This window comes from Streptomyces sp. AcH 505 (genome assembly GCF_000818175.1).
In the GTDB taxonomy this organism is placed as follows: Bacteria; Actinomycetota; Actinomycetes; order Streptomycetales; family Streptomycetaceae; genus Streptomyces.
Genome location: NZ_JTIY01000001.1, coordinates 6573305 through 6621233, shown reverse-complemented (window position 1 = coordinate 6621233; position 47929 = coordinate 6573305). Strand labels below are relative to the sequence as shown.

At 69.7% G+C, this 47929-nt stretch carries 43 protein-coding genes and 1 pseudogene; 19 read left to right on the top strand and 25 right to left on the bottom strand.

What is annotated here, in order from left to right; translation table 11 throughout:
• The first annotated feature begins 289 nt into the window (after positions 1 to 289).
• The 4 genes from HY68_RS29020 (at position 290) to HY68_RS29005 (ending at position 6585) form a co-directional block, all read left to right on the top strand.
• The gene (locus HY68_RS29020) at positions 290 to 1759 is read left to right on the top strand and encodes an aldehyde dehydrogenase family protein (protein WP_041994397.1); all 1470 of its coding nucleotides are present in this window, start codon (positions 290 to 292) and stop codon (positions 1757 to 1759) included.
• The gene (locus HY68_RS29015) at positions 1756 to 3348 is read left to right on the top strand and encodes an amino acid permease (protein ID WP_041994394.1); all 1593 of its coding nucleotides are present in this window, start codon (positions 1756 to 1758) and stop codon (positions 3346 to 3348) included. The genes HY68_RS29020 and HY68_RS29015 overlap by 4 nt, the downstream gene beginning before the upstream one ends.
• A gap of 51 nt (positions 3349 to 3399) precedes the next feature.
• On the top strand, positions 3400 to 4959 hold the full coding sequence (locus tag HY68_RS29010) for a GMC oxidoreductase (protein ID WP_041994391.1): 1560 nt from the start codon (positions 3400 to 3402) through the stop codon (positions 4957 to 4959).
• A 102-nt stretch (positions 4960 to 5061) separates the two neighbouring features.
• Positions 5062 to 6585 carry an aldehyde dehydrogenase family protein gene (locus tag HY68_RS29005; protein ID WP_041994388.1) on the top strand — a complete coding sequence of 508 codons (1524 nt, stop codon included), beginning with the start codon at positions 5062 to 5064 and terminating at the stop codon, positions 6583 to 6585.
• Positions 6586 to 6638: 53 nt separating this feature from the next.
• Here HY68_RS29005 and HY68_RS29000 read toward each other — a convergent pair whose 3' ends face one another.
• Positions 6639 to 7427, bottom strand: coding sequence for an SAM-dependent methyltransferase (locus tag HY68_RS29000; protein WP_041994385.1), 789 nt, complete (start codon positions 7425 to 7427; stop codon positions 6639 to 6641).
• Positions 7428 to 7843: 416 nt separating this feature from the next.
• Positions 7844 to 8887, bottom strand: coding sequence for a LacI family DNA-binding transcriptional regulator (locus tag HY68_RS28995; RefSeq protein WP_041994382.1), 1044 nt, complete (start codon positions 8885 to 8887; stop codon positions 7844 to 7846).
• 237 nt (positions 8888 to 9124) lie between these two features.
• Here HY68_RS28995 and HY68_RS28990 point away from each other — a divergent pair, with 237 nt between their 5' ends.
• The 8 genes from HY68_RS28990 (at position 9125) to HY68_RS28955 (ending at position 17644) form a co-directional block, all read left to right on the top strand.
• Positions 9125 to 10273: a Gfo/Idh/MocA family oxidoreductase gene (locus HY68_RS28990; protein ID WP_041994378.1), complete on the top strand. Its 1149-nt coding sequence runs from the start codon at positions 9125 to 9127 to the stop codon at positions 10271 to 10273.
• A complete protein-coding gene (locus tag HY68_RS28985) occupies positions 10270 to 11193 on the top strand; it encodes a PmoA family protein (protein WP_041994377.1) in 924 nt (307 codons plus the stop codon). The genes HY68_RS28990 and HY68_RS28985 overlap by 4 nt, the downstream gene beginning before the upstream one ends.
• Complete coding sequence (locus HY68_RS28980; RefSeq protein WP_041994374.1) at positions 11187 to 11915, top strand: cupin domain-containing protein; 729 nt, start codon at positions 11187 to 11189, stop codon at positions 11913 to 11915. Before HY68_RS28985 ends, HY68_RS28980 begins: the two co-directional genes overlap by 7 nt.
• A gap of 81 nt (positions 11916 to 11996) precedes the next feature.
• Positions 11997 to 13334 (top strand): ABC transporter substrate-binding protein, encoded by a 1338-nt coding sequence (locus tag HY68_RS28975; RefSeq protein WP_041994371.1) that lies wholly within the window; start codon positions 11997 to 11999, stop codon positions 13332 to 13334.
• Positions 13331 to 14299 (top strand): sugar ABC transporter permease, encoded by a 969-nt coding sequence (locus tag HY68_RS28970; protein ID WP_041994369.1) that lies wholly within the window; start codon positions 13331 to 13333, stop codon positions 14297 to 14299. The genes HY68_RS28975 and HY68_RS28970 overlap by 4 nt, the downstream gene beginning before the upstream one ends.
• Positions 14296 to 15132: a carbohydrate ABC transporter permease gene (locus HY68_RS28965; RefSeq protein WP_041994366.1), complete on the top strand. Its 837-nt coding sequence runs from the start codon at positions 14296 to 14298 to the stop codon at positions 15130 to 15132. The genes HY68_RS28970 and HY68_RS28965 overlap by 4 nt, the downstream gene beginning before the upstream one ends.
• A 6-nt stretch (positions 15133 to 15138) precedes the next feature.
• The gene (locus tag HY68_RS28960; RefSeq protein WP_041994363.1) at positions 15139 to 15750 is read left to right on the top strand and encodes a hypothetical protein; all 612 of its coding nucleotides are present in this window, start codon (positions 15139 to 15141) and stop codon (positions 15748 to 15750) included.
• Between the two features lie 79 nt (positions 15751 to 15829).
• On the top strand, positions 15830 to 17644 hold the full coding sequence (locus HY68_RS28955) for a glycoside hydrolase family 2 (RefSeq protein ID WP_041994360.1): 1815 nt from the start codon (positions 15830 to 15832) through the stop codon (positions 17642 to 17644).
• Between the two features lie 15 nt (positions 17645 to 17659).
• Here HY68_RS28955 and HY68_RS28950 read toward each other — a convergent pair whose 3' ends face one another.
• The 3 genes from HY68_RS28950 to HY68_RS28940 all read right to left on the bottom strand — a co-directional run bounded on the left by HY68_RS28950 (position 17660) and on the right by HY68_RS28940 (position 20015).
• A complete protein-coding gene (locus tag HY68_RS28950) occupies positions 17660 to 18901 on the bottom strand; it encodes a serine hydrolase domain-containing protein (protein ID WP_052457218.1) in 1242 nt (413 codons plus the stop codon).
• A 266-nt stretch (positions 18902 to 19167) separates the two neighbouring features.
• On the bottom strand, positions 19168 to 19809 hold the full coding sequence (locus tag HY68_RS28945) for a hypothetical protein (RefSeq protein ID WP_241778710.1): 642 nt from the start codon (positions 19807 to 19809) through the stop codon (positions 19168 to 19170).
• An 8-nt stretch (positions 19810 to 19817) separates the two neighbouring features.
• A complete protein-coding gene (locus tag HY68_RS28940) occupies positions 19818 to 20015 on the bottom strand; it encodes a hypothetical protein (protein ID WP_198533364.1) in 198 nt (65 codons plus the stop codon).
• A 94-nt stretch (positions 20016 to 20109) separates the two neighbouring features.
• Between HY68_RS28940 and HY68_RS28935 the strand changes: the two genes are divergently transcribed.
• Entirely contained in the window at positions 20110 to 20604 is a 495-nt protein-coding gene (locus tag HY68_RS28935) for a GNAT family N-acetyltransferase (protein WP_041994348.1), read from the top strand.
• A gap of 128 nt (positions 20605 to 20732) precedes the next feature.
• Here the strand turns inward: HY68_RS28935 and HY68_RS45655 are convergent, their stop codons facing one another.
• On the bottom strand, positions 20733 to 20954 hold the full coding sequence (locus tag HY68_RS45655) for an SDR family oxidoreductase (protein ID WP_078863844.1): 222 nt from the start codon (positions 20952 to 20954) through the stop codon (positions 20733 to 20735).
• Here HY68_RS45655 and HY68_RS28930 point away from each other — a divergent pair.
• Positions 20933 to 21157: a KEOPS complex subunit Pcc1 gene (locus HY68_RS28930; RefSeq protein ID WP_241778709.1), complete on the top strand. Its 225-nt coding sequence runs from the start codon at positions 20933 to 20935 to the stop codon at positions 21155 to 21157. The genes HY68_RS45655 and HY68_RS28930 overlap by 22 nt on opposite strands.
• Positions 21158 to 21219: 62 nt before the next feature.
• Here HY68_RS28930 and HY68_RS28925 read toward each other — a convergent pair whose 3' ends face one another.
• Positions 21220 to 22149 carry an NADP-dependent oxidoreductase gene (locus HY68_RS28925; protein WP_041994341.1) on the bottom strand — a complete coding sequence of 310 codons (930 nt, stop codon included), beginning with the start codon at positions 22147 to 22149 and terminating at the stop codon, positions 21220 to 21222.
• A 75-nt stretch (positions 22150 to 22224) separates the two neighbouring features.
• Here HY68_RS28925 and HY68_RS28920 point away from each other — a divergent pair, with 75 nt between their 5' ends.
• Positions 22225 to 22605: a helix-turn-helix domain-containing protein gene (locus tag HY68_RS28920; RefSeq protein ID WP_041994339.1), complete on the top strand. Its 381-nt coding sequence runs from the start codon at positions 22225 to 22227 to the stop codon at positions 22603 to 22605.
• A 104-nt stretch (positions 22606 to 22709) separates the two neighbouring features.
• Here HY68_RS28920 and HY68_RS28915 read toward each other — a convergent pair whose 3' ends face one another.
• The gene (locus HY68_RS28915) at positions 22710 to 23399 is read right to left on the bottom strand and encodes a DNA-3-methyladenine glycosylase (protein ID WP_078863843.1); all 690 of its coding nucleotides are present in this window, start codon (positions 23397 to 23399) and stop codon (positions 22710 to 22712) included.
• Positions 23400 to 23622: 223 nt separating this feature from the next.
• Here HY68_RS28915 and HY68_RS28910 point away from each other — a divergent pair, with 223 nt between their 5' ends.
• The gene (locus HY68_RS28910) at positions 23623 to 24045 is read left to right on the top strand and encodes a hypothetical protein (RefSeq protein ID WP_041997498.1); all 423 of its coding nucleotides are present in this window, start codon (positions 23623 to 23625) and stop codon (positions 24043 to 24045) included.
• Positions 24046 to 24114: 69 nt separating this feature from the next.
• Complete coding sequence (locus HY68_RS28905; RefSeq protein WP_041994333.1) at positions 24115 to 24636, top strand: hypothetical protein; 522 nt, start codon at positions 24115 to 24117, stop codon at positions 24634 to 24636.
• A gap of 88 nt (positions 24637 to 24724) precedes the next feature.
• Here the strand turns inward: HY68_RS28905 and HY68_RS28900 are convergent, their stop codons facing one another.
• Both HY68_RS28900 and HY68_RS28895 read right to left on the bottom strand, forming a co-directional pair.
• On the bottom strand, positions 24725 to 25384 hold the full coding sequence (locus HY68_RS28900; protein ID WP_041994330.1) for an MSMEG_1061 family FMN-dependent PPOX-type flavoprotein: 660 nt from the start codon (positions 25382 to 25384) through the stop codon (positions 24725 to 24727).
• Between the two features lie 104 nt (positions 25385 to 25488).
• The gene (locus tag HY68_RS28895; protein WP_241778708.1) at positions 25489 to 25899 is read right to left on the bottom strand and encodes a hypothetical protein; all 411 of its coding nucleotides are present in this window, start codon (positions 25897 to 25899) and stop codon (positions 25489 to 25491) included.
• 203 nt (positions 25900 to 26102) lie between these two features.
• Here HY68_RS28895 and HY68_RS28890 point away from each other — a divergent pair, with 203 nt between their 5' ends.
• Entirely contained in the window at positions 26103 to 27224 is a 1122-nt protein-coding gene (locus HY68_RS28890) for a peptidoglycan bridge formation glycyltransferase FemA/FemB family protein (RefSeq protein ID WP_041994328.1), read from the top strand.
• A gap of 37 nt (positions 27225 to 27261) precedes the next feature.
• Here HY68_RS28890 and HY68_RS28885 read toward each other — a convergent pair whose 3' ends face one another.
• The 13 genes and pseudogenes from HY68_RS28885 to HY68_RS28830 all read right to left on the bottom strand — a co-directional run bounded on the left by HY68_RS28885 (position 27262) and on the right by HY68_RS28830 (position 42523).
• Entirely contained in the window at positions 27262 to 27759 is a 498-nt protein-coding gene (locus HY68_RS28885; protein ID WP_041994323.1) for a hypothetical protein, read from the bottom strand.
• Positions 27760 to 28023: 264 nt separating this feature from the next.
• Positions 28024 to 28137 (bottom strand): annotated as a pseudogene (locus HY68_RS45650) (alpha/beta hydrolase); the annotation flags it as partial.
• Between the two features lie 61 nt (positions 28138 to 28198).
• Complete coding sequence (locus tag HY68_RS28880) at positions 28199 to 29812, bottom strand: nickel transporter (protein WP_198533363.1); 1614 nt, start codon at positions 29810 to 29812, stop codon at positions 28199 to 28201.
• Positions 29809 to 31176 (bottom strand): tetratricopeptide repeat protein, encoded by a 1368-nt coding sequence (locus HY68_RS28875; RefSeq protein WP_041994319.1) that lies wholly within the window; start codon positions 31174 to 31176, stop codon positions 29809 to 29811. The genes HY68_RS28880 and HY68_RS28875 overlap by 4 nt, the downstream gene beginning before the upstream one ends.
• A 192-nt stretch (positions 31177 to 31368) precedes the next feature.
• Entirely contained in the window at positions 31369 to 32934 is a 1566-nt protein-coding gene (locus HY68_RS28870; protein WP_041994317.1) for a DUF4331 domain-containing protein, read from the bottom strand.
• 650 nt (positions 32935 to 33584) lie between these two features.
• Complete coding sequence (locus tag HY68_RS28865; protein WP_078863842.1) at positions 33585 to 34397, bottom strand: SDR family oxidoreductase; 813 nt, start codon at positions 34395 to 34397, stop codon at positions 33585 to 33587.
• A gap of 60 nt (positions 34398 to 34457) precedes the next feature.
• Positions 34458 to 35282, bottom strand: a complete 825-nt coding sequence (locus tag HY68_RS28860) for a MerR family transcriptional regulator (protein ID WP_157874417.1) — start codon at positions 35280 to 35282, stop codon at positions 34458 to 34460.
• Positions 35283 to 35462: 180 nt separating this feature from the next.
• Entirely contained in the window at positions 35463 to 36326 is an 864-nt protein-coding gene (locus HY68_RS28855) for an aminotransferase class IV family protein (protein ID WP_041994309.1), read from the bottom strand.
• Between the two features lie 84 nt (positions 36327 to 36410).
• Positions 36411 to 37568, bottom strand: coding sequence for an ROK family transcriptional regulator (locus HY68_RS28850; protein ID WP_041994306.1), 1158 nt, complete (start codon positions 37566 to 37568; stop codon positions 36411 to 36413).
• A gap of 92 nt (positions 37569 to 37660) precedes the next feature.
• Positions 37661 to 39160 carry a glycoside hydrolase family 36 protein gene (locus HY68_RS28845; RefSeq protein ID WP_041994303.1) on the bottom strand — a complete coding sequence of 500 codons (1500 nt, stop codon included), beginning with the start codon at positions 39158 to 39160 and terminating at the stop codon, positions 37661 to 37663.
• Between the two features lie 67 nt (positions 39161 to 39227).
• Positions 39228 to 40577: a sugar ABC transporter substrate-binding protein gene (locus HY68_RS28840; RefSeq protein ID WP_041994299.1), complete on the bottom strand. Its 1350-nt coding sequence runs from the start codon at positions 40575 to 40577 to the stop codon at positions 39228 to 39230.
• Positions 40578 to 40663: 86 nt separating this feature from the next.
• Positions 40664 to 41560, bottom strand: coding sequence for a carbohydrate ABC transporter permease (locus HY68_RS28835; RefSeq protein ID WP_041994296.1), 897 nt, complete (start codon positions 41558 to 41560; stop codon positions 40664 to 40666).
• A gap of 9 nt (positions 41561 to 41569) precedes the next feature.
• Positions 41570 to 42523: a sugar ABC transporter permease gene (locus HY68_RS28830; RefSeq protein ID WP_041994293.1), complete on the bottom strand. Its 954-nt coding sequence runs from the start codon at positions 42521 to 42523 to the stop codon at positions 41570 to 41572.
• Positions 42524 to 42737: 214 nt separating this feature from the next.
• On the opposite strand from HY68_RS28830, the gene HY68_RS28825 reads away from it, so the two are divergent.
• Positions 42738 to 44741: a carbohydrate-binding protein gene (locus HY68_RS28825; protein ID WP_041994291.1), complete on the top strand. Its 2004-nt coding sequence runs from the start codon at positions 42738 to 42740 to the stop codon at positions 44739 to 44741.
• A 492-nt stretch (positions 44742 to 45233) separates the two neighbouring features.
• On the opposite strand, the gene HY68_RS28820 is transcribed toward HY68_RS28825, so the two are convergent.
• Together HY68_RS28820 and HY68_RS28815 are read right to left on the bottom strand one after the other, a co-directional pair.
• Complete coding sequence (locus tag HY68_RS28820; RefSeq protein WP_241778801.1) at positions 45234 to 45809, bottom strand: LuxR C-terminal-related transcriptional regulator; 576 nt, start codon at positions 45807 to 45809, stop codon at positions 45234 to 45236.
• A gap of 496 nt (positions 45810 to 46305) precedes the next feature.
• Positions 46306 to 47929 (bottom strand): helix-turn-helix transcriptional regulator (locus HY68_RS28815; RefSeq protein ID WP_041994285.1); only part of this gene is annotated, 1624 nt, incomplete at its 5' end.

Below are 47929 nucleotides of genomic sequence, written 5' to 3'. Positions count from 1 at the left end.
CTGCCGGTGTGGCAGGCGCTCGCCGCCGCCCTCCCCGTACGGCAGCGGCCTTCGGCGCTGGCGCGCGTACGCGAGCTGGACGGACTGCAGGGCGCCTGACGGACCGGCACGGAGCCCGCCCGCACGGCCCGGCGTAACTCGACGGACCGTCACATACCCGGCGCGTCACACACGGCGGTGGCGGCCCCCGCTGTTTAGTGTCGGCTGACGGGGCGTGTGGTCCGCGCCCCGGCAGGTGTGCCGGACTCCCCTTTCGGGTAGTCGACCCGTCCCGACCGGAGGAGCCCCCATGCCCGAGCTGTTCATCGGCGGCAAGTGGACATCGGCCGTCGACGGGCACGTACGCGACATCCGCTGCCCGGCCGACGGCACGTTGGTGGCGACGGTGGACGAGGCGGGTCCGAAGGACGCGGCGGCCGCGATCGGCGCCGCCCGCAGCGCCTTCGACCGCGGTCCATGGCCGTCGACGCCGGCCGCCGAGCGCGGCAGACTGCTGCTGCGCGTCGCCGATCTGCTGGAGCGCGACAAGAACATCCTCGCTCGGGCCGAGTCCCTGGACACAGGGAAGCGGCTGGTCGAGAGCGAGTACGACATGGACGACATCGCCAACTGCTTCCGCTACTTCGGCAATCTGGTGGCGGCCGGCGGCACCGACCGGATCGTCGACACCGGCAACCCCGCCATCGACAGCAGAGTCGTGCACGAGCCGGTCGGGGTGTGCGCGCTGATCACCCCGTGGAACTACCCGCTGCTGCAGACCTCGTGGAAGGTCGCCCCCGCGATCGGCGCCGGCAACACCTTCGTACTGAAGCCGAGCGAGCTGACACCGCACACCGCGATCCTGCTGATGCGGCTGCTGACCGAGGCGGGACTCCCGGACGGCGTCGCCAATCTCGTACTCGGCGCGGGGGCCACGGCGGGCGCGCCGCTCAGCGAAGACCCGCGCGTCGACATGGTGTCGTTCACCGGCGGTCTGGTCACCGGACGGCGGATCATGGCCGCCGCGGCACCGACGGTGAAGAAGCTGGCCCTGGAGCTGGGCGGCAAGAACCCCAACATCGTCTTCGCCGACGCGGATTACGAGACGGCCGTCGACTACGCCCTGACAGCGGTGTATCTGCACTCGGGTCAGGTCTGTTCGGCGGGTGCCCGGCTGCTCGTCCAGGACGAGTTGCACGACTCGTTCGTCGAGGACGTGGTGACCCGCGCCCGCGCGATCCCGATGGGCGGCCCCTTCGACGAGCACGCCCGCACGGGCCCGCTGATCTCGGCGGCGCACCGCGACAAGATCGAGGCGTATGTGGCGGCCGGTGTCGCCGAGGGCGCCGTGCTGCGCTGCGGCGGCGCCCGGCCCGACGACCCGGCGCTGGCGGACGGCTTCTACTACCTGCCGACCGTGCTGGACGAGTGCACGCCCGGGATGTCCGTCGTACGTGACGAGTCGTTCGGGCCGGTCCTGACGGTGGAGCGGTTCACGACCGAGGACGAGGCCGTCGCGCTCGCCAACGACACGGTGTACGGCCTTTCGGGGGCCGTCTGGTCGCAGGACGTCGGCCGGGCGCACCGGGTGGCGGCGCGGATGCGGGCCGGCACGGTGTGGATCAACGACTTCCAGCCCTACGTGCCGCAGGCCGAGTGGGGCGGCATGAAGCAGTCCGGGTTCGGCCGGGAACTGGGCCCGGCGGGGCTGGCCGAGTACCAGGAGGCCAAACACGTGTGGCGCAATCTTGAGCCGAGGCCGCTGGGGTGGTTCGAATGAGCAGGAAGAACACCTCGCAGGACCCCTTCCCCGGCGAGTCCGGCGCCACCGGCCCGGCGCAGGCCACCGGCCCTTCCGACGACGATTCGGTGGCGGACTTCGGCTACAAGCCCCAACTGAAGCGGACGCTCGGCAACTTCCACACGTTCGCAGCCGGGATCAGCTACATCTCGATCCTCACCGGGACGTTCCAGCTGTTCTACTTCGGTGTGAGTTTCGGCGGACCCGCCTACTGGTGGTCCTGGCCGATGGTCTTCGTCGGGCAGCTGATGGTGGCGCTCTGCTTCTGCGAACTGGCGGCGCGCTTCCCCGTCGCCGGGTCGATCTACAACTGGTCGAAGAAGCTCGGCGGGCCGCACATCGGCTGGCTGGGCGGCTGGATGATGGTCACGGCGACGATAGTGTCACTGGCGGCCGTCGCGCTCGCGTACCAGGTCACACTGCCGCAGATCTCCTCCGCCTTCCAGTTCGTCGGAGACGGCACGGGGAAGTCCGACGCGGCGAAGAACGCGGTGCTCCTGGGCACCGTCCTGATCATCTTCACCACGCTGGTGAACGCGTTCGGCGTCAAGCTGATGGCCCGGATCAACTCGGCGGGCGTGATGATCGAGCTGATCGCGGCGGTCGTGCTGATCGGGCTGCTGGCCGCGCACATCACCCGCGGCCCCAGCGCCATCACCGAGACCCACGGCTTCGGCAGCGGCCAACCACTGGGCTACTTCGGTGCGTTCCTGACCGCCTCCCTCGCCTCGGCGTATGTGATGTACGGATTCGACACCGCGTCCTCGCTCGGCGAGGAGTCGGTGAACCCGAGCCGCAACGCACCACGGGCGATCCTGCGCGCGCTGTGCGCCTCGTTCCTGATCGGCGGGCTGATCCTGCTGTTCGCGCTGCTCGCCGTGCCGGACCTGACGTCGAAGAAACTGTCCGTCGACGGGCTGCAGTTCGTGGTCCTCTCCACCCTGGGTCACACCATCGGTCAGATCGTGCTGTGGTGTGTCGTCATCGCCATCACCGTCTGCGAGCTGGCCGTGCACACCGCGGGGATCCGGCTCGCCTTCGCGATGGCCCGCGACAACTGCCTGCCGTTCTCGTCGCTGGTGGCGCGGGTGAGCCCGCGCTTCCAGACTCCGGTGTTCCCCGCCGTGGTCATCGGGCTCGTCGCGATCGGCATTCTCGTACTCAACATCGACCAGCCGCAGATCTTCTCGGTGGTCACCAGCATCGCGATCATCATGATCTACCTGGCCTATCTGCTGGTCACCGCGCCGATGCTGTGGAAGCGGCTGCGCGGTCAGTGGCAGCCGGCCGAAGGCCATTTCTCCCTCGGCAAGTTCGGCCTGCCGGTCAACATCCTGGCGGTGCTCTGGGGCACCGCCATGTCGGTCAACCTCGCCTGGCCGCGCCGTGACGTGTATAACGCGGCGCCGCCCTTCCACTGGTATCTGCAGTGGGGCGCGTTCCTGTACATCGGGATCATCGCGGGTGCCGGCTTCGCCTACTACTGGTTCGTGAAGCGGGGCCGTATCGCCGTCATCGACTCGGCGAGGGCGGTACCCGTCGAGCCGACACCGCCGCCGGCCCCCTGAGCCGGTCACCTCTCCGCTGAGCCGTCGCCTGACCAACGAACTGGAGCAGTCATGCCCGCCGGAACTCCTGTGCACGAATTCGACTACGTCGTCGTCGGCGGCGGTACGGCCGGAGCCGTCGTCGCCGCCCGGCTGACGGAGGACCCGGCCGTCACCGTCTGTGTGGTGGAGGCGGGCCCCTCGGACGTCGGCGACGACAGCGTCCTGCAACTGGACCGGTGGATGGCCCTGTTGGAGTCGGGCTACGACTGGGACTACCCGGTGGAGCCGCAGGAGAACGGCAACAGCTTCATGCGCCACGCGCGCGCCAAGGTTCTGGGCGGCTGCTCGTCCCACAACTCCTGCATCGCCTTCTGGGCGCCGGCCGAGGATCTCGACGAGTGGGGCGCGCTGGGCTGTACGGGGTGGAGCGCCGCCGACTGTTTCCCGCTGTACAAGCGGCTGGAGACCAATGACGCGCCCGGTGACCACCACGGCCGCTCCGGTCCCGTCGTGATCCGTACGGTGCCGCCCCACGACCCGTGCGGAGTCGCCCTGTTGGAGGCCTGCGCGGCGGCCGGCATCCCGACCACACCGTTCAACACGGGTACGACCGTGGTGCGCGGCGCGCACCAGTTCCAGATCAACGCCCGCGAGGACGGCACCCGGTCGTCCGCCTCCGTGTCGTATCTGCACCCGCTCATCGGCAGCCGGCCCAATCTGGAGATCCGGACCGACCTCCAGGCGAAGCGGCTGCTGTTCGACGGCAACCGCTGTACGGGCGTCGAGTATCTGGAGCCCGACACCATCCACAGCGGCTCGGTCTCGGCGCGGCGCGAGGTGATCGTCGCCTGCGGCGCCATCGACTCGCCGAAGCTGCTGATGCTGTCCGGCATCGGCCCGGCCGCTCATCTGCGGGAGACCGGTGTGGACGTACGGGTCGACTCCCCCGGCGTCGGCTCGCACCTGCAGGACCACCCGGAGGGCGTGATCATGTGGGAGGCGAAGCAGCCGATGGTCAGCTCGTCCACCCAGTGGTGGGAGATCGGGATCTTCGCCAACACCGAACCCGGCCTGGACCGACCCGACTTGATGTTCCACTACGGCTCGGTGCCGTTCGACATGAACACCTACCGGCGCGGCTATCCGACGACGGACAACGCGTTCTGTCTCACTCCGAACGTGACCAGGGCCCGCTCCATGGGCACCGTGCGGCTGCGCACCCGTGACTTCCGCGACAAGCCGAAGGTCGACCCGCGCTACTTCACCGACGAGCACGACCGCCGCGTGATGACGTACGGGCTGCGCCTGGCCCGTGAGATCGCGGCGCAGGCACCGATGGCGGAGTGGACGGGCACCGAACTGGCCCCGGGTCCCGCGGCCCAGTCCGACGAGGAGCTGTTCGCGTACATCCGGGAGACGCACAACACCGTCTACCACCCGGCGGGCACGGTACGGATGGGCGCGGCCGACGACGCGCAGTCGCCGCTCGACCCGCAGCTGCGGGTCAAGGGCGTCACCGGGCTGCGGGTGGCGGACGCGTCCGTGATGCCGTTCCTGCCCGCCGTCAACCCGTGCATCACGACGATGATGATCGGCGAGAAGTGCGCCGACATGATCAAGGCGGGCTGAGCACCGCCGCCGGGCACGCAACCTCGTTGCAACGTACGGGTTCCTAGCCTCGGTTCCGGCGCCGTCCAACGGCGGGCGGCGCGGAATCGGGAGGCCACAGAGATGACCCGTTACGCTGCGCCCGGCACCGAGGGCGCGATCGTCTCGTACGAGTCCCGCTACGACCACTGGATCGGCGGCGAGTTCGTCCCGCCGGCCCGCGGCCAGTACTTCGAGAACCCGAGCCCGGTCAACGGCCGCCCCTTCACCGAGATAGCGCGCGGCACCGCCGATGACGTCGAGCGCGCCCTGGACGCCGCGCACGGCGCCGCCCCCGCCTGGGCGAAGACGTCGGCCGAGGCGCGCGCCAACATCCTCAACAAGATCGCGGACCGGATGGAGGCGCATCTGGAGGAGCTGGCGGTCGCCGAGAGCTGGGAGAACGGCAAGCCGGTACGGGAGACCCTGGCCGCCGACATCCCGCTGGCCATCGACCACTTCCGCTACTTCGCCGGCGCGCTGCGGGCCCAGGAGGGCTCGCTGAGCGAGCTGGACGACGACACCGTCGCGTACCACTTCCACGAGCCGCTGGGCGTCGTGGCGCAGATCATCCCGTGGAACTTCCCCATCCTGATGGCGACATGGAAGCTGGCCCCGGCGCTGGCCGCGGGGAACGCCGTGGTGATCAAGCCGGCCGAACAGACGCCGGCCTCGATCCACTTCTGGATGAGCCTGATCGCCGACCTGTTGCCGCCCGGTGTGGTCAACATCGTCAACGGCTTCGGTGTGGAGGCGGGCAAACCACTGGCGTCCAGCCCGCGCGTCGCGAAGGTCGCCTTCACCGGCGAGACCACCACAGGGCGGCTGATCATGCAGTACGCCTCCGAGAACATCAAGCCGGTCACCCTGGAACTGGGCGGCAAGAGCCCGAACTTGTTCTTCGACGACGTCTGGGCGGCGGACGACGACTTCCGCGACAAGGCGCTGGAGGGCTTCACCATGTTCGCCCTCAACCAGGGCGAAGTGTGTACGTGCCCGTCGAGGGCGCTCATCCAACGCGGCCACTACAGCGAGTTCCTGGAGGCGGGCGTCGCCCGCACCGAGGCGATCGTGCCGGGCCACCCGCTGGACACGGACACGATGATCGGCGCCCAGGCGTCCAACGACCAGCTGGAGAAGATCCTTTCGTATCTGGACATCGGCCAGCAGGAAGGCGCCAAGGTCCTGACGGGCGGGCACCGTATCGACTACGACGGCGAACTCGCGGGCGGCTACTACGTCCAGCCCACGATCTTCGAGGGCGACAACCGCATGCGGATCTTCCAGGAGGAGATCTTCGGCCCGGTGCTCGCCGTCGCGTCCTTCAGCGACTTCGACGACGCGATCAAGACGGCGAACGACACCCTGTACGGCCTGGGCGCGGGTGTCTGGACCCGGGACATGAACACCGCCTACCGCGCGGGCCGCGCGATCCAGGCGGGCCGGGTCTGGACGAACTGCTACCACGCGTACCCGGCACACGCGGCGTTCGGAGGCTACAAGCAGTCGGGGATCGGCCGCGAGAACCACAAAATGATGCTGGAGCACTACCAGCAGACCAAAAACCTGCTCGTGTCGTACTCACCGAAGAAGCTGGGCTTCTTCTAGACGCGGGAAGGGGGCGCCTGACCGGGGCAGTTGCCCGGCAGGCGCCCTTCTCTTCAGCCGACGACTCGGGCAACCGCCGCGTAGATGCCGCTGCCTTCGGGCTCGGGGGCGGCCGCGCCCTGGAACCACTCGGGGGCGGTGACCAGGCCGGGGTCCAGGATCTCAAGACCGTCGAAGAAGCGGCCGACCTCCTCCCGGGTGCGGAATCCCAGTTTGATCCCGCCCTTGGCGTACTGGGCGGTGACCAGGTCTGCGAGGTCCGTGTACCGGTCCGACGCGGCGTGCGAGAGGACCAGAGCGCTGCCCGGCGGCAGGGCCTCGACCAGCGTGGAAACGATGCCGTACGGGTCCTGCTCGTCGGGGACGAAGTGCATGAGCGCGATGAGGGAGAGCGCGATCGGCCGGTCGAAGTCGAGGAACTGCCGGGCGTGTTGGAGGATCGTCTCCGGCTCGCGCACATCCGCCTGGATGTAGTCCGTGACGCCTTCGGGCGTGCTGACGAGCAGGGCCTCCGCGTGCCGCAGCACGATGGGATCGTTGTCGGTGTAGACGATGCGGGCCGCCGGGTTGATCTCCTGGACTATCTGGTGAAGGTTCGGCTCGGTGGGGATGCCCGTGCCGATGTCGAGGAACTGATCGACCCCGGTGCCGGCCAGCCACGCCGCGGCCCGATTCATGAACGCGCGATTCTGCCGCGCGGCGTCCTTCGCCTCCGGAGGGAGCTTCTCGCCCACCTCCTGATCGACGCGATAGTTGTCCTTCCCGCCGAGAAGCCAGTCGTAGACCCGCGCCGGGTGAGGCTTGCTGGTGTCGATCTGAACCTTGGGCGTACCTGCCGTCATGAACGGCTCCTTACACGGGGCGGGCGGTGGCGGTCCGGCGCAGCGCTGCGACCGACCTGTCGGTCGGTCACGGCCCTCTGGGCTGCGAACAAAATAGCAACTGCCGTGCGGGGGAAGGCCCTCGGTACGGGATCCGGCTACTGGTAGCAGGGCGATCCGCACCGCACCGTGAACGTACCGCTGTCGTTGAGCCTCACCGAGGCGTTGGGGTGAGCGTCGGCCGGGGGCGCCGTGCTGGTCCCCCGGCCAGGGGAACTGCCATGGCCTGCGGCGCGAGGGCGGTGAGGGTCGCGGCAGCCGCGAAGGCGGCGGCAATCACGTGCTTGGACAGACGCATCCGAAGAGTCCCGCGCTTCTCCATACGATCGCCGCGAATGGCAGAGCGCGTTCCGAGCGGGCACCGATACCGGCGCCGCTCACGGCGACAGAGGTCGCCGCACGCCGTCCGTGGACTCTCTTACCTCCAGCCAGTGCGGGGCCATGTGCACCTCGAACGGGGGCGGGGTCTCCGCGCGGATGCGGGTCGCCAGGCACTTCACGGCCAGGGAGGCGACCGCGGCCTTGTCGGGCACCACGGAGGTGAGGGAGGGCGTGCTGTAGAGCGCCTCCTCCGAGCCGTCGATGCTCGCCACCGCGACGTGCTCGGGGATGCTCATATCCGCCTCGTACAGGGCCCGTTGTGCGCCGCTGGCCAGCATGTCGCTAAAGCAGAAGACCGCGTCGGGCTGTTGGGCCGCCGGCAGCGACAGCAAGGCGCGCGTCGCCAGCAGTCCGTCCCGGCGGCCGAACTCCTTGACCGGCGGCGCGAGTCGGGGATCGAACGTCAGGCCGGCGTCGTGCAGCGCCTGCTGGAAACCCTCAAGGCGCTGACGGCTCGTCGCCGACCCCTGCCGGTCCACTCCGACGGCGGCGATCCGCGAACGGCCCAGGCCCGCAAGATGCGCGGTGACTTCACGCGCCGCCGCGACGTTGTCGATCAGCACGTGGTCGGCGACGACCTGATCCCGCTCGTAACTGCGCTCACCGAGCAGGACCAGCGGAAACTCGTTCGCGACGGGGGCGAGTTCGTGGAGCGAGACATGCAGGGGCGAGAGGATCACGCCGTCCAGCAGGGAAGCGCCGACGCCGGTCGCCAGGCGCAGTTCCTCCGTCGCGTCCCCCAGCGTCTCCTCGATGAGGACGGTGAAGCCCAGCGCCGCGGCCTCCGCGCGTACGTGGTGGGCGAGTTCCGCGAAGTAGGGCGTGGCCAGATCCGGGACGGCGAGGCCGATGAGACCGCTGCGCCCCGTGCGCAGACGGCGCGCGGAGGCGTTCGGCCGGTAGCCCAGCTCCCGCACGGCCTGCATCACCCGTGTCCGCGTCGCTTCGGACACCTTGGGTGCGCCACGTACAACGTTGGACACGGTCTTGATCGAAACCCCGGCCCGCTCCGCCACATCCTTGACTGTCACCGCTGCCACTGACCAGCCCCATCTTCTTGTTTTCCCTGATTATGCACTGGTCCGGGCCAGGTAGCAGGGCTCCGAGCCGGCCCGATCCCATTTCCGACGAAGGGTTGACCTCGACGATACACGGCGGTTACAACGTTAGAACCGATCGGAAACGACCACCTCGGAAACGGTCGAAAGCGGCTCGGCGACCGTCGTACGCGCGCTGCCCCGCAGCGCTCCCTTTGTCTGCCTCACGAGAGGGTCCGCATGTCCTCGCATCGCTCGAACCCACCACTGCGCACAGCCGTGGTCGGGACGGGAGGAATCGCTCGCTCCAGCCATCTGCCGGCGCTGCGCACCCTGGCGGCCGAGGGAGAGACGGAGCTCGTCGCCGCCGTCGATGTCGCCGAGGACGCGGTGCGCGCGTTCGCCGACGAGGCCGGCATCGGGTACGCCGCCACGGACCTCGACGCGATGCTGGCCGACGTACGTCCCGATCTCGTGGTGCTGTGCACCCCGCCCGCCGTCCACCGGGAGCAGTCCGTGGCCGCGCTCAAGGCCGGTGCCTGGGTGTGGTGCGAGAAGCCGCCGTGCCCCTCGCTGGCGGACTACGACGCGGTCGAGGCGGCGGAGAAGGGCGGCGAAGCCGGCCCGTACGCCTCCATCGTCTTCCAGCACCGCTTCGGCTCCGGTGCGCGGCACGTGCGGCGGCTGCTCCACGACGGCGCATTCGGCCGTACGCTGGTGGCCCACTGCCAGACCACCTGGTACCGGGACGACGCCTACTACTCGGCGCCGTGGCGCGGCCGTTGGGCGACCGAGGGCGGTGGCCCCGCCATGGGGCACGGCATCCACCAGACCGATCTGCTGCTGGACCTGATGGGCCCGTGGACCGAGGTACGGGGCATGGCGGCGCGGCTCGTCCACGACGTGGAGACCGAGGACGTGTCAACGGCCCAGGTCCGGTTCGCCGGCGGCGCGCTCGGCACCGTCGTCAACAGCGTGCTCAGCCCGGACGAGGTCAGCCGGATCCGTATCGACTGTGAGCGTGCCACGATCGAGCTGACCCATCTGTATGGCTACCGCAACGCGGACTGGCGCATCACCCCGGCCCTGGGCGTTCCTGAGGAGACCGTGGCGGCCTGGCGCGACTTCGGCGCCGACGAACCCAGTTCGCACCTGGCCCAACTGCGGTCCCTGGTGGCCGACATCAAGGCGGGACGGCGTCACGCCACCAGCGGCGCCGGTGGCCGGCGGACGCTCGAATTCATCACCGCCATGTACAAGTCCGCGTTCACCGACACCCCCGTACACGCCGGGGAGATCGGGCCGGGCGACCCCTACTACACCGCACTGCACGGCGGCGCTCCGGGCTGGGCGCCGGCCGATTCCCGCACGGAACAGGATCACGCATGACGCTCGCACTGACCCATGCCCACGGCGACCGCATCACCGTCGCCCACGAAGCCACCGGCACCGAGCTGTTCACCTATGTGTACCGCCCGGAGGCCGCGTGGGAGGCACCCAAGCCGTACCTCCATCCGATCCGGACCCTGTCCGGCGGGCTGGTCACCGACTACCGCCCCAACGACCACCGTTGGCACAAGGGGCTGCAGCTGACCGCTTCCCATCTGTCGGGCCAGAATCTGTGGGGCGGCAACACCTATGTGCACGGCGAGGGGTATCTCGAACTGCCCGAGCGGGTCGGCTCGATGGCTCATGTCGCCTTCGACGAAGTCTCGGCCGCGGGCGGCGGCGCCGTCATCGCCGAGCGCCTGACCTGGCACCCGTACGACGGGGAGCTGTGGGCCGAGGAGCAGCGCCGCATCGAGGTGCGCGACGTCGATCAGCGGGCCGGCAGCTGGTCGTTCACCTGGACGTCGGCCGTGACCAACCGGCGTACGGAACCGCTGCGGTTCGGCAGCCCCACCACCCACGGCCGGCCGGCCGCCGGATACACCGGTCTGTTCTGGCGCGGTCCGCGCGCCTTCCGCGACGGCCAGGTCTTCACCGCCGAGGCGGGGACCGGGGACCTGATGGGCAGTCAGGCGGCCTGGCTGGCCTACGTCGGTGAGCACGACGGCCGCGACGGCCATGCCACGGTCGTCTTCGAGCACGCCCCCGCCAACGACCACGCGGGCGGCAACGGAACGCACCCGGCGCACTGGTTCGTGCGCAGTGACCCGTTCGCCGCTGTCGCACCGTCCTGGGCGTTCCACGAGGAGCTGGTACTCGCCCCCGGCGACACACTCACCCGGAGCTATCGCGTCCTCGTCGCCGACGGCGCCTGGGACCGCGGTCAGGTCGCCGCGCATCTGGAGGCACACGCATGGTGAGCGCGACGTACGACGGCTTTCCCGGGGCGGTCGGCGTGTCCCGGCTGAGCGTGTACGACTGGCCCACCGCCGACGGCCGTCCCGGCGGAGGCACCCCGCATCTGCACCTCACCTGCAGCGAGGGGTACGTCGTGACGGCGGGCCGGGGAGCCGTGCAGACCCTCACCGTCTCCGGCTTCCGCGAGACGCCCCTGGAGCCGGGCACGGTGGCTTGGTTCACCCCGGGCACGATCCACCGGCTCATCAACGAGGGCGGTCTTGAGATCACCGTCGTGATGCAGAACAACGGACTGCCGGAGGCGGGGGACGCGGTGCTGACGCTGCCGCAGGATCTGCTCGCCGATCGCGAGGTGTACACGGACGCGGTGCGTATCCCCGCCGATGTCCCCGAGGCCGAGCAGGTGGCGGTCGCACGCGCCCGCCGCGACCTGGCGGTCCGGCGCTTCCTCGAACTGCGCGAGGCCACCGAAGCCGGCGACCCGAAGCCGCTGACGGAGTTCCAGCGGGCGGCGGGCGAGCTGGTGCGGCCCCTGCTCGACGCGTGGGAGCAGCGCTGGAAGGACGGCGCACACGCGGCCGCGTCGGCGACGCGGGCCCAACTCGGCGCGCTGCGTGCTCAGGACGTACGGCATCTGGCCGAGGCCACGGTCACCGCGACCGGACCCACCGCACGGGGGCGGTTCGGCATGTGCGGCCGGCTCGACGTCTACGCCGGCATCTGACGGCGCGAGCCGTCGCTCCGCCCCCGGAGCGAACCACCCTCCTCCTCCCCCATTCACCTCCCTCTCCCCTGGAAGGCCCCTATGCCCGAGCCCCGAAGCGGGCGGCGCCGACTCCCACGCCGCCGGGCCGTACTGGCCGCGGCCGTCGTCGGTCTCAGCACGGCCCTGACGGCCACGCTCTCCGCGTGTTCCGCCGAGAGCGGTACGGCGTCCCAAGGAGTGACCCTCACCTTCACCTGGTGGGGCAACGACGACCGTGCCGCGCGCACCGACGAGGCCGTGCGGCTCTTCGAGAAGGAGCACCCCGGCGTCACCGTCCGCACCTCGAACGCGGACTTCGGCTCGTACCTCCAGAAGCTGGCCACCCAGGCGGCCGGCGGCGATATACCCGACGTGGCGCAGCTCGACTACCGGCAGATCTCGCAGTACGCGGGCGGCGGCGCGCTCATGTCGCTCGGCAAGGACATCGCGAACAAGACGATCCGCACGGACGAGATGGACGACGAACTCGTCCGCACGGGGACGTACGAAGGCAAGCAGTACGCCCTGCCGATGGGCCGGGGCATCACCGGGTACGCGTACGACTCCGCCCTCTACAAGAAGGCCGGCGTCCCGGCACCGAAGCCGAGCTGGACGTGGGAGGACTGGGCCGACGCCAACAAGAAGATCGCCGACCTCGGCCTGAAGGCGCCGGACGGAGTCCCCGTTACGGGCTCCAACAACGGCGGTGACAACGAGGACGTGTTCGAGGACTGGCTGCGCGGCCGGGGCAAGCAGCTCTACGACGGCCAGCAGAAGCTCGGCTTCACCGAGAACGACCTCACCGAGTTCTGGACCTTCCTCAACAAGCTGCGCAAGGAAGGCGCCATCGCGACGGCCAGTGACACCGCGCAGGCCGACAGCACCGAGACCAGCCCGCTGGGCCGTGGGCACGGCGCCGCCGACTACACCTGGGACGCGACCTTCCCCGGCTACACCACGCTGCTCGGCGACCGTATCCGCTTCGGTCCCGTGCCGACGACCGCGGGCCGCCCGGGACAGTACTTCAAACCCACCATGCTCATCGGCGTCGGCGCGCACACCGAACACCCCAAAGAGGCAGCGGAGTTGGTCGACTTCCTGCTCAACGACCGGCGGGCGGGCGACATCATGGGCTTCACCCGGTCCACCCCGCCCAACCGGGTGATCGCCGACCGCGTCGCCAAGACCCTCAAGGGCCCTGAGCACGAGATCTACCAGTACTCGCAAATGATGGAGTCCTACGGCCTCGACGCGCCGCCCAGCGCACCACCACGGGGCGACATCGCGATCCAGACCGCCTTCAAACGCGAGTACCAGCGGGTGATCTTCGAGCTGTCCACCCCACGGGAAGCGGCGCGCGAACTGATCAACGAGGCCAAGCGGGAGCTGACGTCATGAGCACTGTGTCGACCAAGGCCGCCGTACGGCCGGGCCCGACGGCGGAGCGGCAGGCCCCGGCCGGGCGACGCCGCACGAGGCGCGAACGGCAGTGGCCCGCCTACGTGTTCCTCTCGCCGTGGATGATCGGCGCCGTCGTACTGACCCTGGTGCCGATGGCCGTCTCCCTCTACCTGTCGTTCACGGACTACAACCTCCTCGACCCACCACGGTGGGTTGGGTTGCGCAACTACACCGACATGCTCACCAACGACCCGCGCTACTGGCGGTCGGTGGGGACGACGCTGCTGTACGTCGTGATCGCCGTCCCGCTGAAGCTGGCCTTCGCGCTCGGTGTGGCGGTGCTGCTGAAGAACCTCAACCGCGGCCGGGCCTTCTACCGTTCGGCGTTCTACGCGCCGTCCCTGCTCGGTGCGAGCATGTCCATCGCGCTGGTGTGGCGCGCGCTGTTCAACGACGGCGGCTCGGTCACCAACGTCCTGGACAAGGTCGGCATCCACACCGGCAGTTGGATCGGCAGCCCGCACCTCGCGGTGTACGCGGTCGTGCTGCTCACGGTGTGGCAGTTCGGCGCACCCATGGTGATCTTCCTGGCCGGGCTGCAGCAGATCTCCCCCGACCTCTACGAGGCCGCGGCCCTCGACGGCGCGGGCCGCTGGCGGCAGTTCGTGTCCATCACCGTGCCGATGCTCTCCCCTGTCGTCTTCTTCAACCTGGTGCTGGAGACCATCCAGTCGTTCCAGGTGTTCACCCCCGCGTTCGTCATCAGCGGCGGTGACGGCGGGCCCGCGGACTCCACGCTGTTCTACACGCTCTACCTGTACGAGCGCGGCTTCACCGCCTCGCACATGGGTTACGCGGCGGCGATGGCCTGGCTGCTGCTGATCGCCATCGGTGTGGTCACCCTGATCCTGTTCCGGACGTCCCGGTCCTGGGTCTTCTACGCGGACGAGGAGGGACGATGAACATCGCCATGAAGCGGTGGCTGCCGCACACGATCGCGGTCGTGGGTCTGCTCCTGCTGCTCTATCCGCTGGCCTGGCTGCTGGCCACGTCGCTCAAACCGGCCGACGAGGTGGTGACCAGCCTCGACCTGTGGCCCAAGCACCTGGAGTGGTCCAACTACACGACGGCCCTCGACGGTGTGTCCGGCATCTCCGTCACCCGACTGCTCGGCAACACCCTGCTGATCGCGGGCGGCGCCGTCGTCGGCAACGTCCTGTCCTGCTCGCTGGCCGCCTACGCCTTCGCCCGGCTGCGCTTCCGCATGAGCAAGGTGATGTTCGGGTTCATGGTGGCGACGCTGATGCTGCCGCACCACGTCGTACTGATCCCGCAGTACATCATCTTCAACCGGCTCGGCATGGTGGACACCTACTGGCCGCTGATCCTGCCGAAGTTCCTGGCCACCGAGGCGTTCTTCGTCTTCCTGATCGTGCAGTTCATGCGCGGGCTGCCACGCGAGCTGGACGAGTCGGCCCGTATCGACGGCTGCGGCCCCTTCCGCACGTACTGGTCGATCACCCTGCCGCTGAGCCGGCCCGCGCTGATCACCACCGCCATCTTCACGTTCATCTGGACGTGGAACGACTTCTTCACACAGATGATCTACCTGTTCGCACCGGAGAAGTTCACCATCACCCTCGCCCTGCGCAGCTTCGTCGACCAGTCCAGCACCTCCGCCTACGGACCCATGTTCGCGATGTCGGTGATCTCCGTACTGCCGATCGTGCTGTTCTTCTTCGTGTTCCAGCGCTATCTGGTGCAGGGCCTGGCCACCTCCGGACTGAAGGGCTGAGGCTCCGTGACCCACGCATCCGCCACCCCTCCCGACCGCCGGCAACCGGGCGAGATCTTCGGGACCAGCTTCACCCTCTTCGCCGACGTGCTGCTCGTCGGTCTGCTCACCAGCCTCGCGTGCCTCCCGGTCGTCACGGCCCCTGCAGCTTTCGCCGCCGCCTCGGCGACGCTCCGGCAGACCGCGGCCGACGGCGTGCAGGTCAAGTTTGCGACGTACGCCGACCACCTGCGGACGCTCCTGTCCAGGCGCACACTCGCCGTCGGGCTGATCCCACCGGCGTTCGTCCTGGTCCTGCTGGTCGACGCCGCATTGGTGGGCAGCTCGATGCCGGGAGCGCATGTCATGGCGGTCGCCCTGGTCGTCGTCACGCTGGCCGCCGCGGTCGTGGGACTGCGCGCCACGGCGCTGGAGGCCCCGTACCGGCTGTCCGCGCGTGAGGCGCTCGTCCGCGCGGCCGCCGACCCGGGCGGCACGCTGCTGCTGGCCGGCGCCGTGCTCCTGTCGGCGCTCCTCGTCTGGTCGCTGCCCCTGCTGATCCCACTGCTGCCGGGAGCGCTGGCGTTCGCCGGCACCGTGGTGGACCTCCGCCGCGCCCCGGGCCGGCAGGACGCCTGACACCCGGACGACCTCGCCGCGCACACCCCTTTCCTCTTCCCTGCGCCCTCCCAGGGCCTGGCACCACCGGAGTTCTCGCATGCCCCACACCCACCTGGCAGCAGCGGGCCATCCTCGGCCGCAGCTCGTACGGGACCCGAACTGGCGCGACCTGTCGGGCCCCTGGCAATTCGCCTACGACGACGAGGACCGCGGACGGTCCGGCCGCTGGATGGACCCGGACAGCACCGAACCCTTCACGGCGACCATCACCGTGCCCTACCCACCCGAGTCGGAGGCGTCGGGCCTGCGCGACACCGCTTTCCATCCCGTGCTCTGGTACCGCCGTACGGTCGACGTGCCCGTACCGGCCGCGGGCCGGCGCCTCCTGCTGCACTTCGGCGCGGTCGACTACCGGGCCGACGTATGGGTGAACGGCCACCTGGTCGGCCGTCACGAAGGCGGCCACACCGGCTTCTCCTGCGACCTCACCGACGCGATCGACCACGACGGGGAGCAGGTCGTCGTGGTCCGCGCCGAGGACGAGCCGCGCGACGCGGCCCAGCCGCGTGGCAAGCAGGACTGGCAGCAGGATCCGCACATCATCTGGTACCACCGCACGTCCGGCATCTGGCAGCCGGTGTGGCTGGAGGACGTCCCGGACGAGCATGTGACGCTCCTGCACTGGACGCCCGACGTCGCCCACGCCCGCGTGCACTGCCGGCTGAACCTCAGCCGATGGCCACGGCGCCCGCTGCATCTGACGGTCCGGCTCACCCTCGGCGACCGCGTACTGGCCGAGCAACGGACCCTGACCGAGGGGCAGGAGACCGTGTTCGATGTCGCTGTGCCGGCCCTGCGGCACGGACAGGATCTCGACGATCTGCTCTGGAGCCCGGAGCACCCACATCTCGTGGACGCGACGGTCGAGGTCAGCGACGCGGCCGACGGCGCGCCCGTCGACCACGTCACCTCGTACCTCGGTCTGCGCGACATCAACTGGAGCGACGGCGTCTTCCTGCTCAACCACAAGCCGTACTTCTTGCGGTTCGCGCTGCAACAGGGCTACTGGCCCGCGTCACACCTGTCGGCGTCGGCCGACGAACTGCGCCGCGACGTCGAACTGGCCAAGGAACTCGGCCTCAACGGGCTGCGCATCCACCAGAAGATCGAGGATCCGCGCTTCCTCTACTGGGCCGACCGGATCGGGTTGATGCTGTGGGAAGAGATGCCCTCCGCGTACGCCTTCGGCACACCGACCGTCGAGCGGACGGTCGGTGAATGGACCGAAGCCGTCGCACGCGACCTCAGTCACCCCTCGATCGTCGCGTGGGTGCCGATCAACGAGTCCTGGTCCGTCCCGAACCCCGGACTCGTCCCGGCGCAGCGGCACTTCATGGACGCCCTGTACCACCTCACCAAGTCCTTGGACCCGTCGCGCCCTGCCGTCTCCAACGACGGCTGGGAGGTGTCGGCCGCCGACATCTGGGGTGTGCACGACTACACCCAGCACGCGGAGGTGCTGCGGGAGCGGTACGGACACGCCGCGTTGCGGCGGGGCGCGATAGTCGACCAGTGGCCGGGCGCGAAGCGCCTCACGCTGGACGGCGTACGGCACGAAGGACAGCCGGTCGTCCTCAGCGAGTTCGGCGGGGCCACCTTCGAACCGGCCGAGGGCGCCACGTGGTTCGGCTACGACACCGTCGCCACGGAGCAGGAGTTCGCAGAGCGGCTGGATTCCCTGGTGGAGGCCGCGGTGAACTCAGGTTTCGCCGGCTTCTGTTACACCCAGTTCACCGACACCGAGCAGGAGATCAACGGCCTGTTGACTGCGGACCGCCGGCCGAAGATGCCGCCCGCCGAACTGCGCGACATCCTCACCCGCCCCCGGTCGGCGCGCCGTTCGGGGCTCTGATGGGCTCACGGAGCACTACCCGCGGCCGCACAGCGCGTGATCGGTGAGTGACTGCACGGCCTGGTTGACCTTCGTCTGGTCGATCAGAGCCGTGGTGGTGGTCACCGATACGGTCACGGCCCGGCGCCCGTCCTCGCTCACCGCGGGCCGGGTGTACACGCCGAGCCCGTCGCCCTCGTGCAGGTAGTACACCCCGCCGCAGGTCAGCGGGATCTCGCGCAGACCGAGCCCGTACCCGCCCTGCTTGCCCGACGGCGGCACCGGCAGGTCGTCGTACGGGACGGTCTCGCGCATCTGCCGCCACAGGTCGGCAGGCAGCAGCTTCCCCGCCGCCAGCGCCGCGAAGAAGGTGTTCAGGTCGGACGTGGTGCTGACGACACCGGAGTCCGCTGTGTGCTGGAGGCTCTGCTCGGTCAGGTCGAGCGGTGTACCGCCGGGGCCGTCGATCGTGACCCGCACATGCGGGCCCGGAAGGAAGGGGTTCTGGCCGGGGATGTAGGTGTGCCGCAACCCGAGCGGGGCGATGATCCGGTGTTCGACCAGCTCCTGCCAGGAGGCGCCGCCGGCGTCCGCCTTCTGGGCGATCATCGCCGCGAGCAGATAGTTGGTGTTGGAGTACGACCACTGCCGCGCCGAGCCCGCCGGTCCCGGGGTGAACAGGGGGCGGTGCCGCATCGCGACGGCGACCAGCTCCCGGGGCGGCGTCGCGTCGTAGCGGTTCTCGTCGAAGTGGTTGAGGAGGGCGTCCTGCATGTCGGGGTCGGTGATGTAGTCGTAGACACCGCTGGTCTGCTGGAGCAGGTCCCGTACGGTGATGCGTGAGCCGTCGTTGCCGTTCCCGCTGACCACGCCCGGCAGCCAGTGCTCGACCGTGTCGTCGAGCGAAAGCCTTCCCTCCGCGACGAGTTGGAGTACGACGACCGCCGTGAACGTCTTCGTCGTACTCGCCACCCGGAACTGCGCGTCCCACGGCACCGGCGCCTTCGATCCGAGACCCGCCGTGCCGTACCGCGCGCGCAGCACACCCTGCGGCGCGTCCAGCCGTGCGACGACGTTCACGTCCCCTCCCCCGGCCTTCCTGACCGCGGCGAGATCCCGCCTCAGATCGGCGGCGGTGTAAGTGGTGCCACTGGCCGACGCGGTCGGCCCCGACTGCTGACGCCCCGCCGCCTGCGCCCCCACGGGCAGCGCCGACGCCGCCACGACGGCGAGTGCGACAGCGGTCTTGCCTGCGGTCCCTGACATAGCGATGCGCATGCTGTTCCCCTTGGTGACGGCCGATGTCCGGCGCTGATCTGGAAGGGTTTCAGTCAATCCGCCGGACGATCTCCGGTACATGGCCTTGCCACCCGAGGGCATGGTGGACGTAGCCCCCCCCCGGTGACCGGTGGGGACAACACCGCGTCCGGTGGGCTTCGGCGATGTCGGCGGGGGCGACTGAACGCCGTTCACTTGCCCTGTTGTGGTGGCGTCAGGTCACGAATGTCGGAGGCGCCTCGCGGCCTTCGTGAACCGCGCAGGTCCTAGCCCGGCCGCCAGGGTGAGTTCGGCATGCCGTCGTCGCCCATGTGGGTCCGCCGCCAGGTCTCGTTCCAGCCGTACGGGATGTCCGGCACGAGCCGGTGCCGCTGCCCGCACGGGCATGGCTCCGGCGCCCACGCGCATCCGTGGCACAGCTCGACCCAACCGTGCCCGGTCGAGTTCGGCTCCAGCGGTCCCTCGTCCCCGCAGGCCGGGCAGCCGGGAAGAGCGGCGCCGTCCAGAATCGCGTTCTGCCGCCGGACGTACTCGGGCAGTCGCAACGACGGGTGGCGGAACGGGTCTTCGTACCAGGCGCGGTGCGGGCCGTCCCACCAGTTCCACAGCCACCACGGCCGCGGGTCGGCCACGGCCCGCCGCCCGGCCCGCTTCTCCGCCCGGCGCTGCGACGCGTACTCCTGCGCCCGCGCCAGCCACAGCACCCGCGCCTCGTACAGTTCCTCCACCGCCCGCACCTGCGCGTCCGGGTCCGCCTCCAAGTTACGGGGGATCCGGGCGCTGAGCGTCAGATGGTGGTAAGTCGCCCGCAAGCCGTACGGCGCGAAGACGGTAAGGCAGGTCCGCAGCGCGCTGTGCCGACGGCGGAGAGGGAGTCGGGCGTCGTGCACGCGCGCTCGATGGGTCATGAAGCTGGTCATCGTGTGCGCCCCAGGTCAAGCGCCCGCGCGCCGATCGTTGTTGGGCCCGGGTTCCGGCGCTGGGCATCGGTGCCCGGCGGGTCGGGCACGATGGGCAACCCGCGCAAGAACGCGCCGAGCGGGTCGGTCGGACCCGGCCGGGGCGCGAAGTCGTCGGGAGCGAAGACCTCCAGAACGGGTTGCATCACCATCACGTCGGGATGATGCCGGACCCACTGCCACACCGCCACGGGATTCGGCCATGGAAACTCAGGTGGCGTCAGCGCACGATCTGGATAGGGTCGTTCAATGCCCGAGCTGAAGCAGATGCATTCTGGCCACGCCCCGGCGGTTCTGGCCTTCGAGCGGGCGAACCGCGCCTACTTCGCCGCTTCGATCACCGACCGCGGCGACGACTTCTTCGACCAGTTCACCGACCGGTACAACGCCTCGCTGGCCGAGCAGGAGACCGGCGTCTGCGCCTTCTACGTGCTCGTCGCCGAGGACGGCTCGGTACTCGGCAGGTTCAACCTGTACGACCTGGAGAACGGCACGGCCAGACTCGGCTACCGCCTCGCGGAGGAAGCCGCCGGCCGCGGCGTGGCGACCGCGACCGTCCGGGAGCTGTGCCGGCTGGCGACCGCGCGGCACGGGCTGCGCACACTGCGGGCCGCCACCTCCCACGACAACACCGCGTCCCAGAGAGTCCTGACCAAGGCCGGGTTCGTCCCCGTCGGTCCTGCCTCCCCGGCCGATCTCGGCGGCGAGTCAGGCACGTGGTATCAACGCAACCTCCAGCCATAGACCTTGAGCCGGCTCGTGGGTCGGCTACGGGCCCCGATGCCGGCGCTGCTGTGCGCGGAGCGGTGACGGTGCGGCGGCCGTTCGTGATTGCCGCTACCGCCACGGCAGGTCCCGGCCGTTGGGGTTCCTCAGGCCGACAGGGTGCTGAGTTCGCCGCCGTCGGCGAACAGGATGGAGCCGTTGACGTAGCTGCTGGCGGGGCCGACCAGGAACGAGACGAAGTCGGCGATCTCGGTGGGGTCGCCCGCCCGGAGGCGCGCCCGGTTACCTCGTCCTGGTCGCCCTCGCCGGTGGCGAGCCGCCCACGCAGCTCGCTCCGCACGGTCTGGTGAGCCGCAAGCCCGACCCACGCGACCGGCGCGCGCGCCAGGTCCTCATCACCGACACCGGACGTACCCGGCTCAACGAGGTGCGGCGCAGCCTCGCCGCCGCCGAGGCACGCCTCCTCACCGACCTCGACGCCCAGGACGCGGAACAGCTGCGCGCGCTCCTTTCGCGCGTCGCCCGAACCGCTCAGCGAGAATCGATCGCCGTCGACGAAGCGGACTGCTGACAGGCCGCCCGCTCCGGCGCGAGAACAACGGCATCCGCAGGCCGCCAGGCCCCACGACCGGATCAGACGGTGAGGACGAGCTTGCCCTGGAGGTGGCCGCCGTCGAGCAGTCGGTGCGCGTCGGCGACACGCTCGAACGGGAACGTCTCCTGCACGTGGACCCGGAGCCTGCCCTGTTCCACGAGGTCGACAAGGCCGCGCAGGGCGACCGTATCGGGGTCGACCGCGATGCCGCTGAAGCGCATGCCCGCCGCTTCGTACTTGGCGGTGAGTCCCGCGTCCTCCTCGGCGACTGCCGTCACCAAGTGACCGCCTGGGCGGAGCACTTCGAGCGACCGCTCGACGGTGTCGCCGCCGATCGTGTCGAGTACGACGTCGATGTCACGGACCGCCTGGGTGAAGTCGACCGCCGTGTAATCGATCACCTCGTCGGCGCCGCATCCCTCCACGAACTCCCGCTTGCTCCGGCCGGCCGTCGTGATCACGTACGCGCCGAGCGCTTTCGCGATCTGGATCGCGACGTGGCCGACCCCGCCACCACCGCCATGGACCAGGACACGGTCGCCCTCGCCCACACCGCCGAGGTCCACGAGGCCCTGCCACGCCGTCAGCCCGACGACCGGCAGCGCCGACGCCTCGACGTGCGACAGCGACGCCGGCTTGCGTGCCAGGTGCAACGCCGGAGCGGACACGACCTCGGCGTACGCGCTCGCCGCCCGCGGGAACAGCGGCATGCCGAACACCTTGTCGCCGGGCCTGAACCGCCACGTCTGGGGCGCCTCCGCGACCACGCCGCTGATGTCCCAGCCGAGGATGAACGGAGGCCTGCCGATCAGCGGGAACTCGCCGGCGCGCAGGCGCGCCTCCAGCGGGTTCAGCCCGATCGCCTTGACGCGGACGAGGACCTCGGTGGGGAGGGGCCGAGGCTCGGGCGCGTCCACGACGGTGAGGACGTCCGGACCGCCAAGTGTGTGCTGGGTGATGACTCGCATGACTCTCCTGGGCTGTGGAACGGGGAGAGAACCCAGGCTAGGTTTCCGACAGGAACCAACAGGTACCTTGGCATCATGAGCGGCTTCGGTCCCGGCGATCCCTTTCTCTCCGACTGCCCGGCGCGTCTGGCGATCGAGCTCATCGCCGACAAGTGGACGGCGGTCGTGCTCTACGGCCTCAGCCAGGGCCCGGTGCGTCACGGCGAGCTGATCGAGCTGATCGGCGGCATCTCACGCAAGGTGCTCACCCAGACGCTCCGCCGTCTTGCGGCGCACGGACTCGTCCGCCGCCGTGCCTACGCCGAGGCGCCGCCCCGCGTCGAGTACGAACTAACCCAGCTCGGGGCGACGTTGATCGATCCGATCCACATGCTGACCGAGTGGGCGAGGATGCACGGAGACGCGGTACTCGATGCGCTCGACGCCGATCCCGGGCCGGTGGGACGGCGGGACTGACGACTGGCCGGTTCACCCGGTCGGGATAGAACGTGATCGTGGCCTCTTGAGGGGCCATGTGGTCGTCAACGGCATCTGCCGCCATTGCGTGATGTCCAGTTGCCTTATTTGGCCGCGCCTGTTCCCTCGTCCAGGTCGAGACGGTTAGCGGTCCAGCAATACCAGGCCGCGATGCTCCGGTAAGGGCGGAACTCATCCCCGAGCGCGTCCAGCTGTTTCGGCTTGGGAAGCTCCACCTGCCAGGCTTTCGCGTAGCCCTTGCGAAGCTCCAGGTCGTCGGTGGGCCAGACATCGAGTCGGCGGAGCTGGAACATGAGGAACATCTCCGCCGTCCACTTGCCGATGCCGCGCACGGCGGACAGCTGGGCAACGATCTCCTCGTCGCTCTCGTGGGAGAGCGACCGGGCGCCCAGGCGGAGGGAGCCGTCCGAGATCCTCCCGGCCAGGTCCCGGAGAGACGCGACTTTCCTCCCGGAGAGCCCACAGGCTCTCATCGTCTCGTCGGAGATGGTGTCGAGTTGCTCAGGCGTGACGGTGCCCCCCAGCGCCGCGACCAGCCGGCCGTGAATGGCCCGGGCTGCCGGGCCGGCCAACTGCTGCTGGGTGATGATCCGGACCAGAACGGCGAAGTAGGGCTCGCTGCTCTTCGGAAACTTGGGCGGTCCCGCCAGTTTTGCGAGACGGCCGATGACAGCGTTGCGGCCGGACAGCCACTCGGCTGCTTGCTGCGGCGTCATCGACGACGACGCGCGGCGGGAACGTTCAGCGACGTTGGACTTCGGGTGCTGCGACATGCTGATCACTGGCCCGGATTGCGGCGGTGCACGCGAACGCCGCGATTACTCTGGGTAACTCTGCGTGCAGGCGTCCCGTGTCTCAGTCCCCCATGGTCCCACGGTACGGACAACCTCCACCACCGGAGGGAGCCCGCCCTCGTGCCCTGGGCTGCGACGACAGCACTTGGCGAGGGCTGAGGGGGATGGGAGGCGGCGGCGTTCGGCTGCCACAATGGCCGACATGAACGCAACAGAAGCCGGGAGCAGCCTCGGACAAACCCACCAGTCCCACCGTGCTGCGGCGCGCCCGACCCTGCCCCTCTGGGTGCCGCCGGTGTGCGCCGTCATGTTCGGCGCCGCCGTGGTCTTGCAAGATCCCGATGACGGCGTGCCGGGCCTGACGGCTCCCCTCATCGGTCTCGCCCTGGCCCTCGGCGCCTACGCGCTGGTCGCGGGCATCCGCGCTCGCCAGGGCACGCGTCGGCGTGCCTCGCCGGGCGCCTGGATAGGCGCCGTGGTCGGCGCCGCCGCCTTCTCGGCGTCCTCCCTCAACAGCAGCAGCACGTCCGGACTGGGCTGGGTCTATCTGGCCGCGGGGGTCGTCGTCGCTGGGATCGTCTGGTACCGCCTGCACAGGAACGGGCTTGTTGGTGACCGGAGTTGACGGCCGGTGTAACGCGTTCGGGCGGCGCGGACGAGGGGCGCCTGTCGGAAGCACTCCGGGCTTGCTGACGTGAGTGCGTGGAGGCGGATATACCGATACGTCGGACCGGTCGAGCTGAAGGCTGCGGTTCGGATTGACGGCGGCGGGTGTCGGATCGGCGCGGCGGCTGACTTCGCCGGCTGGATCGCGGAGCGGTCGGCGGCAGAGCTGGCCGAGCCGTTCACCTTCGTGATCGGTACGGACGGTGTGCTGCGGCTGGCGCCGCGGCGAAGCGAGCATGTGGCCTGCGCCGGCGGCGACATGGTTCTGGGTGCCGGTGAGATCAGCTTCGTGCGCGAGTCGGACGGGTGGGCCGTGAGCGAGGTCAGCAATCAGTCCACCGGGTACTGCCCGGACATCAGCTCCTGGGCGGAGGTCGCCCGTGCTCTGGACGCCGTTGAGCTTGGGCGGCCCTCCGGGTTCACCCACGAATTGGTGTTCCGACGTTGCCCTGGCTGCCAGGAACACAACATTGTGCGCGAGGACGACTTCGTCTGTGTCTTCTGCGGCAGCGATCTGCCTGCGGCGTGGAACGTGGATCCCACCGCGTAACGACCGAGGGGTACAGCCACTCGGCAGGCCAGGCGCGAGCCGATGTCGTAGTCGTCGGGGGAGCTGGGCCTCCTCCAGCATCGGGGCGTTACTCGTACCGGTACTTCAGCGATTCCGCTTCTGTCTGCTCGATGTCGGCGATCGTCAGCTCCGGCATCCGCAGCTGGGCCAGGGTTACCTCGGCGGAGGTCGGCTGGGCGTCGGCCGACAGCCACTGCTCCGGCTTCCAGGCCGCGCTGCGTAGCAGCGACTTGGGGCAGTGCGGGTAGACCTCCTCGATGCCCAGCACCAGCGCACTGGCCGGCGGCTTGCCCACGGCGGTGAGCTGCGACAGCAGCTCCGGGCGGGTGGAGACGCAGGCGCGCCCGTTCACCCTGAGCGTCGTGGTGCGCCCCGGGATCAGGAACAGCAGCCCGGCCCGTCCGGTGGCGATGACACTCTGCAAGGTGTCCAGACGCTTGTTGCCGGTCGCGTCCGGTATCGCCAGTGTCCGTTCGTCCAGAACGGCGACGAACCCGGCGGGGCCGCCGCGCGGGGAGACGTCACAGTTGCCTTCGGCGTCCGCGCTGGCGATCAGGACCAACGAGGAGCAGCCGATCAACCGACGGGTCTGCTCGGTGAGTTCGGTCATCTGCTTCCGTACGGCCGCGGCGCTGGGCAGCGCGTAGGCGCGGCGCAGCGACTCCTGGTCCGGCACGGCGTCGAGGCGGAGCGAGTCGAAGGCACTGTCGGCAAGGGGCGTCGTCATGCTTCCGACCCTAGTCGGCCGACTTGTGGTTGATCTTGGCCGGTGAGTGCGGGGTGTAGAGACGGCCACCCTCGTTGCGACGCGGGTGTGGAGCCGCGCCGGCCTCAGTCCGTCAAACGTGCGACTTCTCCAGCGCTGAACCACCCGGGCCGTACCTCGGTCAGCAGGGGCTTCGGCGACTCCAGTCCCGACCTCAGATCACGCTCCGTGAAATCAACTGGCTCAGCCAAGCTCTGCCCGTACAGGCGCAGCCGCCAGAGATCGAAGATCTCCGCCCCGTCAGCCGTGAAGTCCACATCGATCTCGGACCCGTCCTGGCCGACGAAGAGACAGCCTGCCCCGTGGACGCTGGAGGAGTAGGAGCCAATTTCACCGGTCCTGCTGATCCGGTGCGAGCGGACGAGGCCGAGCACGTCCGCATGGCGCTCGGCCGAGGGGAACGTCGCCCGCAGGGCCTCGCCGGCCGAGCGGAGAGCGTCGAGGTAGCCAATCACCAGGTCGCGCGCTGTCGTCAACGTACGCCCCCCGTGCTGTGCCAACCGCGGCACCCGGTACGAAGCGATTGTTCCACGTGGGCTTCTGGTGTCTCCTCGCGCCGGGTCCGAACGGAGCAACGCAGTGTGGCGAAAGCGTTCGTCCCGACGAGCCGGGGGCGTCGGAACCGGGGTATGGCGGTGTCTCTCAGTAAGCTGACGCGTCGAGCGAAGGAGCACTGCACATGAGTTTCCGCCTCAAGGCGATCACCCGTGAGGAGCATCTGGCCTTCGTTACGGCCATGCCCTCGGCCAGCCACATGCAGGTGCCGTCCTGGGGGGACGTGAAGCCGGACTGGCGGGCGGAGAGTCTGGGCTGGTTCGACGGGAGCGGGCGTCTCGTCGGGGTGGGGCTGGTGCTGTTGCGGCCCTTGCCGAAGCTCAAGCGGTACCTCGCCTATCTGCCCGAGGGTCCGGTCATCGACTGGGACGCGCCGGATCTTGAGCAATGGCTGGAGCCGATGCTCGCGTACCTCAAGGCCCAGGGTGCCTTCTCGGTGAAGATGGGCCCGCCCGTCGTCGCCCGCCGCTGGAGCGCGGAGGCGGTCAAGGCCGCGATCGCCGACCCGCAGGCCCGGCAATTGCGCGATGCCGAGGCCACCACTGACGAGCCACGGGCCTTCGCCGTCGCCGACCGGCTTCGGCGGATGGGCTGGCGGCAGACCGAGGCCGGCCACGAGGACGGGTTCGCCGCCGGGCAGCCGCGGCACGTGTTCCAAGTCCCGTTCGCCGGGCGCTCGCTGGAGGAGATCCAGCAGGGTCTCAACCAGCAGTGGCGCCGCAACATCAAGAAGGCCGAGAAGGCCGGCGTCAAGGTCGTCCGGGGTGACTACGACGACCTGCCCGCGTTCTACGAGATCTATGTGGAGACCGCCGAGCGCGACCAGTTCATCCCGCGCCCGCTGGGCTACTTCCAGCGCATGTGGACCGCGCTGACGGCCGAGGACCCGGACCGCATGCGGCTCTACCTCGCCCACCACGACGGCGAAGTGCTCGCCGCGGCCACGATGCTGACCGTCGGCGAGCACGTCTGGTACTCGTACGGCGCCTCCACGAACCGCAAGCGCGAGGTCCAGCCGAACAACGCGATCCAGTGGCGGATGATGTCCGACGCCCATGAACTCGGCGCGAGCGTCTACGACTTCCGCGGCATCACCGACACGCTGGAGGAGGACAACCACCTGCTGGGGCTGCTCCGCTTCAAGGTCGGCTCCGGCGGCCAGGCCGTGGAATACCTCGGCGAGTGGGACTTCCCCCTCAACAAGTTCCTGCACCGGGCACTCGACCTCTACATGTCCCGCCGCTGAGTCCGAAGGGTCGCGGATCCTCACGACCCGGTCGGGATCAGCCCTGTCCTGTACTGCGCAGCGCGACGGTGATGTGGCTGTATCCGGGGACGGGCGCCCCGCCGGCCTTCTCGTAGCGCAGCGCGTCCGCGATCCCGAGTTTGTCTCCGGTGGACAGGGTCCGGTTCGCCGTCCACAACAGCATCCTCAGCTGTTCGTTCTGGATGCTGTGAAGGGCGGCTGAGGACTCCATTGGTACGCCGGTGCTCACTCGCCAGTCGGCCACCGCGCTCCAGAAATCCGTCAGGGTGTCCCAGCAGATCGCGGTTCGGGGCCCGAGCAGCGGGCGTATCTCGTCGGTGGGCCGAAAGGTGTCGAGGCCGTGGGAGACAAGGTTCTGAAGGTTCTCCAGGACGGTGACGACGAACTCATAGTCGGTCTCGTCACCCAGCAGTTCCTCGACGATCGCCAAGACCTCTGTGGTCGCGCCGTGGTCGCGCCGGGCTGTCCGGAAGGCGACCTGTCGGCAGACGTCCAGATCGTCGGTGGCGTCCAAGGATCCCGGCTTGATACCGGCGACGTCCAGGAGCCGTCGGGACCGGCCGGTCGGCCGTCTACGCCATGAGAGTCGCATCGTGTCTCTCCCCCGTCGGCCCGGGCACCGGTGGCCGGGTGTGCCGCCCCGACCGAACGGTACCGCCGGTGGGCGGTACCGGTGCGGCGGGGCGGTGGGGTGTCTGCCGGCCCTACGAACTGGCCTTACGGGCCGGACTTACTTCAGGTGTGCCCGGCCTCCGCGCGTTGCGCGCGAGGCACGTAGCCCCCGGCGAAGAAGCTGGCGGAGGTCGGTGCGGGTCTGCTCTTCGGCGGCGGGCCGGGGCCGGTCACCGCACCCGGCGGCGTCGATGGTGGCCACGATGTAGCCGTGCGCCGCGTTCGAGTACGCCGTCGTCGGGGCGCCTCGACCTGGTCCACCAACGGGTTTTTGCGCCGCTCTACCAAGGGCCCGTGCCTGCTCGCAAGGTGAGTCCGATGCCGACGAGCAGCACGAGGCTGGAGGTGGCGATCGGGCCGACGGCAGCCAGGCGGGTGAGCGCCGCCCAGCGGGGGCTGGTCGCGGTGCGGGTGCTTCGGTCGATGCGTTCGCGCAGCCGTACGAGCAGGAGGCCCGCGAGGGTGAGGGTGGCGGCCATGCCGAGCCCGTAGCCGAGGACGAGGAGCACGCCGAAGGCCGTACGGCCCAGGGCCACGGCTCCCAGCAGGACGACCAGGGCGGACGGGCTGGGTACGAGTCCGCCGGCGATGCCCATGCCGATCAGACCGCCGCGCGTGGCGGCGGGTGCGGTGTGGGAGTGCCGGTCTCCGGTCACGGGGTGGGTATGCGGCTCGTGGCCGTCGTCCTTCGTCAGCAGGGCGACGACCGATCCGTCGCTCTCGGTGCGCGCGGGGGCCGGGTGCGGGTGGGAGTGCGAAGGGTGTGGGTGTGAATGGTCGTGGTGGTGCGCGGGGCCGTGGCCGTGGCTGTGACCGTGGGAATGCGAGTGGCCCGGTGTGGACCGGTTGAGAACGGCCGAGCGCAGGAGCCATCCGCCGATGGCGGTGACGAGGAGGCCGCTGGCGAGGCCGAGCCAGGTCAGGACGGTCTCGCCCGCCAGGCCGGTCGCGACGGGGAGGATCAGCCCCAGGGCCAGTACGCCGGCGGTGTGCGTGAGTGTGACGGTGGCCCCGACGACGACCGCGTCCTTGGGTGTCCCCCGTCGCCCGGCGAGGTAGGCGGCCATGATGGTCTTGCCGTGACCGGGCATCGCGGCGTGTGAGGCCCCGAGGACGATCGCCAGCAGGAGAGCCAACATGCCCACCGAGAAGGTGAGTTCGCGAGCACCGACAAGCGAGTCGAAGGCGCCGGAGACCCGGGCAAGGGCGGTCGTGAGCAGTCCGGCCCCCGGCAGGGCGGCGGGTACGACACCGGCGCTGCGGCCCGGCGCGGTCCGCAGCGTGGCGGACCGCTGGTCGAGCGGGCTCGCCAGTGGGTCCGTCGGGTAGTGGCGCAGTTCGTCGGTGGCCGAGGCGGTGGGTACGTCGGAAGCGGTCAGGGCGACTCCCCTGCCCTGCGCGGTGATTTCCCGCCAGCCGATGCGGCGGCTGTCGTAGCCGGTTCGTACGGTGACGTCGGCCGGGTGTGCCAGGTCCACGGCGGCCGTGAGTTCGCAGGTGAGGCGGCTCGTCCGTAGTCCGGCCTCGCCGGGGCGATAGGCGAACGCGCTGCTCCTGGCCTGCCAGGTGGCGCTGTCGCCCCCGGCCTCGACCCGCAGTTGCCGGGTCACCGTGCCGCACTGGGCGCGGGCGTACGTACGGGTCTCGGCCGGGGTGACGGTGCCGTTGCCGTCGTGGTCGACCTGGGGGCGTTCCTGGGCCGTGGAGATCTCGGCCCGGTCGACGACGATGCGGGCGTCGATCCGGTCGGTGCGCAGGGTCAGGCCGGTGTGGTAGTTGACGGTGAAGTTGCCCAACGGGTGCGCGGAGGCGGGCTGTACGGCTGCGGCGCTCGCGGCGCCGACAGCGACGGCCAGGGTGCAGGCGGCGAGTGCGCGGCGGAGGGTGAGGTTCATGACGCGGAGTCGATTCGGCGCAGTGCGTCGCGCGCCTCGGTGGCGAACAGAGGATGGAAGTGCGGGTCGACGGCCAGGGCCCGTTCGAGGTCGGCACGCGCCGATGTCCGGTGGCCGAGGGCCTGTTGGATCGTGCCACGGTGGTAGAAGGAGAGCGCGCTGCGGGTACCGAGGGCCAGGGCGCGGTTGGCGTACGGCAGTGCTTCGTCGTCCCGTCCGGCACGGTGCAACGCCCAGGCGTAGGCGTCCTGTACGGCGATGAAGGGCCGGTTCCGCAGTGCGGCGCGGCCCAGGGCGACGGCGCGGCGGGCGTCGCCGTGATCGGCTTCGAACAGGACGTCGTCCACGTCGGGGGCGATGCCGCCGGCCCGGCGCAGCTGCTCCTGCGTACGCATCAGCGCGTACTGGGTGTCGGCCTGCGCGCGGTGGCCGAGCGACTGGTGCAGTTCGCCGAGACCGACGACGTACTGAGGCAGTGGTGCGATGGCGACGGCGGCGGAGTAGTCGTCGACGGCCTGCCGGTTGTCGCCGAGTGCCACGTTGGCACGGGCCCGTGCCTCCAGCAGGGCGGCGTCGTGCGGGGTGGCGCGCAGGCCGCTGCGTGCTTCGCGCAGTGCGGTACGTGGGTCGCCGGAGTCCTGAGCCAGGGTGGCGAGGTGCAGATGGGTGAACGCCTGGTCGCCGGGGCCGGCCGCGTCGTCCAGGGCCCGCTTCATCAAGGCGCGGGCCTGGGGGATGTCGCCGCGCAACTCCCAGGTGTAGGAGGCGCGGGCGAGCGAGGATGTGTCGGGTCGGAGGTCGACCATGCGCTGGACGGCGCTGTACGACTCCTGGTACCGGCCGAGTTGGGTGTACGCGTCGGCGAGGACCGCCTGGGCCGCCGCGTTGGCGGGGTTGCTGGCCGTCGCCTTGCGGCCCCAGGACAGCGCGGTGGTGAACTCGTGCCGGGCCGCCGCCAGGGCGCCCATGCCGGTCTGTGCCTGGTAGTTGTCGGCCGGCTGGATGTCCAGCGAGCGCCGCAGCGCCGACTCCGCCTTCGTATAGGTCGCCGCGTCCGCCGTGACGCGGCCCTGTTGGACGTAGGCCATGCCCAACTGCGCCCAGCCGACGGCGTCCTGCGGCAGTCGCTCCAACTGCTTCCGCATCGAGGCGAGCGAACTGACCCGGGCGGCGCCGGGCGACTGTCCCGCCCCCGTACTTCCCGCGCGGCCGGTGTCCTGCCCGGTGCTCTGTCCGGTGTTCTGTGGCGACAGTCCCACCGCGCCTGCGGTGAACATGGCAGCGCCCAGGGCCAGCGTCACGGCGGTGGTGCGCAGCCGTCTGCGGCTCGTGGTTCTGGGCGTGTTGGCGGTGGGCTGAGGCACGGTCCTCCTCGCGGAGCGCGTAGCGGTAGGGCGTTGGGGGTGGGGCGTTGGGGGTGGGGCGTTGGGGGTGGCGCGGTTCTGGGCGCGGCGGTGGATGCGGTGGGCACGTCGGCCGGGCGCGGGTGGTGCGACCGGAGGGCCGGGCGAAGCTGGGAGTACCTCGCCCGGCCCTCGACCGTGGGACGGGAAAGGTCAGCCGGTGGTGCGGCGTCGCTTCATGCGGTAGGCACCGGTACCCAGCAGCAGGGCGCCGATTCCACCGATCGCCGCCGCGTTGCTGGGGTTCGTCATCCCCGCACGCTGCGCGCCGACGCGGGAGGCGTTGACGTTCTTGGTGTCGGGCAGGGCCAGGTAGGGGAACGCGGTGCCGAAGCGCGCGTCGTTCTTGTCCACCTTGTCGCCTGCGGCCAGCGCGGGCACCAACGTGCCTGTCTGGGCAGCGCCCTCAACGGCCTGCAGGGAGATGTCGATGACATCGTCGGCCAGCCGGCGTCCGTTGGGGAAGCCTGCCAGGTCACCGGCGAGCACGCCGAGCCGCTGCGGCTTCTTGGCCGGCGCGACGCCCATGTTCAGCCGCAGTTCCTCCGCCGGGACGATCTCGTCCGGGTTGGCGTCCTTGTTGAGGCTGTGCGCGTTGAGGTCCGCCTTGATGGGACCGCATGCCTTGCAGACGCCGGTCAGGTAGATCTCGGCGAGGTCGTCGCGCGGCACCTTCGGGGCGGGCACCCCGTAGACCTTCTTGATCAGCTTGGGCAGGATCGGGTCGTAGACCTTGTCCACGACCGGCTGCACGGTGCGGTCCTGGTCCGGCGAGATGGAGTTGAAGGCGTCCTTGTACTTGAGCGGTACGACGACCTCGTTGACCAGCGGGTTGCCGAGGCGGGAGACCTGGCGCCAGTCGTCGCCGTGGATCTTCACCCGGCTGTCGGACACGTTCGCGCCGTGGCGTTCGGTGGTGGACCAGATGCCGACGACCGGGTTACGAGCAGCACTGCCGTGCAGGGCGAGGAGCTTCTTGGGCACCTGCAGGGCAACGGAGTTCACGTTGTAACCGGCCAGGGTGTCCTTGCCGCGCTCGCTCAGGTTTCCGCCGTAGAGCAGGTCGAAGACGCGCAGGTCGGCGAAGAACGGGTCCTCCGCCTGCCCGGCGAACGTCTTGGCCCCACCGGGCACGGAGCGTACGGCCTGCGCCCGCAGAGCCGCGTAGTTGGGCATGGACGCCGGGCCGGTACGGGACGGGGCGACCGGCGCGTCGTGCAGCAGCGTCTCGGTGTGACCGTCGGTCGTGACGGTCAGGTCGTACACCTGGCGGAAGTTGAGATTGGCATCGTCGATCTTGCGTACGGGCCCGGTGTTGTAGAGGAACTGGTTCTCGGCGTCACGGACCTTGCCGCGGAAGTACCAGGTGTACGTCACATCGGGGCGACCGTCACCGGTGTTGTCGATGTTGATGTTGTAGCGGGCGTCGTCGGCGAACGCGTAGAAGTTGGGCCCGCCGTTGGGCTCCTCGAAGGGAATCCAGTTGGCGACCATGGTCACGGTGTCGGAGCGGTCCGGACTGGTGAACGCGTACACATCGGTGTTGTCCGCGCGGGGGTCACCGGCCACCATCGGCGCTTCGCGATGGCTGGAGGCCGCGCTGATGCCCGGTGCCAGGGTCAGTGCGGCCAGCCCGGTGGCCAGTGCGCTCGCGCCGAGAACGAGCAGCGACTGGTCGAGGGTGCGTCGTGAACGCGGCTGTGATGAGGGGGACTTCATAGGGTTCCTCTCGTCTGCGGATACGCCCGTCCGCGCTGCCGGCGGATCGTCCGCACGGCAGAACAGGGTCAGGTGGGCAAGGGTGCGGTCGGTCGACCCAGCGGGCGGGACATCAATCAGGACGAGTCCGGGCGGCTTCCACGAGGGCACGGGGGCACGGTGCCTTCGCCGGTCGAGTACCACTGCGCGGTGGAACGGGCCACCGCACAGATGGCAGCGAACCATGAAAAACGGGTGAGAAGTGCCGTACGTCCACGGGCAGCCGGGTGCGTCGGACGGGCTCGCCGGACGGAAGTCGCAGGTGGCAGCCGCTAAGGGCGCCGCTCAAACTGACGGAGAAAACATCGCGACACGGAATCGCCGCGTTAGACCGATCGGGAACCGGGCCCTGCGGGAGGCGATACGGGCTGTCCGTGGGCGCGGGACGTGCCACTCACCCTTCGGGGTGAACGCCGCAGCGATTCGGTACCAACGGCAATCCACAACGGCCGTTGCTTCGAAGGGGGTGTGATGACGAAAGACGGTGGTGAGCGAGCGACAACCGGTGGGAACCCCAGAACGAAGGGGCCCCCACCGGTTGAGTCATGCGTTGGTGACCACCGCGGTCGATGTGCGCGCCGTGGACGTCACGTTGGCCGTCAGGTTGGCCGTCACGTTGTCTTGACGGTGCCGCCGTCCACGGTGATCTCGTCGCCGACGACAGACGCCGCCGCGTCCGAGACGACGAAGCCGATGACGTCGGCGATCTCGTGCGCGGGGGCGAAGCGGCCGTCCGGGATCCCGCCGAGCGAGTCCATGAGCGTCTTCATACCCTCGTCCTCGCTGATTCCACGGGCTTCGGCGATACGCAGAGCGAGGCCGTTGGCGCTCTCGCTCTGGATTCCGCCCGGTGAGACCGTGTTGACGCGGACGCCGCGCGGGGCCAGTTCGTTCGCGAGGCCCTTGCTGTAGGCGCGGAGGGCCGCCTTCGCCGCCGCGTAGCCGAGGGTGCCGTCGTACAGCGGCATCCTGCTCTGGATGGATCCGACGTGGACGATCGCTCCTTTGCCCTTGCCGATGAGGAGCGGCGTCAGCGCGCGGTCGATACGTACGGCGGCGAGGAGGTTCAGGGTGAGTTCGGCGTCCCAGTCGGCGTCGGTCATGGCGGCGTGGCCGCCGCTCGGCGACGCGGAGCCTCCGGTCACCTGGACGAGGATGTCGAGGCCGCCGTCCTCGACGACTGCGGCGGCGACAAGATCGGCCGCGCCGGGCGTGGTCACGTCCGCCTGGACGATCCTCGCGGCGCGCGTCTCGTCCGGCCGGGACCGGCCGACCGCGATGACGCGCGCACCCGCGTCCGCGAGGCGGTTCACGACGGCGGCGCCGAGGCCCTTCGTACCGCCGACCACAACGGCTCGGCGGCCCTCAAGGGAGAGCGAGGGCGGATAGGACGGGGTCTGTACGGGATGGGTTGCCACGTTCATGTCTCCAGGCTGGGGCTTCCAGCAAGGGGAAGGTCAACACGTGGGCGCGTACGGCATCCCTCAGCGCGCCGTGCGGAAGATCGGCCAGCCGATCTCCGTCACGGACTCGGACGAACCGTCGACGGGCTCTTTGAGGTAGGTCTCGCGGATCGGGCCGTCGATGCCCAGTTCGTGCTCCGCCACGTACGCGCCGAGCGCGCCGTAGGCCTGTGCCATCGTCTCGTCGGAACCGCGGTGCACCGTGACCGCGAGGTCGACGGCGGGCAGCGTCTCCGCCTGCACACGTCCCGTGAGGGTCCCGGCCGCGTCGAGGGACGCGACCGGAAAGAACAGCATCGCTTCGCCGCGTTCTTCGAGGAACAGATTCGTGTCCCAGACGCCTCCGCGCGGCCCTGTGGGGTGCCTGCCCGGCAGCCGCGTGGATTCCGTCAACTCGCCGACAGCTCCGGTGTACCACTCACTCAGTTCTGCCAGATCGATCGTCTCGCGGATCACCAACGCGGGTGTGGCCGGGACGCTCCGATGCTCGACCGCGAGCTGCGCCGCGGGCTTCGCTTCGAGGATGCCGCGCAGCGACGTCACCGCTGCCCGGGTCGCGTCGAGCTGGGACTCCAGCCGTTCGAGGTGCGTCGAGATCAGCTCGTTGCGGGTCGGGATGTCGGAGGCGAGCAGGACCTTGCGGATCGTCTCGACGGGGACCGTGAGGGTGCGCAGCTGGCGCACCACCTGCGCGTCGGCGATCTGGTCGGTGTCGTACAGCCGGTACCCGTTGGTGGGATCGATCGACGCCGGCTCCAGCAGCCCCACCTGGTGGTAGAAGCGAAGAGTCTTGGCGCTCAGCCGAGTCGCCCGCGAGAAATCACCGATCGTCATCCTGGCAGCCACCACACCACCTTATTCCTCCCGACGTCGTCACACGGCACACCGGCCCGTCGACGGGTCGCTCTGCGTGAGCGCAAGAATACGCGCCTCACCTGGCGTGATGCCGGTTCGGCAGCACGCCGGCGGTCGGACCGGACGTGGACGCACAGCCCGGTACCGGCCGACGCCGGGCACATGGCTCATTCACATGTGCCCGGCGGCTTCGACCGGTTCGTCGCCGAGGTCGGCGAGAAGGTTGCCCGGCAGGCTCAGATACGCGTCGCGCATCGAGGCGAGTACGGGGTGCTCGGTGGGGAACGTGACGTCGTCGATGGCCGAGACCGCCCGAACACCGATACTCGTGTTGGTGGCGAAGGCCGCCGCCATACCGCGTACCGCAGCGAGCGCCACCGGCGTGATGGTGTGTCTGAGCGTTTCGGTGTGCGTGTGCGTTTCGGTGTGCGGGTGACCGTGGTGCCGCTGGAGCAACGCCGCGGTGACACCCGGCAGTACGTCCCCCTCGGGCCACACCACGGCGCCGGCAGCGTCGACGAATCCCACGTTCCAGGTGACTCCCTCGGACACGAGGCCGTCCGGGCCGACGAACAGCGCGTCGTCGAAGCCGGCCAGCTGGGCGGCCCGCCGGGCGTGCAGGGCCCCGAACAGGCCGACATGCTTCACAGCGGGGAGATCACGCACGTACGGGACGGACTTGGCCCGCAGCGGCGGCAGGTCCATGGAGCCGGACGGGCGTCTGGTCACCAGGATGTGCGGGGTCGCCGGTGACGAGGGGTGCCCCATGTCCAGGGCCGGGTCGAACACCGAGACCCGGACCACGAACGCCCCGTCCTGTCCGTTCACGGCACGGCGTACGTACTCCCGTACGCGATCGGTGTCGAGCCGGGCGCCGAACACCGTCGCGCAGTCGCGCGCGAGCCGTTCCATGTGCAGGGCCAGACCACGTACGCGTTGGTTGTCGACGCGCATCGAGGTGAAGTGGCCGTAGTTGACGAGCGCCAAGGCCTTCAGGGACTCGGGGTCAGCGGGCCGTCCGTTGAGTTCGATCACACCGACGAGTGTGGCAGCGCACGCATGCGGGAGGGGACGAACCGTCCGGCATGGCGCGCCGGACGCCTGCGCGGCCCGCTGTCCCTACCGCCGGGGAGCGGTGGGGTCGGCCAGGCCGTCGCTCAGGAGGCGGCTGTCGACTTCGTCGAGTGCCAGGCGTACGGCCCCCAGGGCCACGCTCTCGTCGCCGAGGGTCGAGGTGCGCAGCTCCGGCAACCGCAGGCAGTGCTTGGTGAGTTCACGCTCCAGGGGGTCGAGGATGACGTCGGCCGAGCGGGAGAACCCGCCACCGAGGACGACGACCTGGGGGTCGAGGGCGAGCACCAGGGCGGCGAGCCCCACGGCGAGGTCGCGGGTGTAGCGCCGGACGGCGGTCTTCGCGTCCCGGTCACCGTCCCTGGCCGCCTGGAACACCCAGGCCGCAGCCTCGCCGGGCGCGGCGGCCGCCGGTGCGCCGGGGCAGTTCTCCAGGTGGCTGGGGGCGGTGAGCCACCGTACGGCCTTGAGTGCGCCCAGCTCCCCGGCGGCGCCGCCGTGGCCTCGGCGCAGGGTGCCGTCGAGGATCAGTCCCGCGCCGGTGCGCAGTCCCGCGAGCAGGAAGACGATGTCGTCGGCGTCCTGGGCGACTCCTTTCCAGCGTTCGGCGACGGCGGCGAGTTTGCAGTCGTTCTCGACCTGGATCGGGCAGGGGAAGCGGGTCGCGAGGTGCGCCGCCGGGTCGATGGTGTGCCAGCCGGGCAGGGGGGTGAACAGGGTGGTGCGGCCGCTGGCGTCGACAGGACCGGTCACGCCGACGGTCACGGCCCAGATGTCGCCGGGTGTCATGCCGGCTTCTGCGAGCACTTCGTCGATGACGTGGTCGACGGCCGCGAGGCGGGCCTCCGGCGCCGCCTCGGGGTCGGCCGGGCGGCGCACGGTCTTGACGAGGTTGCCCTCCAGGTCGCTGAGCATGACGAGGATCTTGTGGACGCCGATGTCGATGCCCAGTACATGCCCCGCGTTCGCCCGGAAGCGGAACCGGCGGGCCGGCCGCCCCACCACGCTGCTGGCGCCCGGCTCCTCGACCTCGGCCCAGCCGTGGGTGACCAGGCTCTGCACCAGGACGTCCACGGCGGGCCGGGACAGCCCGGCCCGGCCCGCGAGCTCGGTGACGGTCGAAGGCGGATTTCCGCGCAGCGCCCACACGATCGACAGCTGGTTCAGCTCGCGCATCCGGGACAGATCTGTTCCGGTCGTCGTCATGTGGTACTCCCTGAAGGGGTTCCGGTGCCCGCCGTTTGGATAATGCTGAGCAGTTTACAATTCGGGGCGGTGGGTCGGCCCGACGGACGGCGTCACGAGATCGGGTACCGCTGCTGCGTCTCGGGAGCGACCGCCGGTGTGAAGTCGACCTCGCGTCCGTCGAGCGTGAAGCGGTACCTGCCGAGCCTGCGCACCTCGGGCCGCGCCGCCAAGTATGCCGTCATCGCCTGCAGTTCGTCGGGGTGCAGCCAGCCGGGCGGGTCGGAGACCGCCCGGAATCCGCAGATGTCGGCGAGGTCGCGCAGCCAGCGCTGCTGTTGCTCGGTGAGCAGGTTGAGGCGGCTGCGGAAGTACACGACGTCGGGGTCCACCTCCAGCAGGGGCGCCTGCCACAGCCGGTGCAGGGTGTTGACGACGGCGTTGCGGGCCAGGGCGTCGGACGGATCCTGGGTGGCGTAGTGCTCCCACAGCGGCGCGACGTCGGGGCCGCTGCGGATCCCGTCGACCAGGCCGAGGGAGGGCAGCAGCGGGGCGCCGCTGCCCAGGAGGTAGACGTCGGGTCCGGCCTCTTCGCGGATGATCCGCAGGCCGGTCCGGTACGCCTCCTCGCGGCCGGTGTCCTCGGCCCGGTTCCCCGGCGCGGCCCCGGCGCCGATGAAGTCCGCCTTGAGGTAGCCGAACCCCCACTCGTGCACGACCCGGCGGATCATCTGCCGGAGGTGGTCCTGCGCCGCCGGCCGGGTCAGATCGAGTGCCCAGTATCCGGTGCCCCAGTTGTGACCGGCGACCACCGGCTCGCCGTGGTCGTCGCGCAGCAGCAGCTCCGGCCGCTCCTGGGCGGTGCGGGATTGCGGGAGGAGGATGAACGGGGCGATCCACAGGCCGGGCCGCAGTCCCGCGTCGGTGATCCGGTCGGCCAACGCGCGCATGCCGGAGGGGAATTTGGTGTTGGGTTCCCAGTCGCCGACCATCTGTTCCCAGCCGTCGTCGACCTGGACGACGTCGAAGGGCAGACCGCGCAGCGCGGTGATGTCCTTGGTGAGCTGTTCCTCGGTGATGTTCTCGTAGTACGCGTACCAGCTGCACCACACGTTGCCCGCGCGCTTGTCGCTGTGGCCGAGCCGGGCGGCGAGCTGGCGGGCGTACGCGGCGAAGACCTCCTCCTCGTCGCCGTACGCGAGGAACCACGGCGCCCCTTCGCGCTCGTACCACCCGGCCAGGGTGTGCTCGTCCGCCGTCAGGCGCGGGATGTCGAGGCCGAGCGCGCCGAGCAACAGCACCTGCCCGTCGGCGTCTTGGAGGGCGGCGACGGCCGAGGAGTGGTGGCGGGCGGGGTCGTCCCACACGGTGTCGTCGGCGGTGAGGCGGCGTTCGGCGCTCTCGATGCGCAGTGGTCCTGCCGAGAGCCGGCGCCAGCCGCACGGGCTCCAGGAGTTGTGTCCGTGCCGGTAGAAGAGCGCGTCGCCGAGGCCGTGCAGCAGGGCCGCCCGGCCCGGCGGCAGCAGCAGACCGCCGTCGGCCGGCTGCGCGGGGGCGTCGCCTTCGAGCTCGACGGCGAACGTGCGCCCGCCGAGGTCCAGAAGCTGGGCCATGGGTCTCCTTGCGTCATGGTGGTGGAGGTGCGGAGGGCCTCGCGGGGTGGCCGCGGGGCCCCGCCGGTTACTTGAAGAGGCCGTTCACCTTGTCGTTGGCCGACTTCAGCGCGGGCCCCGGCTGCGCCTTGCCGAGGATCACGGACTGGATCGCGTCCTGGACGAGGGGGCTGATCTCGGTGGCGTGTTCGGTGACGGGCAGCAGGAACGTGCCGTTCTTCGCGGCCGCCGCGTCGGTGAAGACGTGGACGTCGTCGCCCTTGGCCTTGTGCGCGGCGAGTGCCTGCTGGGTGGCGGTCTTGAGCGCGGGGAAGACGACGGCGCGCTTGGCGACGAGATTCTGGCAGTCGGGCGAGGCGAGGAACTTGACCCACTTCCAGGCCTGTTCCTGGTGTTTGGTGCCGGCCCAGATGGAGTCGGCGAGACCGTTGATGGCGCTCTTGCGGCCCGCGGGACCCGTGGGCAGCGGCGCGAAGGCGAGCTTCTGCTGCACCTTGGGGTCCAGGAAGGTGGAGATGGTCCAGGAGCCCGTGACCATGATGGAACCCTTGCCCGCGATGAGCAGTTCACTGTTGGCGACGGTCGACTGCTTGTCGAGGGCGGGGGTGTAGCCCTTGTCGATCAGGTGCTTGAACCAGCCGATGGTCTCGGCGAGTTTGGGGTCGTCGTAGTTGTAGTGCGTGCCCCACGGGTTCTTGTCGAGGTACGTGAAGCCGTTGGCGGCGGCCAGGTCGCCCCAGCCGTTCTGGCCCTGGGAGCCGTCGTTCCACTCGGCGAGGAACCCGTAGGTCTTCACGTGCTTCTTGTCGAAGGCGGGGTCGAGCCCGTTGTGTCCCGCACTGTCGACGGTGGCCTTGGCGATGGCGTTCTCAAGGGTGCCGCCGTCGGAGGGGTTCCAGGTCAGGTCGTTCAGCTGGGCGGCGTCCACCCCCTGCTTCTTGAGTTGGGTGGTGTTGTAGACGAGCGCCATGGTGTCCCAGTCCTTCGGCAGCCCGTAGCGCTTGCCGTCCTTGACCCAGGTGTCGGCGAGACCGGTCTGGTAGGCGGACACGTCCACCTTGTCCCGGTCCACCAGGGGCTGCAGGTCGAGGAGTTGGTTGCTGGTGGCGAACTGCGGATAGTACGTGCTCTGGTTGGTCCATACGTCCGGGGCGTCGCCCGCGGTCAGCTGCGTGGTGAGGTTCTGCCAGTACTGGGCCCAGGCGGTCTGGGTGATCTTGACGGTGATGTCGGGGTTGGCCGTGTGGAAGGCGGTCGCGCAGTCCTGATACGCGGGCAGCTGCTTGTCGTCCCACAGCCAGTAGTTGAGGGTGGTGCCGCCGCCTGCGGCGTCGTCGGAGCTTCCGCAGGAGACGAGTGTCGATGTGGCGGCCAGGCACAGCAGGGCCGCGCCGGCACGCAGATGCGTGGATCGCATGGTGGGTGACCTCTCTGGAGGGTCTGCAGGGTGAGGAGGGAGGGATGGGGACGGCTGGGTGGGAACGGCAAAGTGACGGCGGGGGGTTACTTGATGCCGGTGAAGTTGAGGGATTCGACCAGTCGGCGGCCGAAAACGATCAGCAGGACGAGCACGGGCAGGACCGAGAGCGCCGAACCGGCCATCAGTCCAGTCCAGTCGGGCATGGTGTTGGGCGACTGCTGCTGGAAGACGCCGAGCGCGACGGTGAGTACGCGCGTCTCCTCCTCGCGTCCGGTCAGCAGCGGCCACAGGTAGTCCTTCCAGGCCCAGACCGTGGTGGTGAGCCCGATGGTGATGAGCGGTCCGCGGCTCATCGGCATCACGACCCGCCAGAAGACGCCCCAGGCGCCCACGCCGTCGAGGACGGCCGCCTCCTCCACCTCGCGGGGGATCGAGAGGAAGAACTGCCTGAGGAAGAAGACGGCGAAGGGCGTCATGAGGACGCTCGGCGCCACCATCCCGGCGAAGGTGTTCAGCCAGCCGAGGTCTTTCACGAGGACGAAGTTGGGCAGCACGGTGAAGATCGGCGGGACCATCAGGGCGGCGATCAGCACACCGAAGACCGCGTCCCTGCCGGGGAAGCGCAGCCGGGCGAAGGCGTAGCCGGCCATCGCGCAGAACAAGGTCTGCAGGACGGCGATCAGCCCGCTGTACACGACCGAGTTGAGCAGGTAGCGCAGGAAGTCGACCTGTGCGCCCGACCCGCCGGCGGCCCGTGCCTCCTCCTGGCTGGTCAGTCCCAGCACCCGCAGGAAATTGATCATCGTGGGGTGGTGCGGGACGAGTCCTGTCGAGTCGGCGTAGATGTCGGCGGCCGGTGTGAGGGCGGTACGGATCATCCAGTAGAAGGGGAAGACGGTCGCCACCAGCACGACGACCAGCACCGCCCAGGCGGCGACCCGGCCCGGCGAGAGACGGATGCGGGTGCGCTTGCGTGTCATGGTCACTCCTCAGGCCAGGTACGAGCGGGAAGCGCGCAGCACACGCATCTGCACGGCGGTCAGTACGCCGAGCAGCAGCGCGAGGACCACGGCGATGGCGGAGGCGTAGCCCATGTGGAAGTTGGTGAAGGCCTGTTCGTAGATGTAGAAGTAGATGACCCGGGTGGAGCTGACCGGCCCGCCCTTGGTGGTCACGGCGATCGTGTCGAAGATCTGGAACGAGCCGATCAGGGAGACCACCAGCACCAGGGCCAGTACGGGGCGCATCAGCGGCAGCGTGATGCGGGTGAACATGCGCCACTCCCCCGCACCGTCCAAGGTGGCGCTCTCGTAAAGGTGTTGGGGGATCTGCAGCATGCCCGCGTACAGGAGCAGGGCGGTGTAACCGGTGTAGGCCCAGGTGTTGATGCCGGCGACGGTGGGCATCGCCCACGTCGGTGAGGTGAGGAAGCCGGTGCTGCCCACGCCGAGCGCGTTCAGGATGTGGTTGACGAAGCCGAGGTTGGCGTCGAGCATCCACATCCAGAGCAGACCGACGGAGACGTTCGGCACGAGCCAGGGCACCAGCAGCATGGCTCGCAGTGCGACCGACCGGGTCAGCCGGTGCATCAGGGTCGCCAGGCCCAGCGCCAGGACGGTCTGCGAGACGATGTTCAGTGCGACGTAGTAGCCGGTGACCTTGAGCGCGTTCCAGAACTGCTCGTCGCCGATGAGCTGCCGGTAGTTGTCGACGCCGGTGAAGTTCGCGGCGCCCAGCAGGCTGTAGTCGGTGAGCGAGTAGTAGACACCGCGGACGGTCGGATACGCGTAGAACAGAGCGAAACCAGCCAGGGCCGGAGCCAGGAACAGCCAGGCTGCCTTGCGGTCGTCGCGGAACTTACGCGGCCGCGCGGGGCCCGCCCTCCTGCCCTTGCGGATGTCGGCGCGTTGGCGCCGCGGCGCAACTGCCAAGTCAGCGCCCATGGTTACACCTCCGAAGAGATCTGCGCCGCACCTCTTGCCAGTGGAGCGCTGTGCACACATATTGATGTGCACCAGTGAAACTTTGTCAATGCTGGCTCACAAAAGAACGAACTCCGGCCAGCCCGGCGGCAATGTTTCCCCTGGTGAGCCCGGGCTCGGGCACCGGCCCGGCCACGGACAATCCCAACCACAGCCGTCTTTTCGGAGGTTGACCATGCGCACGTTCGCGCCCAGACGCGGCAGAGGGCTGCTCGCCGCTCTCTGTTCCGCAGCCCTCGCCCTCACGCTGGCGGCGCTCCCCGCGAGCGCCCATGCCGTATCCGCCCCGGTCGGCGGGCAGTCGGCCGCATCGGCACAGGGCGTCCCGGCCCGCCCGGCGCCGGGACCGAGCCCGGACCCGGCGCTGCCTGTCCACGCACTCGCCGCGGGTGACGCCCCGTTGGACAACCCGCTCAAGGGATTCGCCCGCTTCTACCAGCCGGGCGGCGACCAGAACACGGGCTACCCGCACTCACTGACCTGGGGCTACTTCGGCCTCTCCGAGGTCATGGACAACGCGTCCAACTGCGGGGACTACAACTGGGACGCGCTGGACGACACGCTGGACGCCATCGCCGCCGCCGGGAACCAGGCCGCGATCCGGCTCTACATGGAGTACCCGGGCGGTACCGGCAGCCACCCCGCCAACGCCATCCCGCCGTGCTTCGCCGGACACGTCGACAACCGCGACAACGCCTACTGGGGCACCACCAGCCCCGACTACAACAGCGCGTACCTGCTCACCGCGCTCAAGAACTTCATCGCCGCCTTCGGCCAGCGCTACGACGGCGACCCCCGGCTGGGCTACATCCATCTGGGTCTGATCGGCCTGTGGGGCGAATGGCACACCTGGCCCTACGACACCGACACCAGCGGTGACTCCTACCCCGACTACATGCCGACGGACGCCCACGCCGCCGAGATCATCAACGCGTACAACAGCGCCTTCACCCACACCAAGATCGAGATGCGCTACGCCGACTCGGCCGGCGGTGCGGCCGACAGCCTGCCGGCCCTCGGCTACCACGACGACTCCTTCTGCTACCGGGAGGGTGACCCGGCGAAGGGCGTCACGCTCCCGGAGTCCATGGGCGGGGCGGACTACTCGCAGCTCCAGAAGGCCGTCGAGCACGGGGTGGAGAACCGCTGGACCACCGCTTCGATGGGCGGAGAGGTCCGACCCGAGATCCAGTCCACCGCCTTCAACAGCTGGCCCGGCGGCTCAGGATCCGTGGACAACATGAAGGCGTGCGTCGAACTGGAGCACACCACCTGGAAGATCAACGAGGGCAGTTCGAACTACTCCCCCGCCGACCCCAACGTGGCGGCAGCCATCCGGCTGATGGGGTACAACCTCGCCGTCAAGAACGCCTACTTCCACGACAGCGCGCAGGGCGCCACCACCGTGGGGGTGCAGATCGCCAACACCGGCGTCGCCCCCTTCTACTACCCCTGGACCGTGAGCCTCGGCCTCAAGGACGCGGCCGGCAACGTCGTCAAGACCTGGAACACCTCCTGGGACCTGCGCAAGGTCATGCCCACCAAGATCCGCGCCTTCCCCGACTGGGGCGTGGGCTCCGACCCCACCTACCTCGACTTCGGCTACCCGCAGTACTTCGACACGTCGGTCGACCTCTCCGGGGTGAGCGCCGGCGGCTACCAGCTCGTGATGAAGGTCAAGAACCCTCTGGAGGACGTGAGTTCGAACGCCAAGAAGCTGCGCTTCGCCAACGCCGCGCAGAACAGCGACGGGTGGCTCGGCCTCGGCGCGATGACCGTCGGCTCCGGCCAGAGCAACGGCCCGGCGGGCTACGAGGCCGAGGCGAGCGGCAACACGCTCCAGGGCGGCGCCGTGACGAGCGCCTGCGGCGGGTGCTCCGGCGGCAGCAAGGTCGGATACATCGGCAACGGCGCGACGCTGACCTTCAACCACGTCGACGGCGGGAGCGGTGGTGCGCGCACCGTCACGCTCCACTACGCCACACAGACCGCGCGCACCGCGACCGTGCGGGCCAACGGCGGCGCGACCCACACGGTCAGCTTCAGCCCGACCGCCGACTGGTCCACCACCGGGACAGCCACGGTGACGCTGGACCTGCTCGCCGGGACGAACAACAGCATCACCGTCGCGAACCCGGCGGACTGGGCTCCTGACATCGACAAGATCACCGTGTCCTGACATCTGACGTCCGACGCCTCACGCATCTCGGCGGCGGCGTCCCGCTCACTCCTGAGCGGGGCGCCGCCGCCCGTCTTCGCGACGGAGGTGCCCGTATCCCGCCCCACGCGTGCCCGCATCCGCCGGGGGGAGGTCCGGATTGGGGTGTCGATGCCGGTAACGAATGACGGGTACGGAAAATAGCTGTAATGCTCCCGTGAAGGAAGCACAGAAATAAGCGGGCAGCAAAACCACATCCACAGCGGTCCAAAACCACATGGAAATCCTGTAATTCAAACTCGAATAGATCAGGATGCACTTCGGGAGTTAATTCAAGTGCTGAAGCCGCAGGAGCCGAGTTCTTACCTGTCCATGACTCCGCATGATTCCGGGACAAGAACCGGAAAGCCCGCCGGAACCGTGGTGCCCTTCGACAGGGCGCCACCGTCCGACGGGCGGTGTACGGGCCTACACGAGGCGGCGGACGGGCAAGGGAACGGGCCGCCCCGCGCCTCACTTGATGAAGTCTTCAACGACTTTGGGCGGCCAGGTACCGACGTTGAGAACACCCATGGAGTAGGCGCGGGAGACCAGGGCGGCGCGGTTGGGGACCCTGAGCTTCCTGAGCAGTCCTGTGACGTGGTACTCGACTCCCTGCCGGCTCAGATAGAGCCGCGAGGCCAGCGGGATCGTGGACAGACCTGCGGCGATACCTTCGAGGATGCGTGCGTCGATCTCGGTGAGTATCTTCTTCCTGCTGGTCAGGACGCCTGCGTCGTCCGCGCCCCTGGTCGACCGCATGAGCACCAGGATCGCCGCCACGTCGGGGGTCTCCCCGGTCACGGCGGCGGCGGTGAGCGTACCTGCGAATGCGGAGTCCTCCGACCCGAGAGCCACCACATGCGAGGCGAAGCGCTGCCGCTTGCCTTCGATCAGCCGGGAGAACTGGCGCATCAGCGGCTGCTGGACACTGGGGTGCACCAGGTCGCGGAAGCTGCGTCCGCAGAGGTCGGCCGAGGAGTCGCCGAACTGGCGGAAGAACTCCTGGTTCGCCTGCTGGATGGTGAGGGCGGGGTCGAGCGAGGCCATGCACAGTCCGAGCTGGTCGAACTGCCGGGCGTCAGCGCCCCCGGCCCGGTCAGGTACGAGTTCGCCGGTTGTGACCGGCGCAGAATCTGCGAGTGCAGCAATCTCCACGAGACCGCCATCCTTTCAGTCCGACTCTGATTCTTCCGAATATGCAATGACGTCAGGCGCCGGTTGACGTCAGTATCCGGCCATACCACCCGACCGGCATTCCACTTACAAATTGAGGCTAAAGAATTTGGAGTTACCAGTCAACGACGCCTCTGTCCCCCCGGCTAAAGCTGTGGTCGCACCCTCCGGAGGTACGGTCCGAAATGACGGCGCCTGTGAACCCGAACTCGGCAGGGCGGCCCGATCGATTGGGGCGCATCCCCACAATTGAGTCGCGCTTGAGGTTCCTCTGAGGTTTGCATATGCGCTTCGACTAGGCCGCACTTGATCGGCAGTCATAAACGCGCGTCGGAGCCGGGAGGTGCGCATAAGAGCTGGGGAAGCAGGTTCAGGCCGGCAGCGCGCCCGAGAGTTCGTGCCGGCCCGAAACACCGAGCTTCCGGTAGGAGTTCGTCAGGTGCTTCTCGACGGCGCGGGCGCTCACGCCGAGTTCGCACGCGATCTCCTGGTTGGTCAGGCCGCGGCTGACGAAGTCGAGGACCCGGCGCTCGCTGCGGGTGAGCACCGCCTTCTGCGGCATGGCGGCGGCGCCGACGCCGAGCCCGGCCCGCTCCACCAGCCAGGGAGCGCCACAGGCTGCCGCCAGCGTGCCGGCCTCCCGCAGCGCGGCCTCCGCCTCAGGACCGCTGCCCAGCCGCTGGCCCAACAGGACCAGGGTGCGGGCGAGTTCGAGCTCGTGCACCGACCCGCGCAGTACGTCGACAGCCTCCCGCAGCAGGGGTACGCCCTCGGCCTCGGCCAGCCAGCCCTTCAGCCGCAGCGCCCTGCCGAGCCCGGTGGGCGCTCCCCAGGCCGTGGCCCACGCGTATTCCTCTTCGGCCAGGCTCAGCGCGGCGCGGGAGTCACCGAGGCGGTGGTAGAGGCCGATGGCGTGCGGGCGCCACGGGAAGAGTGCCGAGTTCTGCCAGCCGGCGCCGTCCAGCTGCCGGCCGCAGGCGAGCAGGCTCTCCAACGCCCTTGCCCGCAAGCCCTGTTGGGCATCGAGCGACGCCTGGAGGATCTGCAGGGTGGCCGCGAGGGCCGGCCCTGCCGAGCGGCGGCCACGGCTCCGGGCCAGGATCCGTTCGCTGAGCGCCGGATCGCGCAGTTCGAGGGCGACGGCGGACAGCACGATGATGGAGATCTCGCGCCAGTCCGTCTGGTCAAGGCCCATGACGTGTTCGACGTGTTCGCGCGCCTGGGTCAGCCGGCCCTGCGAGACGAGCACGAGTGCCCGCTCGGCGGAGACGAGCACATCGTCGGCGCCTGTCGCGTTCCGCCGCCGGGGGTGCTGCTCGGCCGTCAGCCAGGAGTCGAGCACCCGCACGGATTCCGCGGCGAACAGCGTGATCACGACCAGCGGCAGCGCCGTGTGCACACGCGCCGAATCGGCGGGCTCGCGTTCCAGGACGCGGTTGGCGGTACGGGCCGCCGCGGCGGCGGAGAGCCGGCCGGTGAGCGTCCCCGAGCAGACGAGGACGGCCGCCAGTTCGCGTTCGGCCGGAGAGTCGAGCGGCGGCTCGTCCCCCAGCTCACGCAGGCGTTCGGCTGCCGAGGCCAGCTCGGCGGGGCTGTCGTGGCCGCAGTGCCTGAGCCGGGCCTCGATCCGCAGGGCCGTCTCCCGCGCGGGCCCGTCCAGGGAAGCGGGCTCGCCGAGTTCCGCCGCTGCCCGGCGCAGCAGGCCCTTGGCCACCGGGGACGCCGTGCCGAGGAGGGCCGGCGGGATCCGCAGCGCCGCGGCGGCCCGGTCCCCCGCCGTGGTGAGCAGCGCCGTCGCCTGGGTGATGTGCCGTTCGCACGCCTCCAGGTCGTAGCCGCCCTCCGCAGTGGCCAGGTCGATCAGCAGCCGTGCCCTGCGCTCGTCCTGGGCGTGATGGCGCGGCAGCGCGTGGCGCAGATAGCCGGCCGCGGTCTGCGGCGCGCCCCTGCGCAGCGCGGCAGCGGCGGCGGCGCGCAGGACGGCCACCGCCCAG

Bases quoted from the DNA above. Each gene is read 5' to 3' on its own strand.
- HY68_RS29020 (WP_041994397.1), top strand. From the start codon at position 290: ATGCCCGAGCTGTTCATCGGCGGCAAGTGGACATCGGCCGTCGACGGG.
- HY68_RS29015 (WP_041994394.1), top strand. From the start codon at position 1,756: ATGAGCAGGAAGAACACCTCGCAGGACCCCTTCCCCGGCGAGTCCGGC.
- HY68_RS29010 (WP_041994391.1), top strand. From the start codon at position 3,400: ATGCCCGCCGGAACTCCTGTGCACGAATTCGACTACGTCGTCGTCGGC.
- HY68_RS29005 (WP_041994388.1), top strand. From the start codon at position 5,062: ATGACCCGTTACGCTGCGCCCGGCACCGAGGGCGCGATCGTCTCGTAC.
- HY68_RS29000 (WP_041994385.1), bottom strand. From the start codon at position 7,427: ATGACGGCAGGTACGCCCAAGGTTCAGATCGACACCAGCAAGCCTCAC.
- HY68_RS28990 (WP_041994378.1), top strand. From the start codon at position 9,125: ATGTCCTCGCATCGCTCGAACCCACCACTGCGCACAGCCGTGGTCGGG.
- HY68_RS28985 (WP_041994377.1), top strand. From the start codon at position 10,270: ATGACGCTCGCACTGACCCATGCCCACGGCGACCGCATCACCGTCGCC.
- HY68_RS28980 (WP_041994374.1), top strand. From the start codon at position 11,187: ATGGTGAGCGCGACGTACGACGGCTTTCCCGGGGCGGTCGGCGTGTCC.
- HY68_RS28975 (WP_041994371.1), top strand. From the start codon at position 11,997: ATGCCCGAGCCCCGAAGCGGGCGGCGCCGACTCCCACGCCGCCGGGCC.
- HY68_RS28970 (WP_041994369.1), top strand. From the start codon at position 13,331: ATGAGCACTGTGTCGACCAAGGCCGCCGTACGGCCGGGCCCGACGGCG.
- HY68_RS28965 (WP_041994366.1), top strand. From the start codon at position 14,296: ATGAACATCGCCATGAAGCGGTGGCTGCCGCACACGATCGCGGTCGTG.
- HY68_RS28955 (WP_041994360.1), top strand. From the start codon at position 15,830: ATGCCCCACACCCACCTGGCAGCAGCGGGCCATCCTCGGCCGCAGCTC.
- HY68_RS28950 (WP_052457218.1), bottom strand. From the start codon at position 18,901: ATGCGCATCGCTATGTCAGGGACCGCAGGCAAGACCGCTGTCGCACTC.
- HY68_RS28945 (WP_241778710.1), bottom strand. From the start codon at position 19,809: ATGACCCATCGAGCGCGCGTGCACGACGCCCGACTCCCTCTCCGCCGT.
- HY68_RS28935 (WP_041994348.1), top strand. From the start codon at position 20,110: ATGCCCGAGCTGAAGCAGATGCATTCTGGCCACGCCCCGGCGGTTCTG.
- HY68_RS28925 (WP_041994341.1), bottom strand. From the start codon at position 22,149: ATGCGAGTCATCACCCAGCACACACTTGGCGGTCCGGACGTCCTCACC.
- HY68_RS28920 (WP_041994339.1), top strand. From the start codon at position 22,225: ATGAGCGGCTTCGGTCCCGGCGATCCCTTTCTCTCCGACTGCCCGGCG.
- HY68_RS28915 (WP_078863843.1), bottom strand. From the start codon at position 23,399: ATGTCGCAGCACCCGAAGTCCAACGTCGCTGAACGTTCCCGCCGCGCG.
- HY68_RS28910 (WP_041997498.1), top strand. From the start codon at position 23,623: ATGAACGCAACAGAAGCCGGGAGCAGCCTCGGACAAACCCACCAGTCC.
- HY68_RS28900 (WP_041994330.1), bottom strand. From the start codon at position 25,384: ATGACGACGCCCCTTGCCGACAGTGCCTTCGACTCGCTCCGCCTCGAC.
- HY68_RS28890 (WP_041994328.1), top strand. From the start codon at position 26,103: ATGAGTTTCCGCCTCAAGGCGATCACCCGTGAGGAGCATCTGGCCTTC.
- HY68_RS28880 (WP_198533363.1), bottom strand. From the start codon at position 29,812: ATGAACCTCACCCTCCGCCGCGCACTCGCCGCCTGCACCCTGGCCGTC.
- HY68_RS28870 (WP_041994317.1), bottom strand. From the start codon at position 32,934: ATGAAGTCCCCCTCATCACAGCCGCGTTCACGACGCACCCTCGACCAG.
- HY68_RS28865 (WP_078863842.1), bottom strand. From the start codon at position 34,397: ATGAACGTGGCAACCCATCCCGTACAGACCCCGTCCTATCCGCCCTCG.
- HY68_RS28850 (WP_041994306.1), bottom strand. From the start codon at position 37,568: ATGACGACGACCGGAACAGATCTGTCCCGGATGCGCGAGCTGAACCAG.
- HY68_RS28845 (WP_041994303.1), bottom strand. From the start codon at position 39,160: ATGGCCCAGCTTCTGGACCTCGGCGGGCGCACGTTCGCCGTCGAGCTC.
- HY68_RS28840 (WP_041994299.1), bottom strand. From the start codon at position 40,577: ATGCGATCCACGCATCTGCGTGCCGGCGCGGCCCTGCTGTGCCTGGCC.
- HY68_RS28835 (WP_041994296.1), bottom strand. From the start codon at position 41,560: ATGACACGCAAGCGCACCCGCATCCGTCTCTCGCCGGGCCGGGTCGCC.
- HY68_RS28830 (WP_041994293.1), bottom strand. From the start codon at position 42,523: ATGGGCGCTGACTTGGCAGTTGCGCCGCGGCGCCAACGCGCCGACATC.
- HY68_RS28825 (WP_041994291.1), top strand. From the start codon at position 42,738: ATGCGCACGTTCGCGCCCAGACGCGGCAGAGGGCTGCTCGCCGCTCTC.
- HY68_RS28820 (WP_241778801.1), bottom strand. From the start codon at position 45,809: ATGGCCTCGCTCGACCCCGCCCTCACCATCCAGCAGGCGAACCAGGAG.